This is a genomic window from Solwaraspora sp. WMMD937, from assembly GCF_029581175.1.
Classification (GTDB): Bacteria; Actinomycetota; Actinomycetes; order Mycobacteriales; family Micromonosporaceae; genus Micromonospora_E.
The window spans coordinates 1,209,931-1,267,601 of sequence record NZ_CP120738.1 but is presented as its reverse complement, the minus strand read 5'-3'; the positions used below and the strand labels follow the sequence as shown (position 1 = coordinate 1,267,601).

Annotated in this window: 43 protein-coding genes, 2 tRNA genes and 1 pseudogene (2 of these 46 only partly in view); 25 read left to right on the top strand and 21 right to left on the bottom strand. The window is 69.3% G+C overall.

Translation table 11 applies throughout. From position 1 onward, the window contains the following. From gyrA to O7621_RS05545, 6 genes are all read left to right on the top strand, one after another. Window positions 1-276, top strand: partial view of a DNA gyrase subunit A gene (gene gyrA / locus O7621_RS05570; protein ID WP_282233040.1) — the end only. Its footprint begins 2,253 nt before the window's first position; only the last 276 of its 2,529 coding nucleotides appear in the window; the start codon falls outside the window, past its left edge; the stop codon is at window positions 274-276. Window positions 277-279: 3 nt separating this feature from the next. After that, a complete protein-coding gene (locus tag O7621_RS05565) occupies window positions 280-1,281 on the top strand; it encodes a DUF3566 domain-containing protein (protein ID WP_282233039.1) in 1,002 nt (333 codons plus the stop codon). A 173-nt stretch (window positions 1,282-1,454) separates the two neighbouring features. Beyond that, a tRNA-Ile gene (locus O7621_RS05560) sits at window positions 1,455-1,528 on the top strand. A 34-nt stretch (window positions 1,529-1,562) separates the two neighbouring features. After that, entirely contained in the window at window positions 1,563-1,691 is a 129-nt protein-coding gene (locus O7621_RS05555; protein ID WP_282233038.1) for a DLW-39 family protein, read from the top strand. A gap of 51 nt (window positions 1,692-1,742) precedes the next feature. Then, window positions 1,743-1,815, top strand: a tRNA-Ala gene (locus O7621_RS05550). A 37-nt stretch (window positions 1,816-1,852) separates the two neighbouring features. Next, complete coding sequence (locus O7621_RS05545; protein ID WP_282233037.1) at window positions 1,853-2,503, top strand: hypothetical protein; 651 nt, start codon at window positions 1,853-1,855, stop codon at window positions 2,501-2,503. Here the strand turns inward: O7621_RS05545 and O7621_RS05540 are convergent. From O7621_RS05540 to O7621_RS05520, 5 genes and pseudogenes are all read right to left on the bottom strand, one after another. Next, a pseudogene (locus O7621_RS05540) lies at window positions 2,390-3,418 on the bottom strand (recombinase family protein); the annotation flags it as partial. The gene O7621_RS05545 and the pseudogene O7621_RS05540 sit on opposite strands and share 114 nt — an antisense overlap. Before the next feature lie 729 nt (window positions 3,419-4,147). After that, window positions 4,148-5,023, bottom strand: a complete 876-nt coding sequence (locus O7621_RS05535) for a replication-relaxation family protein (protein ID WP_282233036.1) — start codon at window positions 5,021-5,023, stop codon at window positions 4,148-4,150. Between the two features lie 938 nt (window positions 5,024-5,961). Further along, on the bottom strand, window positions 5,962-6,630 hold the full coding sequence (locus tag O7621_RS05530; RefSeq protein WP_282233035.1) for a restriction endonuclease subunit S: 669 nt from the start codon (window positions 6,628-6,630) through the stop codon (window positions 5,962-5,964). Continuing rightward, a complete protein-coding gene (locus O7621_RS05525) occupies window positions 6,627-8,288 on the bottom strand; it encodes an N-6 DNA methylase (RefSeq protein WP_282233034.1) in 1,662 nt (553 codons plus the stop codon). The genes O7621_RS05530 and O7621_RS05525 overlap by 4 nt, the downstream gene beginning before the upstream one ends. Before the next feature lie 2 nt (window positions 8,289-8,290). Then, complete coding sequence (locus O7621_RS05520; RefSeq protein ID WP_282233033.1) at window positions 8,291-8,491, bottom strand: hypothetical protein; 201 nt, start codon at window positions 8,489-8,491, stop codon at window positions 8,291-8,293. 398 nt (window positions 8,492-8,889) lie between these two features. Between O7621_RS05520 and gltX the strand changes: the two genes are divergently transcribed. Both gltX and argS read left to right on the top strand, forming a co-directional pair. Further along, entirely contained in the window at window positions 8,890-10,293 is a 1,404-nt protein-coding gene (gene gltX, locus O7621_RS05515) for a glutamate--tRNA ligase (protein WP_282233032.1), read from the top strand. A gap of 129 nt (window positions 10,294-10,422) precedes the next feature. Next, window positions 10,423-12,141, top strand: coding sequence for an arginine--tRNA ligase (argS, locus tag O7621_RS05510; RefSeq protein ID WP_282233031.1), 1,719 nt, complete (start codon window positions 10,423-10,425; stop codon window positions 12,139-12,141). A gap of 15 nt (window positions 12,142-12,156) precedes the next feature. Here argS and O7621_RS05505 read toward each other — a convergent pair whose 3' ends face one another. The 7 genes from O7621_RS05505 to O7621_RS05475 are packed head-to-tail and all read right to left on the bottom strand — an operon-like array spanning window position 12,157 to window position 18,692. Next, window positions 12,157-13,509 carry a hypothetical protein gene (locus tag O7621_RS05505; RefSeq protein ID WP_282233030.1) on the bottom strand — a complete coding sequence of 451 codons (1,353 nt, stop codon included), beginning with the start codon at window positions 13,507-13,509 and terminating at the stop codon, window positions 12,157-12,159. Next, window positions 13,506-14,129: an FkbM family methyltransferase gene (locus O7621_RS05500; RefSeq protein ID WP_282233029.1), complete on the bottom strand. Its 624-nt coding sequence runs from the start codon at window positions 14,127-14,129 to the stop codon at window positions 13,506-13,508. The genes O7621_RS05505 and O7621_RS05500 overlap by 4 nt, the downstream gene beginning before the upstream one ends. Window positions 14,130-14,133: 4 nt before the next feature. After that, window positions 14,134-15,117 carry an NAD-dependent epimerase/dehydratase family protein gene (locus tag O7621_RS05495; RefSeq protein ID WP_282233028.1) on the bottom strand — a complete coding sequence of 328 codons (984 nt, stop codon included), beginning with the start codon at window positions 15,115-15,117 and terminating at the stop codon, window positions 14,134-14,136. Then, window positions 15,114-15,872 (bottom strand): phytanoyl-CoA dioxygenase family protein, encoded by a 759-nt coding sequence (locus O7621_RS05490; RefSeq protein WP_282233027.1) that lies wholly within the window; start codon window positions 15,870-15,872, stop codon window positions 15,114-15,116. Before O7621_RS05490 ends, O7621_RS05495 begins: the two co-directional genes overlap by 4 nt. Then, complete coding sequence (locus O7621_RS05485) at window positions 15,872-16,528, bottom strand: class I SAM-dependent methyltransferase (RefSeq protein ID WP_282233026.1); 657 nt, start codon at window positions 16,526-16,528, stop codon at window positions 15,872-15,874. Before O7621_RS05485 ends, O7621_RS05490 begins: the two co-directional genes overlap by 1 nt. Then, a complete protein-coding gene (locus tag O7621_RS05480; protein WP_282233025.1) occupies window positions 16,525-17,775 on the bottom strand; it encodes a methionine adenosyltransferase in 1,251 nt (416 codons plus the stop codon). Before O7621_RS05480 ends, O7621_RS05485 begins: the two co-directional genes overlap by 4 nt. Before the next feature lie 17 nt (window positions 17,776-17,792). After that, window positions 17,793-18,692, bottom strand: coding sequence for a radical SAM protein (locus O7621_RS05475; protein WP_282233024.1), 900 nt, complete (start codon window positions 18,690-18,692; stop codon window positions 17,793-17,795). A 222-nt stretch (window positions 18,693-18,914) separates the two neighbouring features. Between O7621_RS05475 and O7621_RS05470 the strand changes: the two genes are divergently transcribed. The 3 genes from O7621_RS05470 (at window position 18,915) to O7621_RS05460 (ending at window position 23,085) form a co-directional block, all read left to right on the top strand. Then, window positions 18,915-20,339: a hypothetical protein gene (locus tag O7621_RS05470; RefSeq protein ID WP_282233023.1), complete on the top strand. Its 1,425-nt coding sequence runs from the start codon at window positions 18,915-18,917 to the stop codon at window positions 20,337-20,339. 15 nt (window positions 20,340-20,354) lie between these two features. Next, on the top strand, window positions 20,355-21,305 hold the full coding sequence (locus O7621_RS05465; RefSeq protein ID WP_282233022.1) for an FAD-dependent oxidoreductase: 951 nt from the start codon (window positions 20,355-20,357) through the stop codon (window positions 21,303-21,305). A 412-nt stretch (window positions 21,306-21,717) separates the two neighbouring features. Next, window positions 21,718-23,085 carry a hypothetical protein gene (locus O7621_RS05460; RefSeq protein WP_282233021.1) on the top strand — a complete coding sequence of 456 codons (1,368 nt, stop codon included), beginning with the start codon at window positions 21,718-21,720 and terminating at the stop codon, window positions 23,083-23,085. 294 nt (window positions 23,086-23,379) lie between these two features. Here O7621_RS05460 and O7621_RS05455 read toward each other — a convergent pair whose 3' ends face one another. After that, the gene (locus tag O7621_RS05455; RefSeq protein WP_282233020.1) at window positions 23,380-24,078 is read right to left on the bottom strand and encodes a DUF2637 domain-containing protein; all 699 of its coding nucleotides are present in this window, start codon (window positions 24,076-24,078) and stop codon (window positions 23,380-23,382) included. Beyond that, a complete protein-coding gene (locus O7621_RS29155) occupies window positions 24,075-24,467 on the bottom strand; it encodes a hypothetical protein (protein ID WP_348775287.1) in 393 nt (130 codons plus the stop codon). The genes O7621_RS05455 and O7621_RS29155 overlap by 4 nt, the downstream gene beginning before the upstream one ends. A gap of 292 nt (window positions 24,468-24,759) precedes the next feature. On the opposite strand from O7621_RS29155, the gene O7621_RS05445 reads away from it, so the two are divergent. The 7 genes from O7621_RS05445 to murD all read left to right on the top strand — a co-directional run bounded on the left by O7621_RS05445 (window position 24,760) and on the right by murD (window position 32,243). Beyond that, window positions 24,760-25,425 (top strand): response regulator transcription factor, encoded by a 666-nt coding sequence (locus O7621_RS05445; protein WP_282233018.1) that lies wholly within the window; start codon window positions 24,760-24,762, stop codon window positions 25,423-25,425. Further along, window positions 25,422-26,480, top strand: a complete 1,059-nt coding sequence (locus O7621_RS05440) for a HAMP domain-containing sensor histidine kinase (RefSeq protein ID WP_282233017.1) — start codon at window positions 25,422-25,424, stop codon at window positions 26,478-26,480. The genes O7621_RS05445 and O7621_RS05440 overlap by 4 nt, the downstream gene beginning before the upstream one ends. Window positions 26,481-26,776: 296 nt before the next feature. Beyond that, a complete protein-coding gene (locus tag O7621_RS05435) occupies window positions 26,777-27,772 on the top strand; it encodes an acyltransferase (RefSeq protein WP_282233016.1) in 996 nt (331 codons plus the stop codon). Between the two features lie 71 nt (window positions 27,773-27,843). Next, complete coding sequence (locus O7621_RS05430) at window positions 27,844-28,920, top strand: pyridoxal-phosphate dependent enzyme (protein WP_282233015.1); 1,077 nt, start codon at window positions 27,844-27,846, stop codon at window positions 28,918-28,920. Continuing rightward, the gene (locus O7621_RS05425) at window positions 28,917-30,059 is read left to right on the top strand and encodes a D-alanine--D-alanine ligase family protein (protein ID WP_282233014.1); all 1,143 of its coding nucleotides are present in this window, start codon (window positions 28,917-28,919) and stop codon (window positions 30,057-30,059) included. The genes O7621_RS05430 and O7621_RS05425 overlap by 4 nt, the downstream gene beginning before the upstream one ends. After that, on the top strand, window positions 30,056-30,712 hold the full coding sequence (locus O7621_RS05420) for a M15 family metallopeptidase (RefSeq protein ID WP_282233013.1): 657 nt from the start codon (window positions 30,056-30,058) through the stop codon (window positions 30,710-30,712). The genes O7621_RS05425 and O7621_RS05420 overlap by 4 nt, the downstream gene beginning before the upstream one ends. Before the next feature lie 157 nt (window positions 30,713-30,869). Next, a complete protein-coding gene (gene murD, locus O7621_RS05415) occupies window positions 30,870-32,243 on the top strand; it encodes a UDP-N-acetylmuramoyl-L-alanine--D-glutamate ligase (protein WP_282233012.1) in 1,374 nt (457 codons plus the stop codon). Here murD and O7621_RS05410 read toward each other — a convergent pair. Then, complete coding sequence (locus O7621_RS05410; protein WP_282233011.1) at window positions 32,225-33,166, bottom strand: hypothetical protein; 942 nt, start codon at window positions 33,164-33,166, stop codon at window positions 32,225-32,227. The two genes, murD and O7621_RS05410, sit on opposite strands and share 19 nt — an antisense overlap. Continuing rightward, entirely contained in the window at window positions 33,163-34,152 is a 990-nt protein-coding gene (locus tag O7621_RS05405) for a hypothetical protein (protein ID WP_282233010.1), read from the bottom strand. The genes O7621_RS05410 and O7621_RS05405 overlap by 4 nt, the downstream gene beginning before the upstream one ends. Window positions 34,153-34,351: 199 nt before the next feature. On the opposite strand from O7621_RS05405, the gene O7621_RS05400 reads away from it, so the two are divergent. Both O7621_RS05400 and O7621_RS05395 read left to right on the top strand, forming a co-directional pair. Further along, window positions 34,352-35,704, top strand: a complete 1,353-nt coding sequence (locus O7621_RS05400; RefSeq protein ID WP_282233009.1) for a hypothetical protein — start codon at window positions 34,352-34,354, stop codon at window positions 35,702-35,704. Beyond that, window positions 35,701-39,012, top strand: coding sequence for a caspase family protein (locus O7621_RS05395; protein ID WP_282233008.1), 3,312 nt, complete (start codon window positions 35,701-35,703; stop codon window positions 39,010-39,012). The genes O7621_RS05400 and O7621_RS05395 overlap by 4 nt, the downstream gene beginning before the upstream one ends. 7 nt (window positions 39,013-39,019) lie before the next feature. Here the strand turns inward: O7621_RS05395 and O7621_RS05390 are convergent, their stop codons facing one another. The 5 genes from O7621_RS05390 to O7621_RS05370 form a co-directional block, all read right to left on the bottom strand. Then, complete coding sequence (locus O7621_RS05390) at window positions 39,020-41,377, bottom strand: CHAT domain-containing protein (RefSeq protein ID WP_282233007.1); 2,358 nt, start codon at window positions 41,375-41,377, stop codon at window positions 39,020-39,022. Beyond that, window positions 41,370-42,509 (bottom strand): VWA domain-containing protein, encoded by a 1,140-nt coding sequence (locus O7621_RS05385; protein WP_282233006.1) that lies wholly within the window; start codon window positions 42,507-42,509, stop codon window positions 41,370-41,372. The genes O7621_RS05390 and O7621_RS05385 overlap by 8 nt, the downstream gene beginning before the upstream one ends. Further along, on the bottom strand, window positions 42,506-43,372 hold the full coding sequence (locus O7621_RS05380; protein ID WP_282233005.1) for a MoxR family ATPase: 867 nt from the start codon (window positions 43,370-43,372) through the stop codon (window positions 42,506-42,508). Before O7621_RS05380 ends, O7621_RS05385 begins: the two co-directional genes overlap by 4 nt. Before the next feature lie 257 nt (window positions 43,373-43,629). Beyond that, window positions 43,630-44,853 carry a hypothetical protein gene (locus O7621_RS29150; RefSeq protein ID WP_348775286.1) on the bottom strand — a complete coding sequence of 408 codons (1,224 nt, stop codon included), beginning with the start codon at window positions 44,851-44,853 and terminating at the stop codon, window positions 43,630-43,632. A 269-nt stretch (window positions 44,854-45,122) separates the two neighbouring features. Next, window positions 45,123-46,514, bottom strand: coding sequence for an acyl-CoA synthetase (locus O7621_RS05370; RefSeq protein WP_282233004.1), 1,392 nt, complete (start codon window positions 46,512-46,514; stop codon window positions 45,123-45,125). Between the two features lie 169 nt (window positions 46,515-46,683). Here O7621_RS05370 and O7621_RS05365 point away from each other — a divergent pair, with 169 nt between their 5' ends. From O7621_RS05365 to O7621_RS05345, 5 genes are all read left to right on the top strand, one after another. Next, entirely contained in the window at window positions 46,684-47,067 is a 384-nt protein-coding gene (locus O7621_RS05365; RefSeq protein WP_282233003.1) for a VOC family protein, read from the top strand. 380 nt (window positions 47,068-47,447) lie between these two features. Further along, window positions 47,448-48,482: a hypothetical protein gene (locus tag O7621_RS05360; protein WP_348775285.1), complete on the top strand. Its 1,035-nt coding sequence runs from the start codon at window positions 47,448-47,450 to the stop codon at window positions 48,480-48,482. 553 nt (window positions 48,483-49,035) lie between these two features. Next, a complete protein-coding gene (locus O7621_RS05355; protein WP_282233001.1) occupies window positions 49,036-54,348 on the top strand; it encodes a DEAD/DEAH box helicase in 5,313 nt (1,770 codons plus the stop codon). Further along, window positions 54,345-57,239: a helicase-related protein gene (locus O7621_RS05350; protein ID WP_282233000.1), complete on the top strand. Its 2,895-nt coding sequence runs from the start codon at window positions 54,345-54,347 to the stop codon at window positions 57,237-57,239. Before O7621_RS05355 ends, O7621_RS05350 begins: the two co-directional genes overlap by 4 nt. After that, a protein-coding gene (locus tag O7621_RS05345; RefSeq protein ID WP_282232999.1) for a DNA methyltransferase crosses the window boundary here: on the top strand, window positions 57,239-57,671 show its 5' portion. Its footprint extends 3,575 nt past the window's final position; 433 of the gene's 4,008 nt are visible here — the first part of the coding sequence; its start codon is at window positions 57,239-57,241; its stop codon lies off the right edge, out of view. Before O7621_RS05350 ends, O7621_RS05345 begins: the two co-directional genes overlap by 1 nt.

Sequence of the window (57,671 nt, the reverse complement as noted above, 5' to 3'; positions counted from 1 at the left end):
ATCGAGGAGTATCCGGTGCAGGGCCGGGGAGGCAAGGGCGTGCTGACTGCAAAGATCACCGAGCGCCGTGGTGGTCTTGTCGGCGCGGTCGTCATCAGTCCGGACGACGAGCTCTTCGCGATCACCAGCAACGGTGGCGTGATCCGGACTCCGGTGAAGCCTGTACGACGTACCCGGGACCGGAACACAATGGGGGTCAAGCTCATGGACCTCCCAGAAGGCGTGACCATCGTGGCCATTGCTCGCAATGCCGACGAGCCTGACGAACAGGACTAGTTGATGACGGAGACCCAGGCGAAGTCGGGGGGAACAGGATCCTCGGCGGCTCCGGTCGACGAGGAATCCGCCGCCGGAGGCACATCAACGGCCACCGGCCGCGCCGCCGTCGGCCGGGCCAGCGTGCCCGGTGATTCGCCGTCGCCCAAGTTCACCCGGGCGCCAGGGATGCCTCCCCCGCCCGACAGACCCGCCGACGACCCAGCCGGTGGCACCGGCGACTCCGTCGACGGTTCGACCCGCGCCGGCGGCACCGGCGACAGCGCCACTCAGCTCGGCGGCATCTCCGCCTCTTCCGGAAGGTCGGCACCTCCTGTGACGTCGGCACCTCCTGTTTCATCCGCTCCGCCGGCCAGCTCCGGCAGCGGATTCACCGGTGGAGCGCTCGGCGCCACTGCGGCAAGTGGCACCCGACCGGGTGGTGGGCTCGGACCCACCGGGCAGTTCGGCACCATCGGCGGCACGGCCCGGGTGGGAACGGCCACCCCCGGCTCGCGGACTGGGCTGGGTTCGCCGACCGTACGCACGATCGCCGGTGCCGGTGCCGGTGCCGGTGCCGGTGCCGGCGTAGGCGCGGCGCGAGTCGGCCCGGACGGTGCCCGGACCGCGCGACCCGGGGTCAGCTCGGCTGCCTCGCGAGGGCCGCGCCGTGCTCGCCTGAACCTGAAGCGGATCGACCCCTGGTCGGTCATGAAGTTCTCGTTCGCGGTCTCGCTGGTGCTGTTCATCGTTGTGATCGTCGCGACCTCGGTGCTCTACCTGGCGCTCGACGCGATGGGCGTGTTCCAGAGTGTCAACGCCAGCCTCGGTGACCTGATCGGCACCGGAGCCGGGGACGGTCCGAGCCTGCGGATCACCGCCCAGGGCGTGATCGGCACGGCGGCGCTGTTCGGGCTGATCAACGTGGTGCTCTACACCGCGCTGGCGACGCTCGGCGCGTTCATCTACAACGTCTGCGCCGACCTGGTCGGCGGGATCGAACTGACCCTGGCCGAGCGGGACTGACCTGGCTCACGCAGGGAAGTGGAGGACGGCCGGGCGGGTCGATACCCATTGGCCCCGGCCGTCCGCGATCCGGTAGTCTCCCATGGTCCGGCGCTCCGTTCGCCGGATGCCGGTGGCTTTCGCCCCGAGTTGGGGTGTAGGGCACGGGTGCGGTAACCTTGCTCGTCGCGTACGGGGCTATAGCTCAGTCGGTTAGAGCGCAGAGCTGATAACTCTGAGGTCGCTGGTTCGATTCCAGCTAGCCCCACTCCACGACAGTCGAGCGTAAGGGGACACGCCCTATGGTCAAGAAGCTCCTCATCATCGCCGGGGTCATCGGTGTGGCCGCGCTGATCGCCAAGAAGGTCAAGGAGACCAGCGACGAGCGTGCCCTCTGGCACGAGGCGACCACCGCTCCTGACCTTCGCTGATCCGACTCCGGTCCTCCGACCTCGGTCGGCACCGTTGGCGCGGGACCGCTCGGGGCCATAGCTCAACTGGCAGAGCACTGCCTTTGCAAGGCAGGGGTTAGGGGTTCGAGTCCCCTTGGCTCCACCGACCGCACCATTGTGCGAACCGGTGGTTGTTCCTCGTGAGTGCCCTCGCCCGGGTCGGGCGGGGGCATCGTCGTGTCGGTGGGGATCTTGAACACGGGTATGACTCCCTGGTCGGTGAGTTGGACTTCAGCGATGAGGGTCTCGATGGCGGCTTTGCGTTCGGTGTCGCTGCCGCTGGTCATGATCGTGGTGAGGTAGTCGCGGTTCGTGGTGATGGTGCCGGGTGCCGGTGGGGCGGGTTGGGCGGTGAGTTCGGCGAGTTCGGCGTGCCGGGTGTGGAGTTGGGCCAGTCGTTGGCGGAGTTCGCGGATGCGGGGTCCGGCGGTGGCGTCGTCCATGGTGCCGTTCTCGAAGGCGGTGTGATACCTGGAGATGCTGGCTTCGGTGGTGGTGATCTGGTTGGCGAGGGCGGTGAGTTCGGCGCTGCGGTCGTCGGTGGTGGTGTGGCGTTGGGTGTGGGCGCGTTCGATCATGGCGACGAGGACGGGTTCGGCGGTGGTGTAGAAGTCGTAGAGGGCTTGCAGGACGGCGTTGTCGAGGTCGTCGGCGGGGAGCCTCGGCGCGTCGCAGGTGGCGTGTTTGCCGTAGCGGGTGCGGGTGAAGCAGGTGTAGTAGCGGTAGCGGCGGGTGCGTCCGTTGGCGGACGTGCCGATGTAGCGATGTCCGCAGCGGGGGCATGTGAGTAGGCCGGTGAGGTAGTAGTCCGAGTCGGACATGGCTCGCTGGGTTTGGGCGTCGCCGCGGGCTGCGGCGATGTCCTGGGCGCGTTGGAAGGTGTCGCGGTCGATGAGGGGGTCGTGGGCGTCGGGGACGTAGACGTCGCGGTAGGCGATGTCTCCGACGTAGGCGGGGTTGTCCAGGATTCGGTTGATGGTGTGTCCGGACCATTTCTTGCCGGTCCGGTTGGGGACGCCGCGTTCGTTGAGGGTGGTGGCGATGGCGCGGGTGCCGACGCGGTCGCGGGTGTAGAGGCGGAAGATGTCGCGGAGGATGGGTGCCTCGTCGGGGTGTGGGACGAGGCGGTGGTCGGGGTTGACGAGGTAGCCGTAGGGGCGGGTGCCGCCGGCCCATTTTCCTTTGCTGGCTTTCGCTGTCATGCCGCTTTTCACTCGGTCGATGATGATGTTGCGTTCGAATTCGGCGAATACGGCGAGGAGTTGGAGCATCATGCGGCCGAAGGGTCCGCCGGTGTCGATGGGTTCGGTGGCGGAGGAGAAGCGGACGTTTGATGCTTCGAGGATGGTGACGAGGTCGAGGAGGTCGGTGACGCTGCGGCTGAATCGGTCGAGTCGGTAGACGAGTAGGACGTCGTAGAGGCCGGCTTTGGCGGCGTGGAGTGCTTTTTTGAGTCCGGGGCGTTCGGTGGTGGCGCCGGAGGCGTCGTCTTCGTATTCGGCGACGATGGTCCAGCCGGGCTGGGAGGTGACGTATTTTTCGAGGGCTGCGCGTTGGGCGTCGAGGGAGAAGGGTTGGTGTTCGTCGTCTGTGGAGCGGCGGATGTAGATGCTGACGCGGCTTGGTCCGGTAGGCCGCTGGGTTGCGTCGGCGTGGCGGGCGGGCCGGCCGCGTCGTTTGGGTGGGGCGAGGGGTGGGGTTGTCATGCAGTGGTGTCCTTCGAGGTTGCGGGGTGTGCCCGGTGGCGGTCGGGGGTGGCCGCCACCGGTCGGGCTACGGGAAGAGGTGGGGGTGGTCGTCGATGAAGTGGTTGAGTAGGACGGCGAGTGCTTCGGCGGCGTTGTCGAGGTCGGTGGCGGTCATGGGTACGGTGTCGATCCGCGCGACCCGTAGGGGAATGCTGGGTTCCTTTCCGTGTGTGCGGATTGTTTCCGCACCGCCGTTGTTGGCGGCGGTACCGGGATGTGGTTCGTCAGGATAGCTCCGGACGTTGTTTTCGTGGTGGGGCGCGTGGGCCACGGTCCTCCGAAAAGCGTGTGACGCTGCTGGGGTCGGAGTCCTTCGTTCATGCGTTTCCTTCCTACGCGGATTTGTGCGGTCGATCCGGTTGATGCGGTCGATCCGGTTGATGGCGGCTGGCCGGTTTCTGTTTCGCTGGGTCGCGGACGGTACCTCCGCGATCTGTCAACGGGAGGGTTTGGATCTGTCAGCGACTCACGGGCAACTCACGGCGGTATCCTGTGAGCCGCTGACAGATCCTGAAGCTTGCCGTCACCGCGATAGCGGAGGTACGGTCCGCGACTTCCCGCCGTCAAGGGCTGGTGCTCCCGCTGTGGTCGGGGGCTGCGGCTGGGTTGTCGGTGCGTGGCCTGGTCCCGCGTCCGTGCACCGCGTACGGGCGGCGTGACCGGTCGGTGGTTGGCGGCGCGTGCGGTTCAGACAGGCTGTCCCGAGTCGCTGTCGGGTAGTGCGAGGTTGGCCAGGCGCAGCGGCGGCAGAGGGGCTCGGTGTAGCCGCCACACCGGCTCCGCTGGGTTCATGCCGGTGGTTTCGCGGTGCACGGCGGTGGCTACCGGGTAGCGGACCCTGGCGGTGGTGAGTTCCTGATGCAGGTGCCGCTCGCGTAGCGGCGACGGTAGCCAGAACAGCACCGGCCAGAACCGTCCGGTGACGTCGGCGAGGTCGTGGTAGCCGTGGATCTTGTCGACGAGGCGGGACAGGGGCCGTTCGGTGCCGAGGTCGTACTCGAGGAAGAAGGGGATCCGCTGGCCGTCTTCGACCCAGATGCCGTGCCCGTCGGGCCGTGACCTGGGGGTGTAGGCGAAGGCGGAGACGTCGTCGCCGGGTTCGGCGAAGGCGCCGGTCTGCTGGCAACGCGCGGCCGGCCACCACCGCGTCAGTGCGGTGCCGGGGTGGGTGCGGGCGTGTCCGGCGAGGTCGGTGAAGAAGCCGTTCACGCCGAGCAGGTGGGGCAGGTTCGCCCGGCGGGTGAGATGCCAGCGGCGTTTACGGGCGCGGTCCTTGCGGGGCAGTTCCTCGCCGCGTTGCGCGGCGACGACTTCCACGCCGAGTTGGGCCAGGACGTAGTGGTAGGGGTAGGAACCGCCGTCGGGTCTCTGCGGCCGGAACCGGTCCACCACCTCCAACTGCTGGGTGAGGGCGCGGAGGCGTTCCTGGGCGTAGTCGACCGACGGGAACAGGGCGTGGGCGATCTGGAAGGAGGTGAGGACTCCGTGGTCGGCGAGCCAGCCGAGCAGGATGAGGTCACGGGTGGTGAGTTGGGACTGGACCCGCAGCACCGGATCAGCCATCCCTCACCGCCTTTCCCGGGGGGAGAGACCCGTGGAGAGGGTCAGTCGCAGCGTTCGAGTGAGTCTGGACAGCGGCGCTGGCCTGCGGTGTGAGACGACGGTGGGGGTCCGTTGGGGGCCCGGGTGAAGCGGGACGTGAAGCAGGAGACCCGGCGGGACCGGCAACGGGAGGTCAAGCCGGGATCTGTCAGCGTGGGACGTGGAGGATGCGGCAGCCGCCAGCGGCGGCGAGGGTGGATGCGTGGACAGGGTGTACTCCAAGGTGAAAAGGGGGTTCATCTGCGGCATGGACGGGACAGCGTGGTGGGCGTCGTGACGGTGGGCAGGCGTATCCGCGCCGGGTGACGCCCGGCCGGGCGGATCTCGAGACGCGGAGCTCAGGTGCCACTGTGGAGGTGTCAACGAACAAGCCCGCCCCGCACGAGGCAGACCAGGATTCGAGCAGCAAAAGCCGCGGCAACCTGACAGAAAGGTTGCCGTCGATGCGAAGAACAACAGGGATTGGCGGCGGAGCGGGGCACAGCCTGAGCGGTGCCGACAGTCCTCACGGCAGTGTCAGGGCCGCGCGGTGCGCGTCGGCCAGGCTCGCCACGACAGCCGCGAACAGCTTGCTGTGGGCGGGCGGCTAACTCGCCGGCGTGAAGTCCTTCATCAGCGGTCCTCCCATCACTCCGCGCCCCTTGACCCTGGCCCACGCGGGCCACGAACGACGACAGGCGCCACCACACGAGGTGCCGCCCGCGACATGACATGGCCGAAACAACCCGGCCGCGCAGGGAACGCCCATCCAGTACGCCCCGGCAACCCACCCCAGGTCAATCAACTTAAGATAACAATCAGGTAACACGACTTGACTTCAATCCAGACTTGTGCTTCTGAGTCCTGTCGCGTGCGTCTGAGTCCGCCTGCGTCCACACGAGGAGGCGGATGTTTGTGCCTCACTCCCGGAGCTGCCGGGCAATACGATCGACGCTTACCTCTGGTGAAACGGGATCGCCGGCGAGCAACCGCGGCATGAGTAGTTCACGCAACGTCCGCGTGGCCTGGATGACGTCCTCGTGCGCGCGGATCTTCGTGTCAATGGCCTTGGCGACCTCCACCACGCTCCGCTGAACCACTGCAGGCGGCAGCGCGAGTGGCATAGACCGGATCTTGGCGGCGTTGATCGTCGGTAGCACTCCGCGCTGGGTGTGCTCGGCAAGCCACTCCTGCACCGCCGGGTGAGTGAAGTAGCACGCTAGGTAATCGGCAGAAATGTCCTGGGTCGCGCGGATGCGGATGCAGGAGCCGCCGAGCAGCCAGCGCTCCTGTCGCTCGGTGACCACTGCGTGCCGAGTCGTTACGCCGATGCGCACGAGCAGGATGTCGCCCGAGCATAGTTCGTACCGTCGCCGTAGTCGTTCAGCGGTCTCCTCGCCCACGCTCTTGCTCGGGCGGGGGCTGATCCCCTCGGGACCGATGTCGCTGGCCCTCACGACCGGGACACCTTCGATCACGTACGCGGAGGCCTTCAACGTGGTGCCGGACGGGCCCGGCTGCACATCGCAGCACTCTTCAAGGCGCTTAATCTGCCAGTTGTCCGGAACGGAACCAATCAGCGTGTTCACGTCACCAACTTTGCGAGGCATCGGTCGAGGGTCAGGTCGGCGATCCTGGCCGCGTCGTCCAGCCGGGCCAGATCAGCCCTCAGCGCTCGAAGCTGCGGCGGGGTCTGCGGAGCGGGCCCGACTCGCCCGCGCTGATTCAGATAGGTGACGGGCTGCAGATCGTAAACGTGCTCCTGGATCTCCGCCACGGTTGCTGTGGTGGCGGCGAACTCGTCAGTCGAACTTGGGAACGCAACTGTCCCGTTCACCCATCCGTGGAATGCATCGAGGACTAAATGGCAGCCGCGTTCCGTTAACACGCGGTGGGTAGGGCTGATCCGGCGGGCCGCCGCTCGGGCGTCGATGAAGAGGATCTCGCTGCTGGCATTGTTGCTGGGGTGGGCCAAGATCCACACCGTCACCGGGACCGTGGTCTCGCGGAACAGGTGACTGGGCAGCGCGACAATGCAGCGAACGGCTCCGCGCTCGACCATTGCCTTCCTGATTTCCCGCTCTCGTGCGGTGCGTGCAGACGTGGCACTGTAGGGCATGACCACGGCGGCCCGGCCGTCGGGGACAAGCGCCTCGACGGCGGTCTGCAGCCAGGCCCAGGTGACGTTGTGCGCCGACGGCTCGCCGTAGGGCCAAGGCCGCAGCGAGCGCGATGCGGGACGGCTCCAGTTCCTCATTCCAAAGGGCGGGTTGAGCAGCACGACATCGAATAGACCCGGGTCGGCGTCAATCTCCGCAGGGTATGACGGCGGCCCGTCGCCGAGGTCGACCTGCATGCGATGGATTGCGGCGTTCATCATGGCGAGGCTCCAGGTCCTGACAGTCGCAGCACGGCCAGTGAGGGTGACCGGCGAACCGGATCTGGTGACGCGCGACATGTACTTCCCTGCGGCCACCAACAGGTTTCCCGGCCCGCAGCATGGGTCGTGGATGCGGCTACCGGGCGCGGGATCAAGCATTCGTACCATCAGGCCTGCCAGCTCGGTGGGGATCAGGTACTCGTCTGGGCTGCTGTGCCGGTACTTGGCGAATCTGTCGAGCAGGTACTCGAACACCTGAGCGGCGGGTGCCCGGTCTGTGGAAAGTATGCGGACGATCTCGACGAGTTGATGGCGCGCGTAGACGGTGGCTGGAACGTCCCGAACGACTCGTGTGGCAGCCATCATGCGCTCCGGCTGCCGATGCCAAGCCTGCATGACGATCTCATGGATCGTCTCGACGGAAGCCCTCGAGGTCGCCGACCAGCCGACAGGAGAGGTCTCTCGCAGGCACAGCAGGGACAGAACGACAGCCTCAAAGACCGCAGGCACCTCGCTCTTGCGCAGCAGCCGCTCCAGCGGTGCCCACAACCTCTCATCGAGTGGGTCCTCCACCTGCATGCCGGTCGTATCGCTGACAGCGGGCGGGGCCGGGATTCCCACTGCGGAGCGGAACCGATCCCCATAGGTCACTCCCTGGTGTTCGCGCTTCCGTAACGAGGGGCGCGGTATGTGACGGCTATCGAGCCACGCTGCCACCTCCGAAGCCGGATAGCCCTCTCGCGATCCGCGCCGAACAAGCTGAGGGAAGTCCGGGTGCCTGCGCATCCAGTTGCTCACTGCCTGGGCGGCGACGCCCGCCGCGCGAGCCACTTCTCCCCTGTTCATCAGCGGCTCCGGCGTAGACATGGTCACCGCCTTTCTCGGCTGGGGGCCAAGGAACTGCCCCTCGGACGGACCTGCCCCCGCACTGCGCGGATCAGCTGCGTGAGGTGACGGGTTCGCCGCTCGCTCATGATCACCCAGCCGACGAACAGCATCGGTAGCAGGATCGCGCCCAGAATGTACGGATTTGGAAGGTCGCCAATCGCCTGCACCAGCCTCGCCGCCATGCCAACTCCTCTTCGCTGCACTGTTGTCCGCACTCGAAGCCTGAGGCAACGGGCCGACCAACGCGATAGCGTATCGACGATACGCGCTGTTTTGTTTCATCGCCGACTGGAGTTGAGTGACACACGGGCAGCATGCAGTCGGATCGGGATGGACTCCGAGCTGGTCGGCGATCAACCGGATCGCCCCTACCGCACTGGCCGGATCCCGGCGGGCCTCGACCACCAACCGGGTCGCAGGCTCATGCAGCTCATCGGGGTACTTCTTCGGCGCGGGCATCGCTGGTGTTCCTCCCAGGTTTCGATGTCTCCATCAAACCCGGTGCGGGACAACGAGCAGGGGATCGGTGTAGCCGGATATCGGTGAAGGTATGCGGAGGTAGTTCGGTAGCCTGCTATCCGTGACCAGTTCCGATATCCGTGTGCGCTTCGCGCCTTCCCCGACGGGCATGTTCCACGTCGGTAATGCCCGGTCTGTCCTGTTCAACTGGGTGCTGGCCCGACAGTCGGGCGGGACGATGGTGCTGCGGATCGAGGACACGGACGCGGCGCGGAACCGTCCGGAGTGGGTCCAGGGCATCCTGGACGCGATGGAGTGGCTCGGCATCGGTCCGAGTGAGTACGAGGGCCCGCTGTTCCAGTCCGACTATGCCCAGCACCACCGCGAGGCCATCGACCGGCTGCTCGCCGCTGGGCGCGCGTACTACTGCGACTGCGCCCGGGATCAGGTCATCGCCCGGACGGGCAGCGAGCACAAGGGTTACGACGGCTTCTGCGGGGACCGTGGTCTGCCTGCTGGGGAAGGTCGCGCGTTGCGGTTCCGTACGCCGGACGACGGCTCGACCGTGATCGTCGACCTGGTGCGTGGCAAGCCGACCTTCGACAACGCGCTGATCGAGGACTTCGTGATCGCCCGTGGCGACGGGTCGCCGGTGTTCCTGCTGGCGAACGTGGTCGACGACATGATCATGGGCGTCACCCATGTGATCCGGGCTGAGGAGCACCTGCCGAACGCGCCGAAGCAGCAGCTGCTGTGGGAGGCGTTGGGCGCCGAGCCTCCGGTGTGGGTGCACGCGCCGATCCTGGTCAACGAGAAGCGGCAGAAGCTGTCCAAGCGTCGGGACCGGGTGGCCCTGGAGGACTTCCGTGCCGAGGGCTACCTGGCCGAGGCGATGCGTAACTATCTGATGTTGCTCGGCTGGGCACCGTCGGGTGATCGGGAGATCCTGCCGTGGGACGACATCGTGGCGGAGTTCCGGCTGGAGGACGTCAACCCGTCGCCGGCGTTCTTCGACGTGAAGAAGCTCCGCGCCTTCAACGGGGACTACATCCGGGCGCTGTCGGTGGAGGCGTTCATCGAGGCGTGTCAGCCGTGGCTGAGCGGCGACACCGCGCCGTGGCGGCCGGAAGCGTACGACGCCACCGCGTTCGCCGCTGTCGCCGAGTTGGCGCAGACCCGGATCGCGCTGCTGTCGGAGATCGTGCCGATGGTCGATTTCCTGTTCCTCGATGAGCCGGTCGCCGATGAGGCGGCGTGGGCGAAGGCGATGAAGGTCGATGCCCCGGCGCTGCTGGCCGCGGTGGTCGAGGCGTACGGGACGTGCGAGTGGCGGGCCGAGGTGCTCAAGTCGACGCTGGAAATTGTCGGGGCTGAGCGGGGGCTCAAGCTGGGTAAGGCGCAGGCACCGGTCCGGGTCGCGGTAACCGGCCGCACCGTCGGGCTGCCGTTGTTCGAGTCGATCGAGATCCTCGGACGTGAGCGAACCTTGGCTCGCCTGCGAGCCGCACTCGACCGCCTGAGCTGAACCCTTCTTCTGTGACCGGCGGATCGATCCCGCCGGTTCCTTTGGTCGTCGATCGATCCGCTCCCCGAGTCCTTCCCGGATGACCTGTCACCCTGTCGGAGGCGGGTCGGAGCATGATTGGCGTACCTGATGAGTCTTGAGAAACTGCTGGCCGACCGGCTGGCGCAGGCGTTTGCGGCAGTGGCCGGCGGGCCGGTCGATCCGGTCGTGCGGCGGTCGCAACACGCCGACTTCCAATCCGACGCCGCCCTGCCCCTGGCCCGTCGGCTCGGCCGCCCGCCACGGGACATCGCCACCGACGTCGTCGGCAGAGCGGAGCTGGCGGACCTGTGCACGGTCGTCGAGGTCTCCGGACCAGGGTTTATCAACCTGACGGTCGCCGACCCGGCCCTCGGCACACTGCTGTCGACGATGGCCGCCGACACCCGGCTCGGCGTCGCACCCAGCGTCAACCCGCAGACAGTGATCGTCGACTACTCGGCGCCAAACGTGGCCAAGGAGATGCACGTGGGGCATCTGCGGTCGACGGTGATCGGTGACGCCGCCGTACGGCTGCTGGACTGGCTCGGGCACCGGGTGATCAAGGCCAACCACCTGGGCGACTGGGGCACACCGTTCGGGATGCTGATCGAGCATCTGCTCGACCTGGGCGAGTCGGAGGCCGCCCACGAGCTGTCCGTCGGTGACCTGGACTCGTTCTACAAGGCGGCCAGGGTCAAGTTCGACGCCGACGACGCGTTCAAGCAACGGGCCCGGCTGCGGGTGGTCGCTCTGCAGAGCGGTGACGAGCAGACCCTGCGGCTGTGGCGGATGCTCGTGGCCGAGTCGGAGAAGTACTTCCTCACCGTCTACGACCAGCTCGGCGTCCTGCTCACTGACAAGGACTTCTACGGCGAGAGCTACTACAACGACATGCTCGCCCCGGTGACCGACGAACTGGACCGGCTCGGGCTGTTACGCGACAGCGGCGACGCCGCCTGCGTCTTCCCGGACGGCTTCACCGGCCGCGACGGGCAGCCGTTGCCGATCATCGTGCGTAAACGCGACGGCGGATACGGCTACGGCGCCACCGACCTCGCGGCGATCCGCCACCGGACCCGCGACCTCGGCGCGACCCGGCTGCTCTACGTCGTGGGCCTACCGCAACGGCAACACTTCGAGATGGTGTACGCGGTCGCCCGGCAGGCTGGCTGGCTGCACCCGCCGGCCGTGGCGGAACACATCGGCTTCGGCTCGATCCTCGGCTCGGACGGCAAAATGCTGCGCAGCCGCGCCGGTGGCTCAATCAAACTCGTCGGCCTGCTCGACGAGGCGGTGACCCGGGCCGCCGAGCTGGCCCGGCAGAAGAACCCCGACCTGCCCGACGCGGCTATCGCCGAGGTCGCCCGCGCGGTCGGGATCGGTGCCATCAAGTACGCCGACCTGTCCACCGACCGGATCAAGGACTACGTCTTCGACTGGCAACGGATGCTGTCCCTTGACGGCAACACCGCCCCGTACCTGCAGTACGCCCACGCCCGGATCCGGTCCATCTTCCGCCGCGCCGGAATCGAGCAACCCACCGGTACGCCGATCTTGGTCTCGCATCCGGCCGAACACGCCCTCGCCCTCGAACTGGCCAACTTCGGTGCTGTCGTCACCGGCGTCGAACAGACCCTGGAGTTCCACCGGCTCGCCGGCTACCTGCACACCCTCGCCACCACCTTTAGCGGCTTCTACGAACACTGCCCGGTCCTACGCGCCGAAGACGAAGTACGCGACAGCCGGCTCGCCCTGTGCGACCTGACCGCCCGAGTCCTGCGCCAGGGTCTGCACCTACTGGGCATCGCCACCCCGGACCGCATGTAGCAGCGATCGCGTCTCCTACGCCGCCCGGGGGCTCGGGAGGCAGGTGGTCGGCTGCGTGTCGAATGGCGGTGCGAGGTTGCCGAAATTGGTGCCGAGAACCTCGTCGCTGATTCGGAAGACCTCGGGTGCCAGGGGCCCGACCCGGCCACCGCCCGGCAGCCGGGCGGTGGCAAGGGTCGCGGTCAGCAGCCAACCGCGCGGGGACGGGGTGACAACGAGAGCCCCATCGGCTCCGCTCGGATCGGAAACCAGCCGGTCGCCATCCCAGCGGACCGACGCCTCCTGAGTGGCCCTCTCGTCGGCCCTTGTTGCGGCGCCGAAGATCGTGCAGGTGGCGCCGGCGGCGAAGATCTCCGCCACCAACTGTTCGACGACGCTGGTGCCAGGCTCGATCCCGTCCCTCGCGAGGAGGTTGACCGCGTGCAGCAGGACTCGACGTGCGGAGGGCGCCGCTTCCATAGCGGAGGTAAGCCGGGCGTTGAGGTCGGTGGGGAGGAAGCCGCTGGCGGTGAGGATGCCATCGACGGAGAAGCCGCCCCGGTAGCCGAGACGTTCGCGTAGACCGGCCCCGATCCGTTCGGTCTGGGCGACGAGGTCGGCGGTGTCCCCGAGGGTGGGAACGGCACCAGCGCAGAGGAAGGTCCCCTGTCCAGGCCGAGGAAGTGTCACGAGTTCCATGGGCGGGAACGGGATGACCCTGGTGGCGAGGGTCAGCCCGTGCAGGCGGACGGGGACGCCTTCGAGCAGCGGCATCAGCCGGACTCGCCAGGCTCCGGGCTTGGCGGTGGGAATGGTTGCCGGTGGCGGACCATCGCGCCACCACCAGATACCGTCGCCGCCGGCCGACGGGCCGGCGCCGACGGGCTGGCAGGAGCAGACGACTCCGGTGCCTTGGTCGACGATCGCCCCCAGCGTGGCGAGGTCAGCGGTGCCGTCGCTGATGACCGACGGTGCTCGGGGAAAGCCGGCAACATCCCAGAGCGTGTCGACGACGGTCTTGTCTTCGAAGAGCCGCCACGCGGGCTGTCTGACGCCGATCCGTCTACGGACGCCGGCATGCGGCGGATCGAGCGGGTCGGGCAGGACGAGCGTTGCGGCGTTGTCGGGGTCGAAGGCGTCTGCCGGCCCGGCGAGCCAGCCGGAGCCGTCGAGCCCGCCGATGGCGTGGTGCTGCCAGGCGAGGTGGCTGGATGCGCCGGGCAGTGCGTGGCGGCGGGTCTCGGGTGGCGCGTCGTCCAGGGCGAGGGCGAGGCACCGGGCTGGGCCGAGCAGATCCTGCCAGGCTGCCGCGTCGTCGGCGCGTCCGCAGACAACGATGACCTTGCCGTCGGGTAGCAGCTGGTTGATCGGTAGTGCGGGCCTGGTCATCGGCGTCGCCGCCATGGTCGGTCTGTTCGGTGCAGGATCAGGTTCGCTGGTGTCTCGTGGACCAGCTCGTAGGTGTCGGAGCCGAGATGGCGGTGGATGGTGCGGCGGTGCCGGTCGGGGTGGTCGTCGTCGAACTCGACAATGACGATGGATGGCCGGTGACGGGTGTGGTCGAAGGAGTTCCAGACGTCGAGTTCGGTGCCTTCGACGTCGATGCTGAGCAGGTCGATTTGGTCGATGCACCACTGGCCGAGGAGGTCTTCCAGGGTGCGGCACGCGACGAGGATCTCTTGGTAGTCCGTACCGCGCCGCTGCAGACCTGACCAGGATGGTTTGTGGGCGTACATGCCGAATGGCCAGAGGCCGGGGGTGGCGGACACGGCGCACGTGTCCACGGCGCAGCAGCGGCATCGGAGCCGTGGGTGGTTGCGGGGGTCGGCATCCACGCAGAGTCCGCGCCAGCCGCGGTTCTCGAAGTAGAGGCTGTTGCTGCCGCGTACGCCGTCGCCAGCGCCGATGTCGACGAAGACGCCGTGCGTCGGGAGGTGGTAGTGCTCGGCGAGCCAGCGGTCCTCGCCCCATTGGGAGTGGTACGGCGCGGGTTGGGTGTAGGGCAGCATGTCGTCACCCCCGCCACCGCTGGATCAGGTCCCGCTCGCGGGCGTGGTCGAGCCAGCGCTGTGACCAGCCGCGCCGCAGCGCCTGCCAGCCGAGTGCGTCGGTGATGCTGTCGGGAAGGGGCCGGAGGGTGAGGCCGGCGTCGGTGGCGCGGCTGTTGTTGACCGACATGAGCGCCAGTTCAGGGCTGCTGGCGGGTAGCCACAGTGGGATTTCGGTCCATGGTTGTAGGCGGTGGGTGAGGGCGAACTCCTCGCCGACCCGGCAGGGGGTGACGGCGCGGCCGGCGCGGGTCAGGACCGTGTCCACCAGGGTCCGGGCGTCGGTTCGGGCACCAGCGACGTTGACGACGCCGGTGAGTTGCTGGTCGACGGCGTCGCGCAGAAAGCGGGCAACGTCAGTGGCGTCGATGAGTTGGATGACCTGGCGGTCATCCATCGGGACCAAGACGTCGCCGCCGCGCAGGGCGCGTTCCAGCCAGTAGGCGAGGCGGTCGCTGTCGTCGTACCGGCCGATGACCAAGCCGAGGCGGGCGATCAGCAAGGGTCCGTTGATCCGGTCGAGGCGACGCCGGACGTATCGCTCGCAGCGCAGTTTGCGGGTGGCGGATGCGCGTACCGGGTGGGAGGCGTCAGCTGGGATCGTGGCTGCCCGTTCGGTCAAACCGTGTCGGCTGGGTGCTCTGCGATACACCCCGCAGGTGGAGAGCAAGGTGTATTGACCGACGTTGCCGAGTAGGGGCAGCACGGGGCTCAGGTCGTCGACGTCGCGGGCGCTGGTGTCGATGACCGCGTCCCACGGTTCGGCGAGGACGGCGGCGGCTTCGACAGTTGGCGCGCGTCGGTCGGTCAGGACGTGGCGGGCGATGCCGGCGAAGGGTGACGGGGAGCGGCCCCGGTAGAGCACGGTGACGTCGTCTCCGCGTCGGAGGCATTCCTCCACGATGTGCCGGCCGACGAATCGGGTGCCGCCGAGCACGAGGATCTTCATCGCGGCTCCCCGTTGTCCGGGTGGGCGGGGCTGTAGCCGAGCACGAGCAGTCGACGTGGGTGGCCGGAGGTGTTGGGTCCGCTGGCGTGGACCAAGGCGGCATCCCAGATCAACACCGAGCCGGGTTCGGCGACCAGGGTCAGGGCTGCCTCGTCGGGTGCGGCGGTGTCGGGTACGACAGGTCCCTGATTGGCGGTCGGGATCATCGTGGTGGTGTGGCGGTGGCTGCCGGGCCAGACCCGCAGCGCGCCGGCCGTTTCGGTGCAGGGGTCGAGGCAGACGGCGACGGTGAGCACTCGCGGGTAGCCGCGGGTCGCGTAGTAGGCAGCGTCGGTGTGCTTGCGGACCTCTTCACCGAGTACCGGAAGCGTCGCCCATCCGGCGGTGATGTCGACGGTCTGCTTGTACATGAGCTTGTTGTCCATCAGCTTCGGTGGCGCGCCGAGCAGGTCGGCGACGACACCACGCAACGCGAGGCTGTCCGCCATCGCCGTGGCGGCTGGGGACAGGTCGACCACCGGTTTGACCTTGAGGACGTACGGCACGCCGCTGGCGAGACGCCACCAGGTGACGCGTGGGTCGAGTGTCCTGCTGGCGACCATCCGGGCAAGCCGGTCCCGCAGGAGCGTGTCGGCCTCGACGCGAAGCTTCTGGATAGTGGCGGGCGGGACCAGGTCCGGCAGGACGAGGTAACCGTGGGAGGCGAACCGGTCGATCTGCTGTGCGGAGACCGCTGGCGCGATCGGAGAGGCCATCAGGCGCCGCCTTTCGTGGCGATCGGGACGAGGAAGTCGCGGCTGGGTTTGGTCCAGTGCGGTGAGGTCTGCTCTGCCGGCATGGTGTGCGGGTAGGCGGTCCATCTCACGAAGTGCCGGTCGAGGACCGCACGGCGAGCCGGGCCGATCGAGGTGCCGCTGTGGAAGAAGCTGAACCGGCCGCCCGGGCGGAGGCAGCGCATCGCGACGTGGGCGACGAACTCGGCGAAGTCGGAGTCGGCATGTCCGTCCGGCGGCCAGGTGTCGTACATGATGGCGTCGAAGGCGTCGGCTGGCAGTGTCACCAGCTGCCACGGGTCGACGAGCACCCGCACCGGCACGTCGAAGGCGTCGACCACCCGTGTTCGCGCCATCAGCGCGACCTCTGGGTGAGGTTCGATCGCCGTGAACGAACCGACCTCACGTTCCAGAAGCTGGGTGGCGAACACGCCGAGGCCGAGCCCGACCTCCAACACATTAGGGCGGGTGAAACCCTCGGTGAGGCGGGTGACGTGCTCGCGCATCAGGTCTGCCTCGGCGAAGAACATCACGTACTGCGAGCCGATGCGTAGGCCTTCCGCGTCGATCACCGCAGACTGGGCGCGGAGAGCGGCGAGGTGCATCATGTGCGCATCGGACAGTGCCTTCGTGGTCATAGCGGGACTCCGTTGCGGAACCGGGCCAGCGGTTCGGCGGCGAGGAACCGTGAGGCGAAGGTGGCAGCCCCGGCGACGGTGCGCCGCACCGCCTCTTCGATCTCGGCCACGGTCGCGGCGTCGACCTCGCGGTCCACTGAAACCAGGACGTGTGCCGGATCGTCGAGCTGGCCGCCGTTGCGGGCGGCGATGGTGACCTCGGCGTACACGGAGGTTTCGGCCAGCACCCGCTCGGCGGCCTCGGCAGCGAGCGCGGTGTAGATCTTGCCGGCATGGTGAACCGCGTTCTTGCCGGCAGGTGCCTCGCCGCTCGCCGGGCGCAGCGGCTCAATGGCGCCGCTGTACCGGTTGCCTCGCCCGACCGCACCGCAGTCGCCCTTGCCCAGTGAAGTGCCGAACGGCGCCAGGTAGCCGCGGCCCGGCACATCCTTCGTGTTGAGATGCAGCGACAGGCCGGTCACGGTCCGGGACCGGGGATCCTGGTCGAGCAGAGACTTCAACTCGGCGGAGACGGTGCTCTGCGCCTCGGCGAGTGCTGTGCGGTATGTCGTCCAGGAGCCGACCAGTTCGGGATGGAACGGCACAGCGGCCGTGACCTCCAGTGCCGACCCGATCCGGACCACCATGACCTTCACATCGGTACCGGCGCCCGGCACGACCTGCCGGAATCCCTCGCTGGTGAGCCGTCGTTCCAGCCGTATCGCAAGATCGGCGGCGAGTCCGCGTCGGCCGGTGCCGACGCAGACGACGGTGTCGTTGGCGACGGACTCGGTCGCGAGCACGGCGTTGATGTCCAATGCCTCGTCAGGGCGGTAGAACCTCGGGTCGTGGTCGACGGCGGTGCCGCGCGTGTTGTTGATGTGCAGGCGTAGGTGTTCGAGGATGCGGTAGTCGCCGAGTGCGGTCGGGAGGATGTCGAGGACGACTGCCCGAAAGATGTCCTCGACGGGCACCTGCGTGTCACCGACCTGATCGGTGATCTTGCCGAAGAGGTAGCAGTCGGCTGGCTTGAGGATGTCGAAGCCGCCGAAGCGGACGTCGGCTGCGGCACCGACGAGGTTGACCTTGTCGACCCAGTGGTTGGGGATGGCTCCGAACTCGCGCAGGCACCAGGATGAGTAACGCTGAGAAAAGGCGTCGGCGACCAGGTCGGCGAGGCTGTCCGGGTGGCCGACGCCCTTGCGTTCGGCGACGTCGAACGGCTGGTCGTCCGGGTCGACGCAGGCGTGACGAATCGAGATCTGCATGGGAACGCCCTTCGTGGTCAGCGGTCGTCCGAGTCGACGCCCAACTCGGGGCGGACCGGAGGATCGACGAGGTAGGACAGGCACTGCGACAGGACCAGCACCCGCTTGGCGGGGCACGGCTCGTTGACGTCGGCAGGCCGGAAGGTGCCGTCGTAGAGATTCCCGTAGCCGGTAGGCACCGAAGCGCACCGGCGAACGTCACCGGTGACGGTGACCTTGAACGAGGTGACACCGGCGGTGCACGCCTGGCCTCGGAAGGAGAGCATCCCGTCGAGGTAGGGCCGGTTGAAGACGTACTCGCCGGAGTTCGCCAGCACCAACGCCTTCTGCTCGTCGGTGTAGCCCTCCGGGTAGCGGATGCCCTCGTGTACGCCCTTGAATACCTTGGCTCGGATGTGGTCCACGCCCAGCTCACGCAACCGATCCAGGTCGGCGGCGAACCGACCGAGCAGCGGCGGATACAGCACGTACAGGGCGGTCACGTCGAACCCGCCGCGTCGCAGGATCAGGTAGTTGCGGGCGTAGGCGTCGAGTTCCAGCCCGCGCAGTTCGCGTTCGGGCTGGTGGATCGCGGCGACGATCTTCGCCACCCGGCCGGCCGGGACACGGTCGGCGAATTCCGCAATGTCGTCGGAGGCGAGGTTGGTGTTGATGCTGATGAAGTGGTTGTCGGCCAGCCCTCGGCACAGTTCGACGAAGCCGGGGAACATGAACGGCTCGCCGCCGGACATGTGCACCAGGCAGACCTTGCCCAGCTCGTCGAAGCGACGGACCACCAGGTCCGGGGTCGGCTCGTCGAGGTGCTTGCGGTTGAGCACGAACCGGATCTGTGGGTGGCAGTACTCGCAGAAGAAGTTGCAGCGGTTCGTCAGGTGCCAGTCGAACTCCCAGTCCCATGGAGGTTTGGTCTGGGTCATCGCCGAAGTGCGCATCAGGTCCTCCGCTCGCCCGTCGAGGTGTTCACCCGCCGGCGCAGCCCTTCTCGGCGGTACGCCGGCGGGGACGCATCCAGCAGACCGCGAACCGGTACCGCCGAGGCAGGGGATGAACGCGTCAAGAGCGTCAACTTGCATTGGCCACAGCGGACACATGATCTGGCGGCTTCGCGGTACCGTCGGTTGACCCCTGCGGAGGAGCCGATGGGATCGTCACCCGAGCGCACCAACCAAGCCCTCGCCGCGCACATGGCCGAAGCCGGCCTCACCCCGCGCACTCTCGCTCGCGAGATCAACCGGCTGTTCGGACCCGGCACACTCGCCGAAACCGCGCCCTACCACTGGCGCGACGCCGGCGGCATCCCACGCCCGCCACTACCGGCACTGACCGCCTACGTCATCTCCCGCCGCCTCGGCCGCATCGTGACCGCAGGGGACCTTTGGCACGGGCAGCCCGCCGCCACAGATGGCACGCTGGTGATGGCGGCCAGCATCGGCATGAACGGATCGTGGAACCTCGCGAGCACCATGCTGGTCGCAGAGGACTGGCTGTTGGGAGGACTGGTGGACAGGCGAATGTTCCTCGCAGTCTCCGGGGCCGCCCTTGCCCAGGCAGTAAACATCTACCTCGACGTGCACCTCCCGACCGGCGGGGCCACGCTCCCGACCGCGACACCGGACGACCCACTCGTCGAACAGATCGAAGCCAGCGTGCCGCGCCTGCAACTACTCGACGACGAACGCGGCGGCGCGGCCGGCCTCGGCTACGTCGGCGCCCAGGTCCGCGCGGTCCTGCTCGTACTCCGCGACGGTGGCCACACCGACGCCACGAGCCGCCGGCTCCTGGTCGCCCTCGCCGACCTCGCCCAACTCGCCGGCTGGAAGGCGTTCGACGCCGGACAGCAAGGGCTTGCCCAGCGGTACTACTTCACCGGCCTGCGTGCCGCGCACGACGCTGGATACCGATCCATGGAAGCGCACATCCTCGCCGACCTGTCATTCCAGGCCGCCTCACTCGGCGACACCGACGACGGCCTACGCCTCGGCAATGCCGCCCGCCGGATCTCCGACCGGTCCGCCGCGACCGTCCAGGCGTCCGTGCTGTCCCGCCTCGCGTACGCCCACGCCGCCGCCGGACGCGTCGACCAGTGCGAACGCACCTGGGCCGAGTCCCACGACCAGCTCGCGAAACGGCATCCCGACCGCGACCCAGAATGGATGTACTACCTCACCCCGAACCACCTCGACTGCCAGGCCGGCTACGCCATGATCCTCGCCGGACGACAAGTAGTGGCCAGCGGGAGAGGAACCGACGGGCGAGCCCTGCTCCGCAAAGGCGAAACGCTCCTGCGCACCGGCGCCTACGCTCGCCGACCAGACGTCCCCTACCAGCGACGCGCCCTCTACGAAGGAGCCTGGCTCGCCCTCGGCTACACCGCCCACGGCAAGCTCGACGACGCCTGCGCAGTAACCCGGATGGCCCTACCCCGGCTCGAACAGGTCCGCTCACCCCGCAGTACCGCACTGCTCACCACACTCGCGCAGGAACTCCGCCGACGGAAGCGGAACCACAGCGTCGCCGACCTGCTCCCCGACCTTGAGAACGCGCTCGCGCGCCAACCCGCCTGACACTACGGTCAAACGATGGCCCGCACCGATCTCGACGCCCTAGTCATCGGTGCCGGTGTATCCGGCCTAACCACCGCCATCTGCCTCGCCGAAGCCGGACTACGGGTCAAGATCTGGGCAGCCGAGCCACCCGAGCAAACCACTTCGTACGCCGCCGGCGCAATGTGGGGCCCCTACCTCGTCGAACCCGTCGACCGGGTCCGCGTCTGGAGCGCCCAGACACTGGAGACACTGCGACAACTCGCCACAGACCCGATGACCGGGGTACGGCTTGTCTCCGGCATCGAGGCGTCCCGCAAGCCCGTCGAACCGCCGGAGTGGGGCAACCAGCTCGACGGGTTCCGGATGTGCAAGCCGAGCGAGCTACCGGACGGATTCGCCACCGGATGGCGATACACCGCGCCGCTGGTCGACATGCCGGTCTACCTTGGCTACCTGCTACAGCGGCTGGAGGCAGCGGGTGGGGAGATCGCCCTCCGCCGGATCGGCTCCTTCGACGAGCCCGTTCAGGTCGCTCCGCTGATCGTCAATTGCACCGGGATGGGCGCCCGTGACCTCGTGCCCGACCCAGAACTCGCTTCGATCCGAGGCCAACTCGTCGTCGTCGAGAATCCCGGCATCACCGAGTTTTTCTCTGAAGACACCGCGCTCTCACCGGATCTGCTGCACTTCTACCCGCAGGGCGAGACCCTGGTCCTCGGCGGCACCGCTCAACCTGGCGACTGGAGCCGAGAACCAGATCCGGACATCGCCGCCGCGATCATCGCCCGCTGCGCCGATGTCGAACCGCGCCTCCGCAACGCCCAGGTCATCGAGCACCGGGTCGGCCTACGCCCCACCCGGGCCTACGTCCGCGTCGAAGAGCAGCAGCTCAACGGGAGTCGGGTGATCCACAACTACGGCCACGGCGGAGCCGGCTTCACCCTTTCCTGGGGCTGTGCCTTCGAGATCGCACGTCAAATCTGATTGGTCTGATACGGGCTTGCTTCTGGGAGCCCACCCGTTGGCAACGGTCTCCGTCTGGCGGATGACCAGGTCGACGGCGGCATACCCGTGGCCCGGCGGGTAGCCGGAGCGGGCCGGCAATCGGCGGCTGATGTGGATGTGGATGTGGTAAGCAGCCTGGCGCGTACCCGAACTACGACGAGGGACGTCGAAACCCCGCGCACCGTCGGGAGATCGATACCCAGGTCGCCTAAGCCGTGAACGCCGTCGCCGTCCGGCCGGCGTGCAGCGGAACCAGTACGTGTGACTTGACTCGACCAGGATCGAAAATCCTGCTTTGTCTGCTTTACGTGTTCATTCATAGATGATGCTGCGCATCTTGTCACGTGTACGCTGTAGTTATCTACAGCACATCCGCTTGGAGGACTGAGCTATGGCGCTGTCGTACAAGTACATGGCGGTGGGGAACGGGTTGCGAACGGATCACCCGATTCCGGATCTGCCGTTCGTTGACGACTCCCACCTGCCGCTGGACGACCCGGACGCGATCGAAGCGATCGGCCGCAAGCCCGGCGTCAACGGAACCTGGGGCCGTACAGATCCATGCAAGGACGGCGGCTGGGTCGCCTTCACAACCGACGTCCTGCGACCGGATCTGGGCTGGGTGGTGCGCTGGCACCCCGAGCACGGCCGGTCGGTGGTGCTCTATCGCGACGAGGACGTGGTGAGCGCGTACATGTCCTACGAGGACGAGGCGCTGCTGTTCCGCGCCGGCGGCTACTGGTGGGACGGCACAACGTGGTACCGGCCGTCGCAGGTGTTCGACCGAGCTCGGGAGATCTACGTCAACCGGCCAGTCCCGGCCGCGTTGACGATCAGTGCCGCTGACCTGCCACAGGGCGACCCCGGGAAGGGCGCAGCGTGGGCGATCACTGATCTCGACCCCGACACGATGACGCCCGTCGCCTCGCGCCGCTGGCGTGACGACCTTGCGCTATGGGCGCTGCGGCACGGGTCAGGGCGGCACTTGGCAGGCTGCGTCGTTCACCTCACCGCTCCGGAACTCGCGGCGGACCAGCTCCTCGGCGTGGCCGAGCTCGCCGAGATCGCCGGGATCGGCGCCAGCACTCTGCGCGCTTACCAGACCCGAGGCGAGAGCGACGTGCCGCTGGCGCAGGCCACCGTCGGTGGGCGCAGCATGTGGTCCCGACCGGTCGCCGAGGACTGGGCCGAAACCCGCCGCCGCTCCCGCGACGGCGTCGCCCGCACCATGGCCGACCACGATCATGAGAACTTGTCGGTCGGTGTGGCCCGGCTGTGGGACTACTTCACCAACGCCTTTGCCATCGACCTGTGGGACCGAGACAGAAACCGCAAGAGGTTCGCGCTGCGCTGGCGTACCAAGGCTGCGGTGCGCGACGTCGCTCACGACGTCGCCTGGACTGCTGCCGCCAGCCTCGACCGGATCGTCCCCCTCGGCGATCTCGGAGCGACGATCCGCGCCGCCGTGTTGTTCGAGCTCGCCGAATGGCAGCGCACGGTGCTAAACGAGAAGGTGAGTTATCCGATCAATCATGCGATTGCTCGGATGCTCGACTGGTTGATCCAGCACGAGCCTGAGCAGGCCCGGGCCGTCGTCGCGGAGATCGTTGGCGAGGCCGAGCGTGGCCTGGGTATCCCGCCCGAGATTACCGGCTCCTCCCTGCGCCAGGCTCTCGCGCTGGACGGAAAACTGTCTGGCGAGAACGCCTACGCCGAGTTCCTGAACCTCGTCCTACCGCCGGACAGCCGACCGGTGTAGACAGAACGAACGGTTCACTGCCGGCGATCACCCGCCGTGCGGTAGTCCTCGGCAGCGCCGCAGCTGCTGTCACCGAACTGACGCCGTCGGCGCCGGCGAGCGCGCGAAGCGGCGCGCTCGCCGAGGCAGGCCTGGCCCGACTGCGCAAGGCAGCGCAACGTGAGACCGGACCCGTGGTTGACGCCCTGGACCTCCTCGTCCTCACCTGAGCAGCAACAAAATCTCGAGAAGATCACAGATAGTCGTGGCATCTACGCACGGGATGCCCTCGGCGAGTATCCGAACGTCCACGCTTCACCCTTCTCGTGTTCGCGATGCCAGCAGTCGGCGGACATGCCGTTCCGACACACCGGCGTCCCTCGCGATGTCCGCCAGACTGGCGTCCGGACGCTCCGTTCGTAGCCGGACCACCCTTTCGGTCGTTCGTTCGACATCCTCGCGCCTCCGTGACCGTGGCGGCCTGCGGAGCCGGACCTGCCTGTCCTCATTGCGGATCTGATCCGGATCGGGACGCAACCCCGAACCGCGGGCCACCAGCCTCACTTCAGGAATGTCCCGTGAATCGGTCGAACCGAGATTGTCCCCAGGCTCCTCCTCGGCCTCCACCCTTCGCAGTGACGCGTGAACGACCGGCCGGGCGCGGGAGAGCATCTCCACCACAAGCAGCAGCGCCACCGCCGGCCACGCCGCGACGATCCGGGCACCCAGGGTCGGTTGTGCGGCGGCGATGTTCGCCGCAACGCTGGCGGCCACACCGGCCACGAACGCGATTCGGACCGACCAACGGACAGGCCTGCCGGCTCGCCTATCGTCGACCATCACGGTGGAGGCCACAATGAGCATGCCGTCAACGGAGATCGGCAATACGTAGGCAACCTCGGGACGCTCGCCGAATTTCAAGGCCACCGCGACCATATGGCTCCACGACGACCAGGCGGCGATCCCGGCCACGGCCACCGTGCTCACGTCGCGGGCGATCCGGGTCGGCGTCACCGGACCACCCCCGGACCGAGCCGATGTTCGATGGCCCGGACCTCAACAGGGTCCACTGCCGAACGTCCACCGATGTCCAGCCGCGTCTGGACATCGGCCCACCGCCGCCACCGGCGGACCACCTCGTCGACCTCCAAGCCAGTCGCCTCGGCGATGTCCACCGGGTCCGCCCCGGCCCGCAGAGCGGCGTGGATCATCAAAGGCTGCCAACTCGTCCACCGGGACACCACCGCTGCGGACAACGCCAGCTCCGCAAGGACGTCATCGCGACCAGATCCCGGCGTCCAGGCGACAGCATGGCCATGAAGATTGAGAAGGAGCTCGAACGGGTTGATCTCTTGGGCGTCAACGAACCGCACCGGCAGTTCGGCCCGGCGAGCCGGAGTCATCGGGCACCGCCCGACGTCCGTGAGCTGGGTAAAGTCAGCGGCAGCGGGTCACCGGCGATGGTCGTCGGTTGGTTCGCATGGTGGTGCCTCCGGCCCACTCACGTGATCCGATCTCGCCTTCGCGGCCTCCGCAGATGTCACGACCGGGAGGCACGCCCTACCGGCACGTTGTCGCACCGGATCGCATACGGACAGCAGAGGCACCACCCGCTGATCGATACGGCGGCGCTTACAGAACTCTTAACCACCGCCTGGAAGGCTGAGCCCGACAGCAACGATCGGGAGTGGCGACATGCGGGTACTGGTGGCGGACGACGAGCGCCTGCTGGCGGACACCGTCGCTGAAGGGCTGCGGCGCCTTTCGATAGCGGTGGACGTCTGCTACGACGGCGACGGCGCGCTGGACCGGGTCGGCGTGAACCGTTACGACGTCGCCGTACTGGACCGGGACATGCCCGGACATAGTGGCGACGAGGTGTGCCGCAGCATCGCGGCGTCCGGTGCGGGCACCAGGGTGCTGCTGCTCACTGCCGCTGCCGGCATCCGGGACCGGGTGGAGGGCCTCGGGTTGGGTGCTGACGACTACCTCACCAAACCATTCGCCTTCGCCGAGCTGGTCGCCCGGGTGCAGGCGCTGGGTCGGCGCTCCGCTCCGGCCGTTCCGCCGGTGCTCGAGGCACACGGTCTGGTGCTGGATGTGGCTCGACACACGGTCGAGCGGGACGGCCGGCCGGTCAGCCTCAGCCCGAAGGAATTCGCTGTGCTGCATGTGCTGATGCGAGCCGAGGGCCGGGTGGTCAACGCAGAGGAGCTGCTGGAGCAGGCTTGGGACGAATTCGCCGACCCGTTCACCAACGCCGTCCGGGTCACCGTGATGACGCTGCGCCGCAAGCTCGGTGATCCTCAGATCATTCACACCGTGCCCCGCGCCGGATACCACATTGGCGGGGCCAAGTGAGCCCGCGATGGCGCATCGTGGTGGTCGGCGTACTCGCCCTGCTGGCCGGGTACGCGTTGCCCGCTATGTCGGTACTGCTCTTCAGCGAGCTGCGGTCGGGTGCCGGCGGGCTCTGCCGGACGGGTCTGCCCGGGGTGGGACTGGTGTGCCAGCCAGCACGGGAACTCGTCTTCCTGGCCGTCCCGCTGACCGGGCTGGGGATTCTCCTGCTCTGGGTCGGCGGGATCTGGGGCGCTGCTCGATGGTGCTTGCGTCCGGTGCGTGACCTTGCCGGACCGATTGCGCAGGTAGGGCCGCAGAACCTCGGTCACCGGCTGCGGCCGCGAGGCAGTGACGAGCTGGCCCGCTTGGCTCAGGCTATCGACGAGATGATGGAGCGTATCGCCGCTGGCTACGAGGGGCAGAGGCGGTTCGCGGCGAACGCGTCCCACGAACTGCGTACGCCGCTGGCTGTGCAGCGGACGCTGATTGAAGTCGGAATGGCCCGGTCGCTGACCGAGGAGCAATTGGAGCTACTCACCAGGCAACTGTTGCAAACTAACGAACGTAACGAGCGGCTGATCGAGGGGTTGCTCGCGCTCAGTGAAAGCGAGCAGGGACTGCGTTCGCGTACGCCGCAACAACTGGACGAGATCGTCGCCGGGGTACTTGCCTCGTACCAGGACCGGATCACCGAGGCTGGGGTGACGGTACAGCTTCACCTGGAGCCGCGGACGGTGCTGGGTGAGCAGGCGTTGCTGGAACGCCTCGTCACGAATCTCGTGGAAAACGCGATCAAGTACAACCGACCGGGTGGCAGTCTCACCGTGACCGTCGGCCGCAGCCCGGCGCTGACAGTGGTCAACACAGGTCAGCTGGTGCCGGCCGAGGCCGTGGCCGGGCTCTTCGAACCGTTCCGCCGACTGGCCAGGGACCGGACCAACCACAGCAGCGGAGCCGGCCTCGGGCTGGCCATCGCCCGCTCGATCACTCAGGTCCACGATGGTCTGATCGCTGCTCGCCCGGGTGAGGACGGCGGACTACGGGTGGAGGTCGAACTGCCGACCGCGCCCTGACCCGGCTGATCTGCCGGCACAGAAACACCATCCCCTGCTTGTGACCGGGGCCGCGTACGGCGGCGTCCCGACCTTCGGCGTGCCTGTCAAACCGGACCAGCATGCCCAGACGGACAGGAGTGATCATGACGACCCGGGTACCCGTCGCGACGCAAAGATCTGCCAGCCGGGCCGCAAGTGGCGCGAGCCAGCCCGGTCTCAGCCCGGCTGGTCCCGGCCCGGCTAGTCCCAGGCTGGCCTGGGTAGATGTCGCCAAAGGCGGCTGCATCCTGCTGGTCCTGCTCTGGCACGTGATTATGAAGGACTACCTTCAGACCGACTGGCGGCTCGACGTACCGGTGCTCGGTGTCTGGGGAACGTTTGGTGAGCTGCTCATACCGATGCGGATGCCGCTGTTCTTCACCATCTCGGGGATGCTCGCAGCGACGGCGGTGCAGCGCCCTTGGCGGACAGTCGCTCGGCCGCGTGCTATCCGCTTCCTCTACCTGTACGGGGTCTGGCTGACCATCCACACGCTTCTACTCGCTCTGACCCCGAACTTCACCACCGATCGAGCGAGTGACTTCGGGGATCTGCTGGCGCAGCTGACGGTCACTCCGTCCAACCTCTGGTACCTGCACGCGTTGGCGCTGTACTTCGTACTGGCGAAGACACTGCGGCGGGTTCACCCCGCGGTCCTGCTGGTCGCCGCGGGCTCGTTGAGCGCCATCGCCGCAGCGGGCCTGATCGACACCCCTGGGAACCGGGGTGGTCTCTACCAGAATCTGGTGTTTTTTCTGGCCGGTCTGCATCTGCATCGCTACGTCCGACGGTGGGCCGACGCGATCACCGCCCGACGGTTGCTGCTGACGGCGGGGGTGTACGCCGCGGTACTGGCTGCCGTGGCGGTGACCGGTGCCGCTGAGCTGTTCGGTGTGGCGCTGCTGGTGTCCGGCTGCGCGGTGCTGTTCGGGATCGCCGTAGCCGTCCGGCTCGCCCGTTGGCCTGCGGTCGGCGAGCCGCTGGCCGTCGTCGGCCGTCAGACGTTGCCGATCTACGTGATTCACATGCCGGTGCTGGCGCTGCTGCATCGACTAGTCGCCGAGCCGATTGCCAACTTGGACGGCCCGAGCCGTCTCGCGCTCGCCTTCGGCTACCCGTTTTCGTTCACCGTCGCAGTGCTCGTGATCAGCCTCGGCCTGCACAGGTTGCTGTTGATGGTGCGAGCGACCTGGCTGTTCGACCTACCGGGGCGACTCCGTCGGCTGCCTGGCGCGGCCAGACACCGCTCGGCACCGACAACGACCGACTGACGTCGCCCGACGTCAGCCGACCCGGCCGTCCGGGTCGACGCTATTCAGTTGATTTGCCTGGAGGAGACGACATGTCCCTTTCCGAACCGCCCGAAGCTGTAGCGGCGCGGGTCGATGTGCTGGCGGCAGCCCGATGGCTCGCCGGTCGGGTGCTTCGCACTCCGGTGCTGCGGGCACCGGCCATCGATCGACTGGCCGGTGCCCGGGTGCTGCTCAAGGCCGAGAACCTGCAGGCCGGTGGCTCATACAAGATGCGTGGCGGGCTGCTGGCGGCAGGTCGGTTGGCGGCGGCGGGGCACCGCGGCGTCGTCGCCCAGAGCACCGGTAATCACGCGGTGGCGACTGCGCTGGCGGCTCAGCGGTTCGGGCTGGCCGCCACGGTAGTGCTACCGGTCGACGCGACGCTGACGAAAGTGGCCCGGGCGCGCGCGGCGGGTGCCGCGGTGTTGCTGGCCGGCACGACGGTCGAGGAGCGACTGGCCGTTGCGCGGCAGGTCAGTGACGAGACCGGCCACCCCATCGTCGATGCGTACGACCACCCGGACGTCGTCGCCGGGCAGGGCACCGCCAGCCTCGAACTGATTGAGGAGGCTGAGCGGGCCGGTACTCCGCTGGACACACTCGTGCTGCCGGTCGGCGGGGGCGGCGGCGTGGCCGGTGCCTGCCTGGCTGCGGCCGGTCGGCCGATCAAGGTGTACGGCGTGGAGCCGTGTGGTGCCGACTCGCTTGCCCGCAGCCTGGCTGCCGGTCACCCCGTCGCGGTAGAACCAGCGCCGACGATCGCCGACGGCCTGCGCCCGTCCTGCGTGGGTGAGCTGCCCTTCGCGATCCTGCGCACCCGTCTGAGCGGGGCGGCGCAGGTGGACGACGACGAGATCGCAGCGGCGTTCCGGCTGCTCCTGCTGGAACTGAAGGTCCTGGTCGAACCATCCGGGGCGGCCGGTCTGGCCGGTGTGTTGCGGCTCGCTACCGAAGGAACGTCGCGCTCGCTGGCGTCCGAGGGGGCACCTGAACCGTCCACTGAGCATGCAGATGACGGTCGGCGACGCACGGTCGGCGTGGTGCTGACCGGCGGAAACGTGACCGCGGAGCTGGTTGCCGAGTTGACGGCAGCCGCCCGACCCGAGCAAAGGATGGCAATGGTATGAGTACCCCTGTTCGTATCGGGGTCCTGTTCGGTGGCCCGTCGGCCGAGCATGATGTCTCGTGCGCCTCGGCACTGGGTGTGGTCCGAGCTCTGGTCGACGGCGGATACCACGCCGTCGCTATCGGGATCACCCGCAATCGTGGTCTGCGCCTCGTCCCGGAAGCGGTGTTGTCCCAACTGGTCGGCGGCACGACCGCCGGGCGGGCCATCGATGACCGGCTGACAGTGACCGGTCCGGCCGTGGAACTGCGGCCCGGGGTCCGCCCACACACGGCGGTGGTGACCGCGCTGGAGGCACCCAGCCGGTCCTCCGTCGAACTGGATGTGATCTTCCCGGTCCTACATGGCCCGTTCGGGGAGGACGGGGTGGTGCAAGGGCTGCTCGAATCCGTCGGTGTGCCGTACGTCGGGTGCGGCATCCTCGCCTCCGCGGTCGCGATGGACAAGGTGGCGATGAAGCGAGCCTTGCGGGCCGAAGGGTTGCCCGTCACCCCATATGTCTCGTTCGACGCCGCTGCCTACCGGGCCATGAAGGACGCGGAGAAGCTGGTGCTTGGGCTGCGTCGGCCGCTCTTCGTGAAGCCGGCCCGGATGGGTTCCTCGATCGGCATCTCGCGGGTGTCCGACGGTGATGACCTCACGACGGCAATTGACGAGGCGCTGCGCCACGACTCGCTGGTCGTGGTGGAACAGGGCGTGTCTGGCCGGGAGCTGGAGTGCGGGGTGCTCGGTGGTAGCTGCCCGGAGTCGTCGACGGTCGGCGAGGTCCGGGTGACCGGTGGCTGGTTCGACTACCGGCAGAAGTACCTCGGCGACACCGATCCCATGATCGTTCCGGCTCCGTTGCCTCCGAAGGTGATCGAGCGTGTCCGGGACCTGTCGGTGCGGGCGTTCGCCGCGATCGGTGGCTGGGGTCTGGCCCGGGTCGACTTCCTGTACGACGAGGCAGCCGACGAGCTGTACGTCAATGAGCTGAACACGATGCCGGGTTTCACCGCGCATTCGATGTTTCCGAAGGTGTGGGCGGCGGCCGGGGTCGGCTACGGGGAGATCCTGGACCGGCTGGTCGCCCTGGCCTTTGCCCGGCACGCGGACGGGCCGCAGCACGTGGGCCGACTTGACGCAGGAGGCGGACGGTGATTCTCCTGTCTGATGCGCGCGTCGCGGCGGTGCCCGGTGCCGACGATGGCGAGCCGCTGGTCGACCTGCGCGAGTTGCCCGAGTTGCGGTTGGACGGGCGGGCGGCCGAACCGACCGGCGGGTACGCCCGGTTACGCGAGTCGGTGGTGGAGCGGTTACTGATGGCGCAGCGGACCCTGCCGGACGGTCTGCGCCTACTGATCGTCGAGGGGTACCGGCCCTACCAGGCACAGCTGGAGATCTTCACCAGCTACCGGGAGGACCTGCGGCGGCATCATCCGGACTGGCCGCCGGAGCGCCTCCACCGGGAGACCACGAAATTCGTGTCGCCGGTGGAAGTGGCTCCGCACCTGACGGGTGGGGCGGTGGACCTTACGCTGTGCACCACAGCCGGCGTCGAGCTGGACATGGGCACCGCGGTGGACGCTACCCCGCAGGCCAGCGATGACGCCTGCTTCACGGCCGCGCCGTCGATCGGTGCTACCGCTCGGCGGCATCGGCAGATCATGGCGACTGCGCTGCACGGGGCCGGCCTGGTCAACTATCCCACCGAATGGTGGCATTGGTCGTACGGCGACCGTTACTGGGCGTTGCTGACGGCTGCGCCGCAGACTCGTTACGGTCCGGTCCGGTTGCCGACGGAACCTGAGTAGTAGTAGTAGCAGGCTGACCCGCGCGCGGTACCTGCTCCGCGAGGGACGTCACGGCGCTATGTTATTCACTGCCGAGGCGTCCCGACTGTGGTCGTCTGGCGTCTCGGTACTGTGACAGCCCTGGTCACCGGTTTCTGGCGGCATCCGAGGAGCGCCCGTGCATCTGGAGGACTTGACAGGTCGGCATGTCGCCGTCTGGGGTACTGGCCGGGAGGCGATCGCCGCCGCCGAGGCCATCGCCCCGTACGGTCCCGCACGGATGATCGCGGTACAGGACCGGACGACCTTCCTCGCCACCGGTTGGGACGGCCGGCTCGCCGAGATCGCGCCGCTGTACGAGGGCGAGGCGGCCCACGACCAGCTCCGCTCGATCGACGTGATCGTCCGGTCGCCGATCATCGGCCAGACGCATCCCTGGATCGTGGAGCACCGAGCGCGGGGCGGTGTGGTGACCGGCGGTACCGCTCTGTGGATGGCCGACCACGCCACGCGTACTGTCGGGGTCACCGGTAGCAAGGGCAAGAGCACGACGACGACGCTGATCCACCAGATGTTGGCGGCGGTCGGTCGGCAGGCCACCCTCGGCGGCAACATCGGAGTGGCGGCGCTCGCCCTGCCCGAGTCGGAGCGGTACGTGCTGGAACTGAGCGTCTACCAGTGTGCCGACCTCGAGGACTCGCCCCGGGTGGTCGCGTTGACTTCGCTGTTCCAGGAGCATCTCGACTGGTCGGGCAGCGAGAGTGGCTACTACCGCGACAAGCTCAACGTGGCGATGCACGGCGCCGAGGTGGTCGTCTACAACGGCCAGGACGAGCGGCTGGCCGCCGAGCTGCACCAGCTGGGTGCCGGTCTCGAGCTGCCGCTGGTCGCTGGGAACCGGCCGGACTCGTTCCATGTGGCCGAGCATCCCGACGGCCGGCGCTGGATTTTCCTGGCCGGCGAGCCGCTGTTCCCACGCGACCTGTTCGCGCCGGTCGGGCGGCACAACGAGGGCAACCTCTGCGTGGCGCTGGCCGCGGTGCAGGGGGAAGGCGTCGACTGCCTGACCCACCGCGACGACCTGGCCCGCGCCGTCGGGGAGTACGCGCCACTGACGTACCGGATGACCGAACTGCCCGACCCGTCCGGGCTCACTTTTGTGGACGACTCACTGTCGACCATTCCGCAGTCGGCGATGTACGCGATCGAGGCATACGCGGACCGCCCGCTGACCGTGATCGTCGGCGGAAGTCTGGACCGGGCGGTGGACTACACCCCGCTGCGGGACTACCTGGAGCAGCGCAAGATCACGGCGACGTTGATCGGCCTGCCGGACAACGGTGACGTGATCCTCGACCTGCTGCGCGACCTGCCGGGCATCACTACATTGTCCACCGGCGATCTGGTGCACGCCGTGCGGTTGAGCCGCGAGGTCACCCCGGCGGGCGGCGTGGTGCTGCTGTCCCCCGCAGCACCCAGCTACGGACGGTACGACAACTGGGAACACAAGTCGCGGGTGTTCCGCGAGGCGATTCAGTTCACGGCGGCGTAGAGCAGTTGCATGGAGCGGATCGCCGAGCGGACCTCCTGCAGCACCTCGAACGTGTCGGCGGGCTGCACCCACCGGCTGGTCGCGGTCGCGAACCCGATCGTCTCGATCGTGGCGCCGTAGCCGAGGCCGAGCACCCGCACCGCGTCACAGTGCTGGAAAGGCACGAACATGTCGGTCGTGACCAGCAGCAGCCGGGCGTCGCGGGCGGCTCCGGGCAGGAACTCGGCCCACCCGACGAACGTGTCGGCCGTGTTGGCGCGCATCCCCGGCCGGGTCGACGGCGCGGCGAGTACCGACACCGGAGGCCGAACGTCGACGTGCTCCCGTACCCACCAGCCGTCGCCGTCCCGGCAACTGGTTGGTTCACCGAGACCGAACTCGCGGCGTAGCGATTCCGCCACCGCGTCGCCTTCGGTGGGACACGGCCGCAGCCCCAACTCGCGGGTTGTCTCGGCCTGACCCACGAGCGGCCGGGTGCTGCCCAGCCCGGCCACGGCCGACACTCCGATCCCATCCCGCAGGACCGTCGTAGCGGCCAGGTGGGCCCGGGCCAGCATGGTACGGACTCCGCCGCCGAGGACGAGGACGTGGTCGTACCGGCGCTCCGCCGGCGTCGCGCAGTCGGCCAGGCCGAGTGCGGCGGTGGTCCGCCTGATCAGCGCGTCGAGTTCCGGCTCGAATTCCTCGCCGACCGCCTGGTGCCGTTCCTTCCCTTTGCGGTAGTCCCATCGGCTGGAGAAACGCGCGGCGTCGGCGAGCCGGTCGCCGAGCGGGGCGGCAGCCGGCAGCCGGAACCCGAACGCGGCCAGCAGGGCGGTCATCGCGGCCGAGCCCAGCCACCCGGCGATTCCCTCGGCCACACTGGCCCGGTCGCCGCCCGACCGGCACGACGGCAGCGGCGCGCGGGCGAAGTCGCTGGTCATCGTACGGCTGCGGGCGCGGAGGCAGCCTGGTACAGCCGCATCATGGACAGCAGCCCGGAGCGGATCTCCTGCAGGTAGCGGTCCGGGCTGGTGGCGCCGGGCGCGAGCGGCACGCTCACCGCGCCAGGGTCGAAGCCGATGGTGTCGATTCCGCAGCCGTACCGCAGCGCCAGCATGCGCAGGGCGTCGGCGTGTTGAAACGGCACGTAGATCGGGGAGGTGACCACCAGGATCCGGTCGGTGGCGCGTAGGTCGACCCGCTGGGCCCAGAACTCGTAGGTGTCCGGGGTGTTGGCCCGGCGGGTGGCCGGTTCACTGGACGGTGCGGCGAGCACCCGGACCGCCGTACCGGCCGGTGACCGGTAGGTGCGCACCGACCAGGAGCTGTGGTCGACCGGGCCGTCCGACGACTCGCGCCGCCCGGGTCCGTCGAGGCGGAACGCGGCCCGCACCCCGGCGTCCATCGCGTCCACCTCGTACCCGCTGTCCGCGAGTTCGGGCAGTTCCCGTTCCGCCGTGGTCAGCGGCCGGAAACTACCCAGCGCGGCCAGTTCGGCAACGGCGACCGCACCCTGATCGATCAGCCGTGCGGCGTACTCGGTGCGCTGCAGGCAGGCCCGGCCCAGGCCGCCGAGGACGAGCAGATGGTCGTACTCCCGGTGGGTCGGCATCCGCGGCTCGACCAGTTGGAGAGCGGTTGCCGCGTCGGTCACCAACTGCGCGGTCGCCCGATCGAAGTGGGGGGGTCTGACCTGGTCGCGTTCCACCCCGGCGGCCTTCTTCCGAAAATCCCAGTGCTCACCGGAGAAGCCGTTCAACCAGGTCAGCAGCGGGCCGACGGCGGTGGCCGGCAGGGTGCCGCCGAACCTGTCGACGAGTGCCCGTACCGGCTCAGCGGACACCCAGGTCTCGATCTCGGCGGCGACCGTATCCGGCTGGAAGTTCGGCTCGCAGGCGGGAAGTGGGACGGGTGCGAAGCCGGACATGAATCCTCCACGCGGCATCGGGCGAGGCGCTCGGTCGCCACCGATGATAGGTGTCCCAGGGCGGTGCCCGGCCGTTGCCGAATCGCCGCGTTCGGAAAGTGGACGCCGTGGACGTCGACCGGCGGCCGAGCCGGTTCGGCCGCTCGCCGGTCCGTCAGTAGACGTTGAACATAGACGTCACCTGGGAGGTCGGCGGTCCATGACCGAGATCGATGTTCTCCGAGAACTCTGCTCAGGCGTCCGTCGGAAGAGGATCCCCGTCGACGAGGCGTTGGTCGCCCGGATCGAGCATGACGTGGCGGCGTACCGCGACCGCCTGCGCGTCGCGCCCACCCAGTCGCCGCCGGCGGAGCTGAGGACCGCTCTGCGGCTGACCGGCTGGTTGATCTACGAGACGTCGCTGATGCTGCTGTGGAACGTTCCAGCCGAGATCGATGGGCTGTCGGAGCAGGCACGGCGGGCGGCTGAGGCTGACGCGATGCTGATCATGCGGCTCGCTACCGCCGCCAGATCGCTGCCGTGGCCGGAGTTCGCGCCCCGTGCCCTGGGCGCCATCCGCGCCCTGGCGCTGGTCAGGTCGAAGTGGAACGACTATGACGGCGCATGGCTGCTGCACGAGGAAGTACGGACCAAGCATCGGTCGTACCGGGACAGCCTCGGCGCCGACCCGGCGGATGCGCGCCTGGTCCTCGACCTCGACGAAGTCCTGCTGCAACTGGCTCTTGCCGAGACCGGCACCGCCTGCCGCACCGCTGAACAGACAATCGGCCGTTGGCTCGAGAACTGGGGCGGCGCGGACGTGGCGACCGAGCGGCGGGAGGCCGACCGCTGGGTGCCCCGGATGTTCCGGCAGCTCTCCGACGGTGCCGAGGTCGGGAGGCGGGCGTTGGACATCGCCGACCGGATCTACCAGGAGTACGGCTTCGTGGAGACGATCACTGAGGACCGGCTCATTCTGCGTACCGGGTTCCGCAACCCGGCGATCATGACGTGCCGGGCGTTGCTGCTGATGTACTCGCTCTGTCCGGCGATGCAGCGTCTCGGCATGCGTCCGCGCGGCTACGACACCTGGCCGGACCTCATGTCCTCGCTACGCCAGCGGTTCCACGAGACACTGGCGTACCTGGTCCGCCCGGCCAGTCAGGCCGACGGCACCCTCGCCCCGCTGCTCGACGACCACGCCCGCACGATCGTGCAGTTCTGCCTGCACTTGGCGCTGTTGACCGCTTCGGAGACGCTCGACGAGCCGCTGGTCGTGGATGACACGCTGACGCTGCACCGGCTCGACGACGACGCCGCCCGGGCCATGTCGCGCTGGCTGGCGGAACCGGCCGGCGGCGACGGCAGGGTACGCGGCGACGCGAGCGTCGTCGGCTCCGCGTCGATGCCCCATTTTGTCCGCTCGGTCGAGGCGTGCCGGGACGACGCCGGCGCAACCGCCAACTATCAACAGTGGCGGCGGGAATGGACCGTGCTCGACCGGTACGGCCCGGACCGCTGGACCAGCGTCGAGGCGCTGCTGGACCGGGATCCGGACGGCGGGATCTGGTGAACCGGCTTGCCCTGCTGATCGGCTCCGACCATGGCGGCCTGCGTGGTGTGCGGCACGATCTCGCGGCGATGACGCAGGCTCTGCGGGCACGCGGGTTCGACGTACGTGAGTGCCCACCGGCAGCGGCGACGCGGGCCGGGATCATCGCCGCGTACGAAGGGATCATCGCCGACGCCGGGCCGGGCGACGCGGTCGTCGTCTACTACTCCGGCCACGGCGGCTCGACCGCGCCACCACGAACCGAGCCACCAAAGACCGAGCCATCACGAACCGGACCTTCCCGAACCGGGCCGTCGTTGCCGGCCGATCTGCAGTACATCGTGCCGACCGACTACGACCAGTCGACCGCCGACGACTTCCGGGGCGTGACCGCCGCAGAGCTGTCCGTCCTGCAGTCCCGGCTGGTCGCGGTGACCCGCAACGTCACGGTGATCCTCGACTGCTGCCACTCCGGGCTGATGTCCCGCGACGTGAACCTGCGGCTGCGGGCGCTGCGCGGACCGGCACCGTACGCCTGGGTCCGCGCCCACCTCGACCGGATCCAGCTGCGTACCGACCTGCTGCCCGTCGAGAGCAACCCGCACGCGGTCCGCATCGTGGCCTGCGCACCCGGTCAGCGCGCGTTCGAGCGTCCGGGCGACGACGGGCGCTGGCGTGGCGTCCTCACCACGCAGCTGTGCCGGGCCCTCGTCGAGGCCGGCGACGCACCGGTGACCTGGTCCGGGCTGCTCGACCAGATCCGCTACCGAGTGACCGGGCTGATGTTCGAGCAGCGTCCCGAGGCGGAGGGACCGGCCGACCGGTTGCTGTTCAGCACCGAGCGCGCGGACCTGCTGAACTCCCTGCCGGTGACGCCGCTGGACGTGCCCGGCCGGGTCCGGCTGGACGCCGCCGCCCTGCTGCGGGTTCAGCACGGCGACGAGTTCCTGATCATGCCGCCAGGTCGGGCGGCCGACGACCGGGCGCACCGGGTCGGCGATCTGACGATCGACCACGTGGCGCAGACGTCGGTCGCGGGCACGGTGAGCTTCGCCGCCGACTGGTCGGCGGTGCCGGCGGGGGCGCGGGCGGTACGCACCAGGGTGACCGCGCCGCAGATCACGATCCGGGTGCCGACCGGCGACCCGCGCGGCGAGCAGGTGCTGGCGGTGCTGGAGTCGACGGTGCTGGCCCGCCCGGCCCGGCGCGGCGTCGAGTGGACGGCCGAGATCCGGTTCGACGACTCCGGCTCGGTGGTGCTCCGCGACCGGATCGGGCCGCTGCATCCGCCGTACCCGGATGACGCCGGGGGGTACGCCGACCTCGCCCGTGCGGTGCTGGTCCACGCCCAGGCGACCCAGCTGCGGCGACTGATCGGTGACCCGTCCTACCCGCTGGGCACCGAGGTCACGGTGGACTGGGGCCTGGTGGTGGACGGTGCCGAGCACCCGCCGCCGCCCGCCGGTCGGCCGCTGACCCCGGCCAGCCGGATCTACGTGACCGTCCACAACCGGGGTGACCTGCCGGTGTACGTGTCGATGCTGGACATCGGGCTGTCCGGACGGGTCTCGCTGCTGATGCGGGGCACCCCGAGTGGCCGTCTGCTACCGCCACACAGCGTCTACACGTACGGCCGTGACGACGTTCGGCGGGAGCTGACCGGGGTGGGACTTGCCTGGCCGGCCGGGCTCGACCCGGCACATGCCCGGACCGACACGATCCTGGTGGTGATCAGCTCCGCGCCGCAGAGCCTCGCCGCGCTGGAGCAGCCCGAGATCGTCCAGACCCGGGCGCCCGACCGCGGTCACCCCGGACCCGTCAGCGGTTCCCGGCTGCGGGACCTGATCGACCAGATAGCCACCGGCGGCTCCCGCGAGATCGATCCGAATTGGCCGGACGGGGTGCGGTACGAGATCCACGGCATCGACTTCGAGATGACACCGGACTGTGGAGGAGCGCCCACGATGATGACCCCGCAGGAGCTGCGCGACCTGTGCACCGCGCTGCGAGCCAGGAAGCGCCGCACCGACAGCGAGCTGGTCGACCGGATCGAGGCGGACGTCCAGGCGTACCGCGACATCCTGGCCGCCCGGGCGACCCAGCTGCCGCCCGCCGAGCTGGCCGAGCGGCTCCCACTGATGGGCTGGCTGATCTACGAGACGAGTTGGGACTGCGTCCAGCGGATCCGGGCGTCGTTCGACAGCGACGTCACCGCGCCGGATGTCCGACAACGCAGCGAGGCGGAGTTCGCCCTGGTCCGACGGATCACGGACGGTGCCCGTGGACTCCCGTGGCCGGAGTTCGCCCCACGGGCTCTCGGCGCGCTGCGCGCCCTCGCCCTGGCCGAGTCCAAGCGGGACACGGAGCGCGGCTACGACGTGGCCTGGACGCTGCACGCCGAGGCACAGGAGAAATACGCGGAGTTCCGCGGAAGTCTCGGCACCGGCGAGGACACCCGACCGTTACGGCTCCAGCTGGACGAGGTGTTCCTCCAGCTGGCGCTCGCCGAGACCGGCACGGCCTGCCGCACCGCCGAGCGGGTGATCGCCCGTTGGTCGGATCCGTCCGACGAGCCGGCGGCCTCGGGCCGGTCACCCGCCGAGGAGCGGCGGTGGATCCAGCGAATGTTCCGCGAGCTGACCGACGGCGTCGCCGTCGGGGAGCGGGCGATCGACACGGCCTACCAGATCGAAGCCGAGTTCGGGTTCGCCGACCAGGTCGACGAGCACCGGCTCACCCGGCAGACCGCGTTGCAGAATCCGGGGATCATGACGGCCCGGGCGGCGTCGCTGCTGCTGGCGATCCGGCCGGCGATGCAGCGCTGCGGCCGTAGCCAGCCACCAGACTTCGACTCCTGGGAGCTGTGGGAGAAGGACCTGCTGAACCGTTTCACCCGGGCGTACGCGGCCATCGAGAAGGACGTGCCAGGCGAATCGAAGATGGACGAAGGCTTCCAGCGGCAGCTGGTGCACGTCCGACTCAACCTGGCGCTGCTCAAACCCGGGTTCGACCTTCCGTCACGGCGGACCGACGGCCCGGCCTGTCTCGCACTCAACCCGCTCGACGACGCAGCCGTGGAGGCCATGTCCGGCTGGCTCGGCGGCCCGAGCGGGTCCGGTCGCGAACGGGCGCTCGGCGCGGCGACCATGCCGATGTTCATCTGGTCGTTGATCCGGTGTCGGGGACTGGGGCCGGCCGACCAGGGCTATCAGACCTGGCGGATCCGGTGGTTCTCGCTGGATCAGCACGCCAAGGAGCCGGGTCGCCTCGACCGGGTGCGTTGGGCGCTGGAGCAGGCCAGACGGCTGGCGGACGACGAGGACAGCTGAGAAACGTTCATCGCACGTACGCGCTGAGCAGCGCCCAGCCGGACTCCGGGGTGCCCGCCCGGACCTCGGCCAGTTGGGCGTCGCGCAGCGCGACGTCGATGGAGACCGGTTCGGGGGACCGGGCGGCGCGCACCATCGCGGCGGCGATCCGGCCGGTGCCGGCGTCGTCGACGCTGTCGATCCCGGCCACCACGCACCGGGCACCCCCGGTCAGCAGCGCCATCACCAGGCTCAGCGGCTCGGCGCGTTGCTCGTTGCGGACCAGTCCGACGTGGCACGACGCCATCAGGACCGACTCCGGCCAGCGCAGCCCCAGTGCCCGGGCCGCCGACAGCCGCTCGCCGGGCAGGGCCAGATACTGGCCGAAGCCCTGGCCGCCGCCGTGCGCGGCGATGTGCAGGAACTGCCAGCGGCCGCGCTGTCGCAACGCGTCCGCGAACCGGCCGCCGTACGGGGTCGGGACACCATCGTCCAGGTCACAGCTGCTGAGCGCGACGCCGACGGTGTCCCGGGGCAGACCCCACGCCGCCCGCTCCTGTGCGATGTCGAGATCGGAGAGGCGATCTCCGCCGATCTCCACCGGCTCGTCCGAGCCGACCAGGCGGACCAGAGCGGCGCCGGAGACCGGCGGCGGAAGCTCACCGGACAGGCAGGTGAGCACCGGGCTCTGCGAAATGACGGCGCGTTCGACCAGCCGGGTGCCGGGGCCGGTCCACAGTGCGGCCCACGGGACGAGGCTCAGCCACGAGTGCGCCGAGATCAGCAGCTGAGCGGGCGCCTCGACGGTGCAGCCGGGCAGGATCTCCTCGGTCAACCGTGGCGGCAGGACCTTGTCGGCCAGTGCCCACAAGTCGAGCAGCCCGTCGTCGCGCAGACCCGCCACCGGCGGGTCGACGACGTCCCGGCCGCCGGTCAGCTGGCCGACCCGGGCGTGCTCGAACAGGACCCGGAAATCGTCGCCCGGATCGAACCGGTCGAAAGTCATCCGGCCACCCGGCTCGATGAGCGTGCGGAAGAACGCCGGGACCGCCAGATTGTCGGTCAGCTCGACATAGTCGAGGGCGTGCCGCGGCCCGATCTCGCGGACGACTTCGTCCAGGTCGGTGGGCGGCGGGAACACGGTGTCGGCGAGCATCGGCGAGACGGCGTCCTCAAGGTCCCTTCGCAGTCCGTCCAGCTGCGTCTGGCGGCTGGCGACCGTGCTGGTCATGACACCGGGGACGGGGTTCTCGACATCGAGGATCTGGGTCAACAAGTTGTTGATCAGCGGGTTGTCGTCGAAGGTCAGCCCGTCGCGGACCCGCGCGGCGAAACCCGTCGACTTCGCGGACAGCGCCGCCCGGAGCCCGAGCCCGGCGGCCCGTGCGTTCTCCATCCGGTGGGCCAGCAGGCAGACATCGGCGTAGACCCGCTGGAACGCCTCGGCCAGTGGGGCCGGGGAGCGGGCGATGACCCGCCAGCGCGCCCGGACCCGCTCGGCCGCGGCCAGCGCACACAACGCCAGGTCCACCGCTCGGTCGGGGTCACCACCGGTGTGGACGAGATGCTCGGCGGCGGCGAGTAGCAGCGACAGTTCGCGTACGCCCTGGTGGTCCACCCCGTCGTGGTCGCTGACGTCGGCGGTGTCACGGCCGGTGTCGACCAGCTCGATGGCGGCGGTGAAGCACTCACCGGCCCGGTCGCTTTCGGGATCGGCGTGCCAGGAGACCAACGCCTCGATGAACTCGAACCGGTGGTGGGTCGAGAACGCATTGGCCCGGTCACCTGCCCAGTACGGGCGCAGCTCCCTCAGCTGGCGTAGGAACGGCCGGAGATCGCCCTGCTCGATATGGGTCGCGCCAAGTTCGAACTGGTAGTGCGCGATGTGTGGCTCGGCGCCGGTGCCGTACAGGTCCTGTGGTGACCGGCGGGCCAGGTCGCGGGCGGCCTGGAGGTGGCCGCCCAGTCGCAGGTCGCGGGCGGCGTGGTAGCGGTTGAACGCGCCCAGGGTCAGGTCCCGGTCGAGCGGGCGCAGACCGGGTCGGGTCTGGTTCTCCTTGAGCAGGCGCAGCGACCGGGCGTGCATGCCGACCGCGCTGTACGGGCTGTTCAGCGCGGTGCCGGCCAGCGCGCAGTACCGGACGAGAACTGCGGCATGATCCCAGGCCTGTGCCCGCTCCGCCCAGCCGGCGTCCCCGGTCGCCAGCTTGATGTGCCTGCTCAGCGCGAGGTCGAACAGGGTGCTGCCGTCGACCCCGGTCAGCGCCTCCGGCTCGCGCATCCGGACGATTCCCACGGCAGTGTCGGCGGCGGCGGCGAGGGTCAGCAGGTCGTCACGTCGCATGATTCGCCGCACCGCGACGTCGTGTCCTTCGAGGTCACGCATTGGTGACGACCTTTGCCAGGTTCCGCAGCGCCAGGTAGTCGTGGCAGCCCACCACACGGGTGGCCGACTGCTGCGCCTGGGCGATGAGGCGGTCCTTCGAACGCTCGCCGTCGGTGTGGCAGTCGGGACTGGCCCAGATCAGCACCTTGGCCAGAGCCGCGAGCCGCTGGACCTGCCGGATCAGCGGTGCCATCTCGGCGTGTTCGAGCCCGTCCGAGCCGAAGACCACGATCGCCGAGCGGACGACGTCGGTGCCACCCCAGCGTCGCAGGAAACCGTTCAGCGCGTCGCCGAGCGTCGTGCCGCCGGACCAGCCGGTCTGCACCCGTCCGGCGGCGGGCAACGCGTCCCGGGGGCGGAGCCCGCGCATCGACCGGGTCAGGCGGGTGTGGTCGGTGCCGACAGCGAAGATCTCGGTGGTACGCGGACTCGCGGCCAGCGCGGCTGCCGCGAACCGCAGCAGCATGTCACTGTACGGGCTCATCGACGCGCTGACGTCGACGAGCAGGAGCAGCCGGCGGGTGCGTACCGCCGGGCGGCGGTGGCGCAGCCGTACCAGTTCGCCGCCGGTGCGCAGCATGAGCCGCATCGTCCGGGCCGGATCGGTCGGGCCGGTCCGGGCCGAGCGGCGGTGCATCGTGCGCCGGGTCGGCATCGGCCGCAGCAGGTCGACCCAGGTCGCAACCTCCCGCAGCTCATCCTCGGTCAAGTCGTCGAAGTCACGGCTGGCCAGCCGACTGGCGTTGCCGGCCCCGCCGCCAGCAGCCCGCGGCGACGGTACGTCGGCCCGCTGCGGTGCCGGTACGTCGGCCCGCTGCGGCGACGGTGCGTCGGCGCCCGGCCGGCCGTCGGTGCGGTGGGACTGGGCTGGGACCAGCGCCGATCCGGTGCGGCCGAAGTCGTCCGGCGGGGTGCCGAACCAATCGCGGTACACCATGTCGAAGACGGGTACGTCGGACCGGTCGCGGCACAGAGCCACCCGCAGCGGCCAGTAGGGTTGCGCGTCGGCGGCGATCCCCCAGTGCCCCAGCGCCTCGGCGGCGGCGACGACCCGGTCGACGCTGACGGTCAACCCGGCGGTTCGCAGCGCTTCGGCGAACCGGACCAGGAGGGCCAGCGGGTCGCCCGTCATCGGTCGTGCCGTCGACGTGCCAGCACCCGACGTACCTGCGCTTCGTCGTCGTGGTGCTTGACCAGGGTGCAGATCGCCGCGTCCGCTGCCGGGTCGTCCGGCGTGGCGGCGCCGAGCCGGTGTACTGCCCGCGCGTAGTCGATCGTCTCGGCCAGGCTGGGCTGCTTGGCCAGGTCCAGCCGACGGAGCTGGGCCATGATCTCGGTGATGGCGATGGCCAGGTCCGGCGCGAGTCCTGCGACGTGCCGGTGGAGGATACGAGCCTCCAGCTCGGGACCGGGATGGTCGATCCAGTGGTAGAAGCAGCGCCGTTTGATGGCGTCGTGCGGCTCCCGGGTGCGGTTGGAGGTGAGGACCACGAACGGCGCGACCTCCGCGCGGACCGTCCCCAGCTCCGGGATGGTGACCTCGTACTTGTCCAGCACCTGGAGCAGCAGGGCCTCGAAGTCCTCCTCGGCCCGGTCGACCTCGTCGATGAGCAGCACCGCCGGTCCGTTCCGCAACGCCCGCAGGATCGGTCGCGCGACCAGGTACTTCTCGTCCCACAGCTCGGGCAGCCGGTCGGTGTGGTCACCGGTCCCGGCCGCGCGCAGCGCCAGCATCTGGGCCGCGAAGTTCCAGTCGTAGAGGACCTGGCTCGCGTCCAGACCCGGATAACACTGAACTCGTTCGATCGGTCTATCGAGGACGGTAGCCATCGCCTCGGCGAACGCGGTCTTCCCGACCCCCGGCGCGCCTTCCAGCAGCAGCGGCCGATTCCCGTGAAGGGCGAGGAAGGCGGCGGCCGCCAATCCGGTGCCGGCCAGGTAACCGGCGCGTTGGTCCAACTGCGCGACGAGATGCGTAGCGTCTCCGAACCTCATGCGGCCCCCATCTAAACGCAGCCGAGTTCTGTCGATGTCCAACACTGACGGACGGGGCCGGCGTCGGTGCCGCCTGCGGCAGCCGGTTCACGAACGGGTCAGCCGACGACGACCGGGTTGATCGACGACTACCAGTTGGCGGTCCAGCTCAGCGCCTGAGCCGTGCGGCCCAACGACGATCTTGGGGCGGGACAACTGTGCCCACCGCGCTCGACCGCGCGGTGGGCACAGTTGTGCGGTGTGGGAGTTGTTGTCCGTCAGCGCTCGCGGTTCGGGTAGCGGCGACGTTGGGTCAGGTGGACGAGAATCACTCCGCCGACGATCAGCACCAGGCCGACGACCAGGAAGTTCATCGTGTTGGCACCGGTCAGTGCCAGCGGACTGGCTGAGTCGTCAGCGTCCGCTTCGTTTGCGAGGTTGTCCACGGCTGGTGCATTGATTCCACCGGCGGCGGCAGTCGGGCTCGGGTCCGCGCTTGGCTGTGCGGTCGGCTCTGGGGTCGGGTCGGCTTCCTTCTGCTCTTCGGCAGCGGTCTCGGTCGGCTCCGGCGTGGGCTCGGCGTCCTGCGTCGGCGGTGCCGGATCGTCGGTGATCTCCGCCTCGGGGCTGGCCGGCGCTGGTGTCTCCTCGGCGGGCGGCTCGTCGGCGGGCGGTTCGTTGGCGGGTGGTTCCTCGGCGGGCGGTTCGTCGGCGGGCGGTTCGTTGGCGGGCGGTTCGTCGGCGGGCGGTTCGTCGGCCGGTGGTTCCTCAGCGGGCGGTTCCTCCGCTCCGCCGGCTCGGACCTCGATACGGACGGCGTCGATTGCCGGGGTCTGGTTGGCCCGCTGCATCATCGGGATCCGGTGCGATCCGTCACCGGCCCACGATGCGCACTGGGCGATTCCCTCCTGAGGCAGCCCGGGCACCTGGATGGTGACCACATCCGGCTCGGCACCGCCGCCACCGTCCTCGGTCGCGACGAAGAAGGCCGGCACCGGCTCCGGGTCGAGTGCCTCGGTGGTGCTGGTCAGCATTCGGCAGGCGGTGTGGAAGTGGCCGCGGGTCAGCCCGTCACCGGTCAGCAGCGCGGACTCCACGTAGTACCCGCCCTGAGCCGCCGGCAGGAAGCGGTCCCGGACCAGGTTGCGGGTGCTGACCCGTAGTTGGAACGGTTCGCCGACGCCGACCGATTCCGGCGACTCGGTGATCAGCAGCGTCGGGTTCTGCTCCGCCGCACCGACCTCGCCGAACGCCGTCGAGACGCAGCGGCTGCCCACCTGGAAACCGTCGTGCGGGTCCAACGAACTGTCGTCACATCCGGTACCGAGCACATCGAGTCCGTTGACCTGCTCGCTGGCCTTGCGATCCGTTCCAGCACTGGAGATCTGGCTGACAGCGATCAGGACCCCGAAGGCGGACAGGGTCGCGACCGCGATGACGGCGCGGCGCGCCCGTCCGCCCTTCGCGGGTCTGGCGGCGCGTCTGTGAGCCGGTTGTCCCATGTGCACACCTTCCGAATGCTCACCGTGCTGTGATGTCTGTATTAGGCTCGGGCACGACGGTGCCGGCGGGGGTTTGCCGGGAGCGGACGACTGGTCGTCCCGGGCCATACGCACACGTTAGGGAGCGGTTCAATCAAGAATCAACTTCAGCGCCAGAAATGATGATTTCTTGAGCCGCAAGTAAAGAAAACTTATGGCAACGACCTTGAACGCTCGACATCAGCCGTTCGGCTGATGTCGATGTGGTGACTGTCGGTAGTGGCCGGATGTCACCGGCGTTCGTCGTGCAGCAGCTTCTTCTGCACCTTACCCATCGCGTTGCGTGGCAGGTCGTCCACGATGCGCACCTCGCGTGGTCGCTTGTGGGTGGAGAGTTCGGTGGCCACGAAGTCGATCAGCGACTGCGGGGACACGCCCTCGGCCACCACGTACGCGACGACCCGTTGCCCGAGGTCGGCGTCGGGTGCGCCGATGACCGCCGCCTCGCGTACCGCCGGATGGGTCAGCAGCACGTTCTCCACCTCGCCGGCACCGATCCGGTAACCACCGCTCTTGATCAGGTCGGTCGAGGCACGGCCGACGATTCGGTGCCAGCCGGCCCGGTCGATTGCCGCGACGTCGCCGGTGCGGAACCAGCCGTCCGGGGTGAAGTCGCCGCGCCCGGCGGCGCCGAGGTAACCGTCGAACACCATCGGGCCGCGAACCTGCAGTTCGCCGATGGTCTCGCCGTCCGCCGGCAACCGCTCGCCGTCCTCACTGGCCAGCCGGGTGTGTACGCCGGCGAGCGGCGTACCGACCCAGCCGGGTCGCCGCTCGCCGTCGGCGCGGCTGCTGACCGTGATCAAGGTTTCGGTCATTCCGTACCGTTCGACCGGTGCCTGCCCGGTGAGCTCGGCCAGGGTGTGAAAGACCGGGGCGGGCAGGGCCGCCGAACCGGAGACGAGGAGCCGGGCGGCGCGCAACGCCCGGGCGGAGGGCCGGTCGGCGCAGATCCGGGACCAGATCGTCGGTACGCCGAAGTACAGCGTGCCACCGGCGGCGGCGTACGCCCCAGGGGTGGGCCGGCCGGTGTGCACCAGCCGGCAGCCGACGCGTAGTGCGCCGATGACGCCGAGCACCAGACCGTGTACGTGAAACAGCGGCAGGCCGTGGACCAGGGTGTCGTCCGGCGTCCACGCCCAGGCCTCGGCGAGGGCGTCGAGGTCGGCGGCGATGTTGGCGCTGGTCACCGGTACACCCTTCGGTGCGCCGGTGGTGCCGCTGGTGTAGAGGATCAGCGCGGGGGCGTCGGACCCGACGGTCCGGCGCTGGCCGGGCCCGCCCTGGTCGGAGCCGTCCTGGTCGGAGCCGATCCCGACCGGCCTCGTCGGGTTGGGGCCAAGCAGCAGTTGAGCGCCGGAGTCGCGCAGGATGTGACCGCGTTCGACCGGGCCGGCGTCCGGCGGTACGGGGACCAGCGTGGTGCCGGCCAGCAGGCAACCGGTGAGCGCGACGACCGTGTCGAGGCTGGCGGTGGCGTCGACCGCGACGGTGTCGGCGCCGGCGATCTGCCTGGCGACGGCGGTCGCGGCTTCGAGCAGGTCGTCGCCGGACATCGACTGGTCGCCGACGGTGACCGCCGCCGGCCGGCCGGTCAGTCGCGTGGGGTTCAGCAACGCCATCTTCCCGACTCTCCTCCTGCCGGTGAGCGGACCGGCTCCGGACCATTGTCGGCTCTGTGGTTGCCCGGCGCTGAACCACGGTGGCCCGGAGTCTGCCGACGCTGGATCGAGCTGGCCGGCCCCCTCCTCCGCCCCGGCGGGCAAGCCAAACAAGCGGTTGACCAAAAGGATGACTACGCTCGACGTACCGGGCGAGATCATCTTTTTTCAGATCGGTCCGGGCCTGATGCTCGGCCTGTTCGACGCGGACGCCTTCGGCCGGGACATCGACCCGGCTGCGGCGGTTCAGACCCGGCCGGGCGGCTTCACGCTGGCGCACAACGTGCCGACGCCGGACGACGTCGACCGGGTGCTGACCGAGGCACAGACGGCCGGCGGGACGATCCTCAAGCCGGGCCAGCCGGCTGACTTCGGCGGCTACCACGGGCACTTCGCCGACCCGAACGGCACGGTCTGGGAGGTCGCCTGTAACCCGGGCTGGCGGGTCGAGCCGGATGGCACCGTCGTGCTCGGCCCGGTCACCCCGGACAGCCCGGTCAACCAGATCAGCTAGCCAGGCCGACCAGGCCGACCGGGTCGGCCTGGTTCGCTCGTTCCCTCCGTTGTCGACGGGCTCTCTTCTGACTGCTACCGGTCAGCTCTGAAACACGCCGTCTGATTCCTGCCACAAATGTTCGTCGCTAGGTCCGGAAAATCACATGGCTTGTATTTCGGATGTATTTCGCGATGCTATGAGATAAATGAGACGTGAAATCTCTGCTTCTCTGTGGTGCTCCCTGCTCACATGACGTCGAAGCGTTTGGTGAAGTTGGATCCAATGATTCTGGTCCACATCTACCCAGCTCAAGCGGCGGGTTTTGGGAGTGTCCGTGATCAGTCATTCCACTTCCATTGTGATCAATGAAAATCTGCCAATACGCTGCTAGCGCCCAGATGGGTACCAAGACAAGGGAGGGTCTCTTGAAATCCACACTGCGCTGGTCGGCGATGGCCGGCCTGGCACTCGCGCTGGTCGTCACCGGCGCGCCGGCCGCCCAGGCGGAGTCGTCGCCGTTCAAGTCGGACGGCAACACGAGCGCCATCGCCCGCACTCTCGACGGCCGGGCGATCACCAACGCCAAGATCGCGAAGGAGGTCACCGACTTCTGGACCGAGGAGCGGATGGCATCGGCGGTCGACCTGACCTTCGCGAGGTCGGCGAAGGGTGCCGAATCGACGATCGCCGACGCCAAGCCCAACGGGCCGGCGGGTGCGGTGGCGCCGGTCGCGCCGAGCCTCGGCAACCGCGGTGACGTCGGACTGATGCTCAACGAGTCGCAGGCCGTCGGCAAGGTCTACTTCACCACCCCCACCGGGGGTACCGCCTCCTGCTCGGCCAGCACCGTCGCCAGCGGCAAGCGTCGGCTGGTCATGACCGCCGGGCACTGCGTCCACCAGGGCCCTGGCGGACAGTGGTACAGCAACTGGCAGTTCGTCCCGCGGTACCGCAACGGCTCGCGCCCGTTCGGCACGTTCGTGGCGTCCAGCCTCAACACCCGTACCGCCTGGATCAACAGCGGCAGCTACGCCGAGGACATGGGCATCGCCATCATGAACAACGGCGGCATCTACGGTGCCAAGGTCGTCGACACGGTCGGTGGCCACGGGCTGCGCTGGAACTACAGCTACAGCGTCTATGTCACCGCTCTCGGTTACCCGTCCAACCTGGGTGGCGGCGAGAGTCAGTACTACTGCCAGGGAACCACGTGGAACCCCGGCGGCCAGCAGATCCGGATGTACTGCAACATGACCTACGGTTCCAGCGGCGGACCTTGGCTGCAGGAATACAACGACTCGACCGGCTACGGGTACATCAACAGCGTGGTAAGCCACGGTGACAACCCGGGCAACGGTCAGTTCGACGGCCCGTACTTCGACAACGACATCAAGAGCCTGTACGACTTCGCCGAAGGTATCTCTCCGGCCTGATCCGTCCGTTCACCTGATACGTACCGTTCAGAGGTAGCCTCGGCCGATATGGCCGGGGCTACCCCCCGCTGTGGACGCCTCGTCGAGGTGAGGCTGAGATACCTCACGTGTCGGTTTCAGGGTGCGTACGCCTCACCTCGGTGACACTTGGGCCGCCGTTGGGTCGCTGTGTGAGGCTGAATGCGACCGATGATCGCTCCCGTTCGCCGCTGCTGAGGTCTTCATGCGACGTCGAAACAGCGAGTATCGTCCCACGTCGCGGTGGAGGGCTCGCCGAGGTGCGTCACGGGCGGTCGGCAGACTGGCCGGCCTTTCGGGCTGGGGAGGCGTCGTATCCGGCGGCTCGGCAGTGGTGGCGATCATCCTGATCGCCCTTGGCGGGCACCGTTCTGCCCGTAAGTAAGCAACCCGGTGAACTGGAGTGGATCAACCGGGTGGCGTGGTCGACTCGGATGATCGGGTCGGGAATGCACCAGATGACGGGACTTACCGTGCGTACCCGGCCAGTGATTGAATCGACGGACTGTCAGTGGTGCCGGGCCGGGGAGCAGTGGTGGACGTCTTCGATGTACGCGACAAGCTCATCGAGGACTACAAGGAGTTCACGTCCAGCTTCGTCGACCCCCGCGACCCGAAGATCGCCGAACACATCGCGGAGTTGACCGCCCAGGGCTACCAGTGGCCGGCACCGTTCCTGTCGCTCAACCCCAACTTCGCCTCCGGCGGCAGGGTCGACGAGCTGGTCCAGCAGGGCCTGCTGCACCCCGACAACGAGCGGATCTTCCGGATCAAGCGCCAGCCGGACGACCCGGGGGCGCGGCCGCTGCGGCTGCACCAGCACCAGCGGGAAGCGATCGAGATCGCCCGGGACCGGCACAGCTACGTGCTGACTACCGGCACCGGTTCCGGCAAGAGCCTGTCGTACATCGTGCCGATCGTCGACCGGGTGCTGCGGGCCAAGGCCGACGGCACCTACCGGCCCGGGGTGAAGGCGATCATCGTCTATCCGATGAACGCGCTGGCCAACAGCCAGCTCAACGAGCTGACGAAGTTTCTCAGCTGGGGCCCGCCGGGCGGGACCCCGCCGGTGCGGTTCGCCCGCTACACCGGGCAGGAGAACACCGATGAGCGGCGGCGGATCCTCGCTGACCCGCCGGACATCCTGCTCACCAACTACGTGATGTTGGAGCTGGTGCTGACCCGGCACGCCGAACGCGGCCCGTTGACCCGGGCCGCCCGTGGCCTGTGGTTCCTGGTCCTCGACGAGCTGCACACCTATCGCGGCCGGCAGGGTGCCGACGTGGCGTTCCTGGTCCGCCGGGCCCGGGACGCCTTCGCCGCGCCGCAGGTGCAGTGCGTCGGCACCTCGGCGACGATGGCCTCCGACACCACCGGCGCAGACCAGCGGATCAAGGTGGCCGAGGTGGCGAGCCGGCTGTTCGGCACCACCGTCGAACCCGGCCACGTGATCGTCGAGACGCTGGAGCGGGCCACCAGCGCACCGGCCACCAGCGCACCGGCCACCAGCGCACCGGTCGGCGGCGCTCCGGCCACCGGAGCGCCGGCAGGCACCGGCGCGGACCCCGCCGGTCTGCGTGACCGGGTCCTGCGGTGGGCCGCCGTCGAGCCGCCACAGCCGGACGTCGACGGATTACGTACCGATCCGTTGGCGGCGTGGGTCGAGGGCGCGTTCGGGGTGGAGCCCGACCCGGTCACCGGCCGGCCGGTGCGGCTGCGCCGGCCCCGGACGGTCCCGCAGGCCGCGGACCTGCTCGCCGAGCTGACCGGGGTGCCGGGCCGGGAGTGCGCCACCGCGATCGAGGCGGTGCTGGCCGCCGGTGCGGGGCTCGACGACCCGGGGACCGGGCGGCCGTTCTTCGCGTTCCGGCTGCACCAGTTTCTGTCCAAGGGCGACAACGTCTACACCACGATCGAGCCGCCGTCGGTGCGGCATGTGACCAGCCGCTACCAGGCGCTCTCCCCGACCAGCACGGTCGACCAGTCGAAGGCGCTGGTGCCGTTGGCCTTCTGCCGCGAATGCGGCCAGGACTATCTGATCGTCCGGCGCGCCGACCACGGCTTCGAGGCGGGCAGCGAGGTGGAGTCGGCCACCGGTGACGCCGGCTACCTCTACATCAGCGACGACCAGCCGTGGCCGGCGGATCTCGACACCGTGCTCAGCGACGCCCGGCTGCCGTACTCGTGGACGCTGCTGGCCGACGACGGCCGCACCATCGTGGCCCCGACGAAGGAACGCCACCTGCCGGAGCTGGTGCATCTCGACCCGATGGGCACCGAGCAGGCACCGGGGCAGGGGGTGCCGGCGGCCTGGATCTCGTCGCCGTTCCGGTTCTGCCTGCGCTGCCAGGTGTCCTACGAACGGCAGCGGGGCAAGGACTTCGCCCAGCTGGCGAAGCTGTCCGTGGAGGGCCGCAGCTCGGCGTTGTCGGTGGTCGGGGCGAGCGTGGTACGCGCGTTGCGGGCCGCCCCGCAGCTGCCGGCGGAGGCCCGCAAGCTGCTCGCCTTCGTCGACAACCGGCAGGACGCCTCGCTGCAGGCCGGGCACTTCAACGATTTCGTCCAGGTGGTGCAGCTGCGCGGCGCGCTGTACCGGGCGGTGGCGGCGGCCCCGGACGGGTTGACCCACGAGCGGGTGGCGCAGCAGGTCACCGAGGCGTTGCGGCTGGAGTTGGGGCAGTTTGCCCGGACCCCGGAGGTGCGGTACGGCAAGGACGAGATCTGGCGGGCGCTGCGCGAGGTGGTGAACTACCGGCTCTACCTCGATCTGGAACGCGGCTGGCGGGTCACCATGCCGAACCTGGAGCAGACCGGCCTGCTGCGGATCGGCTACCGCTACCTCGACGAGGTAGCCGTCGACGAGGAGATCTGGTCGCGCAGCCACCATCTGCTGCGCGACGACAAACCGGAACGCCGCCATGACGTGGCCTCGACGCTGCTGGACGAGCTGCGCCGCAACCTGGCGATCGACGTACGGTGCCTGACCCAGGACGGTTTCGACGAGATCGACCGGCTGTCCCGCCAGCAGCTGGCCGAGCCGTGGAAGCTGGGTGAACGGGAGCGGGCGGTCGTCGCCGGGGTCGCCTACCCGAAGCCGAGCGGCAAGGGCGAGCGGCGCAAACTGCTGCACTTGTCCGGCCGGGGCGCGTTCGGCAAGTACCTGATCCGCCAGTACGGCAAGGACGGCTGCACAGTCGCCGACGCGCAGGACATGATCCGCGACCTGCTGGCGGTGCTGGCCGAGGCGACCCTGGTCATCGAGGTGCCACCGGAGGGCGACGACCTGGTCAGCGGCTACCGGCTGAAGTCGGACGCGCTGATCTGGCAGGCCGGGGACGGCACGGTGGGCGCGGAGGACCGGGTCCGCAAGGTGCTCTCCGGTGAGGCCGGTGCCCGGGTCAACACCTTTTTCCGGGACCTGTACCGGGACACCTCGCATCTGCTGGCCGGGCTGCAGGCGAAGGAACACACCGCCCAGGTGGAGGCGGCGGACCGGCAGAAGCGGGAGAAGCAGTTCCAGGAAGCGGCGCTGCCGCTGCTGTTCTGCTCGCCGACGATGGAGCTGGGCGTCGACATCAAGGACCTCAACGCGGTGGCGATGCGCAACGTGCCGCCGACGCCGGCCAACTACGCCCAGCGGGCCGGGCGGGCCGGCCGGTCCGGGCAGCCGGCGCTGGTGGTCACCTACTGCTCGACGGGCAACGCACACGACCAGTTCTATTTCCGACGCCCGCAGCTGATGGTCGGCGGTGCGGTGCAGGCGCCCCGGCTCGATCTGGCCAACGAGGATCTGGTGCGGTCGCACGTGCAGGCGATCTGGCTGGCCGAGACCGGGGCCGAGCTGCCCAGTTCGCTGGTGCGGCTGTTGGAGACCGGCGGGGAGGCGCCGTCGCTGCGGATTTCGCCGGAGTTCGTCCGCAAGCTGCGCGACGACGACGCCCGTAAGCGGGCGCTGGCCCGTGCGGAAGCCGTCCTGGCCGGCGACGTCGACGGGGCGTCCGGCGGGACCCCAGGCGGGGCGCTTGCCGGGGCTCCCTGGTGGCGGGACCGCTGGGTCGCCGACACGGTGGAGCAGGCGTACGACGAGTTCGACGCGGCGTTGGGCCGCTGGCGGCAGCTCTACCAGGCGGCGCTGCGTGAGTACGAGGTGCAGAACCGCCGGGCGGTGGACACAAACGTGACCGGCAAGGCCCGGGACGAGGCGAGCCGGCGGGCCAACGACGCCCGGGTGCAGCTGAACCTGCTGGCCAACGAGGACTCCGACGAACCGCAGACCGACTTCTACACGTTCCGCTACCTGGCGTCGGAGGGTTTCCTGCCCGGCTACTCGTTCCCCCGGCTGCCGCTGGCCGCGTACGTGCCGGGCCTGGCCGGCGGACGCAAGGGCGACTACATCCACCGGCCCCGGTTCATCGGGATCAGCGAGTTCGGCCCCGGTGCGTTGATCTACCACGAGGGTGCCCGCTACCTGGTGCGCGGCGTGCAGCTGCATCAGGTGGCGTCGAACGCCGACGGGGTGTTGACCTCGTCGGCGCGGCGGTGCGCCGAGTGCGGGCATCTGCACGACGACGAGGTTGGCTGGGACGTGTGTGTGAACTGCGGGCAGGGGCTGGGGGCGACGGACACCAATCTGCTGCGCCTGTACACGGTCCGCACGCAGCGGCGGGAGCGGATCTCGTCGGACGAGGAGGAGCGGCGTCGGTCGCTGTTCGAGATCGAGACGTCGTACCGCTTCCATGATCATGGTCGGCGGCCGGGCCGGTTGACGGCGGCGGTGACCACCGCCGACGGCAGCCCGCTGGCCGAGCTGGTCTACGGCGACGCGGCGACGGTGCGGCGGGCCAATCTGGGGTTGCGTCGCCGCAAGGAGGCCAGCGTCCGGGGCTTCTTCCTGGATCCGGCGACCGGTGACTGGCTGTCCGAGCGTAAGGCGACGGAGAAGAACCGGGCCGACGACGAGGAGCTGACCTCGGACGAGGCGGCGATCACGGCGATCGACAAGGTGGCCGCGCCGGAGCGGGTGATCCCGTACGTGCAGGACCGGCGCAACATCCTGGTGCTGCGGCTGGCCGAGCGGGTGCCCGACGACATGGCGGTGACCCTGCTGTACGCGGTGGAACGCGGCATCGAGGCGCATTTCCAGCTGGAGGATTCGGAGCTGACCGGTGAGCTGCTGCCGGATCCGGATGACCGTGGCCGGATGCTGTTCATCGAGAGCGCCGAGGGCGGGGCGGGGGTGCTGCGTCGGCTGGTCGAGGAGCCGCACGCGGTCGCCCGGGTGGCGGCGAAGGCGTTGGAGATCGCGCACTTCGACCCGACCGGGGTCGATGTGGACCAGCCGGATGCCGGTGCCGACCACTGTGTCCAGGGCTGCTACGACTGTCTGTTGTCGTACTCGAATCAGGGGTTTCACCGGCGGATCAACCGGCACCTGGTGGCGCAGTTGTTGGTGTCGTTCGCGGCGGCGACGGCCGAGCGGCTGGCGGCCGGCCAGCCGCCGGGCGGCGACTGCCCACCAGTGGGCAGCGACGGGGCGGCTGGTGCCGGTAGCGTCGACGGGCCGGTCGCCGAGTTCGTGGCCTGGCTGGCGCGCGAGTCGTACCGGGGGCCGGATCCGGTGGCGGATCCGGTGGCGGGGGCCCGGCCGGATCTGACCTACCGGCAGCAGCGGGCGGTGGTCTTCGTCGATGAGCCGGGCGTGCAGCCGGGTGCCGGGCGGGACGTGGACGCCGAAGAAAGTGTGATCGACGCCGGCTGGACCCCGATCCGGGTGACCGCCGGTGACTGGCAGAGCGTGGTGGGTCGGTATCCCGGCGTGTTCGGGCGGCGGCAGGGAGGCAGTGCGTGACGGTGGCGGCGCAGCGGTTCGAGCCGGGGACGTTGGTCACGGCGCGGGGCCGGGAGTGGGTGGTGCTGCCCGAGTCGGAGCCGGAGGTGCTGGTGCTGCGTCCGCTCGGCGGGGCGGACGACGAACGCGCGGCGGTACTGCCGGATGTCGAGGAGGTCCGGTCGGCGACGTTCGCGTACCCGGATCCGACCGATGCCGGCAACGCCAGCCGGGCCGGCCTGCTGCGGACGGCGCTGCGGATCGGGTTCCGCTCCTCCGGCGGGCCGTTCCGGTCGTTGGGCGCGGTGGCGGTGGAGCCCCGGCCGTACCAGCTGGTGCCGCTGCTGATGGCGTTGCGTCAGGACCCGGTGCGGATGCTGATCGCCGATGACGTCGGTATCGGCAAGACCGTCGAAAGTGGGTTGATCGCGGCCGAGCTGCTGGCCCAGGGCGACGCGGACGGGTTGGCGGTGCTGTGCAGCCCGGCGTTGGCCGAGCAGTGGCAGCGGGAGTTGGCGGCCAAGTTCGGCATCGCCGCCGAGCTGGTGCTGCCGGGCACCGTACGCCGGTTGCAGGCGTCGCTGGTCGGCTCGACCGATTCGGTGTTCGACCGCTACCGGCACGTGGTGGTCTCCACTGATTTCATCAAGCGGCCGGAGCTGCGCGAGCAGTTCGTCCGCGGCTGCCCCAACCTGGTCATCGTCGACGAGGCGCACGGCTGCGTGCCGGACGACGACCGCCGGGCCGGCAAGTCCCGGATGTTGCGCTACGAGTTGGTACGCCGGTTGGCCGCCGACCCGGCCCGGCAGTTGATCCTGGTGACGGCGACGCCGCACAGCGGCAAGGACACCGGGTTCCGCAACCTGCTGGGGCTGCTGGATCCGGAGCTGGCCACAGTAGACCTTAACCAGGTTGCGGGTCGGGAACGGCTGGCCCGGCATTTCGTGCAGCGCCGCCGCGCCGACATCCGGGGCTTCCTGGAGGACACCCCGTTCCCGGAGGACCGGCACACCACCGAGCGCGCCTACCGGCTGTCCGGCGAGTACCGCGACCTGTTCGACGACGTGGTGGCGTACGCCCGGCAGGTGGTGCGGGATCCGCTCGGCGGGCAGGTGCGCCAGCGGGTGCGGTACTGGTCGGCGTTGGCGTTGCTGCGGGCGTTGGCGTCGTCGCCGGCCGCGGCGGCGGCGACGCTGCGGACCCGGGCGGCGAACGCCGACGCCGACAGCGCCGAGGACGCGGACACTCTGGGCAGGGCGGCGGTGCTGGATCTGCCCGACGACGAGACCCAGGAGTCGGCCGACGCGACCCCGGGCGCGGACCCAGGAGCGGACGGTGGCGGCGGCAGTGCCGAGCAGCGCCGGCTGCGCGAGTTCGCCCGGCGCGCCGAGGCGCTGGCCGGGGCCGGCGACGCCAAACTGACCTTGCTGGTCAAGGAGGTCAAGACGCTGCTCGGCGACGGGTTCAACCCGGTGGTGTTCTGTCGCTACATCGACACCGCTGAGTACGTCGCGCAGCGGCTGGAGGCGGCGTTGGGCCGCAACTTCGCGGTCGGCTGCGTCACCGGGGCGTTGCCGCCGGAGGAGCGGGCGGCCCGGATCGCCGAGTTGACCGCCGACACCAGCCGTCGCCCGGTGCTGGTCGCCACCGACTGCCTGTCCGAGGGGGTCAACCTGCAGGAACGGTTCCAGGCGGTGGTGCACTACGACCTGGCCTGGAACCCGACCCGGCACGAGCAGCGGGAGGGCCGGGTCGACCGGTTCGGCCAGGTCGCCCCGACGGTACGCGCGGTGATGATCTACGGCGCGGACAACCGGATCGACGAGATCGTGCTGAAGGTGCTGCTGCGCAAGCACAACCGGATCCGCGAGACGTTGGGCATCTCGGTGCCGGTGCCGGACGCCAGCGACGACGTCCTGCAGACGATCGCCCACGAGCTGCTGGTGGCGCCGGAGCAGCCGGAGCAGTTGACCATCGACGCGCTGGCCGCCGGCCCGCGTGAGGAGCTGCACCGGCAGTGGGACTCGGCGGCCGAGCGGGAGAAGGAGTCGCGCACCAAGTACGCCCAGCGGGCGATCAAACCGGCCGAGGTGGCCGACGAGTTGGCCGAGATCCGGGCCAGTCTGGGCACTCCGGCCGAGGTGGCCGAGTTCGCGGCGACCGCGCTGGCCGCGTTCGGTGCCGACGTGGTCGAGCGGCCGTACGGGTTCGACGCCGACCTGGCCGGGCTGCCCGGCCAGGTCACCGACGCCTTCCCACCCCGGCCGACGAAGGCGGGGCAGGGCAAGGCCGGGGTGTTGCAGCTGCGCCGTGAGCTGCCGACGCCGCCGGGCGCGGCACATCTGGACCGGACCGACCCGTACGTGTCGGCGCTGGCCCGGCAGGTGTTGGAGTCGGCGCTGAATCCGTCGCTGCCGGCGGACAAGCTGTCGGCGGAGAAGCGGCCGGCGCGGCGGGCCGGGGTGATGCGTACCGCCGCCGTGTCGAAACGCACGACGCTGCTGCTGGTGCGGTTCCGGCTGCATCTGACGTTGCCGGCCGGCGCGGCGGCGGGCGGTGAGCCGCGCCCGATGGTCGCCGAGGAGGCGCGGGTGCTGGCGTTCCGGGGTGCCCCGCAGGCGGCCGAGTGGCTGACCGAGGAGGAGACGGCGGCGCTGCTGTCGGCGACGCCGACCGGCAACGTGCTGCCGGACACGGCGGCACCGCTGCTGGCCCGGGTCGTCGGCCAGCTCGACGCGGTCACCGACCATCTGTCGGCGACCGCCGACGAGCTCGCCGACCGGTTGCGGGCCGCGCATCTGCGGGTCCGGGAGGCGGTCGGGCAGCGGGTCCGCCGACAGGTCACGGTGACCGCGCAGAAACCGGCCGACGTGCTCGGCGTCTACCTCTACCTTCCCGAAGGGCAGCAGTGATGAGCGGCGCGGTGGTCTATCCGGCGGTACGGGTCGACGGCGGCCTGCTGCCCGGCGGTCTGCTGCAGCGCATCGGCCACGGCGACCGGGAGCTGCCGGGGATGGACCCGGCCGCGTACGGCCTGCAGTCGGGTGAGTCGGTGCGCCGCTACGCCAACCGGTCGTTCGCCTATCTGCAGGAGGTGTGGCGGGACTTCAGCCGGCAGCGGGAGCGGGCCGGCGACGGGGCACCGGCCCGGCTGACCCGGGAACGCTGGCTGCTGGTGCTGCTGCGGGAGCTGGGTTTCGACCCGTTGACGCCGGTGACCGGTGGGATCGCCGTCGACGAGTTGACGTTCCCGGTGTCGCACCGGTGGGACGCCGTACCGGTGCATCTGCTCGGCTGGGGGGTAGACCTGGACCGGCGGACGGCGCGGGTGCGCGGCGCGGCCG

What these genes read in the sequence shown, in the direction of transcription:
- O7621_RS05565 (WP_282233039.1), top strand. Translation starts at nt 280, where the DNA reads ATGACGGAGACCCAGGCGAAGTCGGGGGGAACAGGATCCTCGGCGGCT.
- O7621_RS05555 (WP_282233038.1), top strand. Translation starts at nt 1,563, where the DNA reads ATGGTCAAGAAGCTCCTCATCATCGCCGGGGTCATCGGTGTGGCCGCG.
- O7621_RS05535 (WP_282233036.1), bottom strand. Translation starts at nt 5,023, where the DNA reads ATGGCTGATCCGGTGCTGCGGGTCCAGTCCCAACTCACCACCCGTGAC.
- O7621_RS05525 (WP_282233034.1), bottom strand. Translation starts at nt 8,288, where the DNA reads ATGTCTACGCCGGAGCCGCTGATGAACAGGGGAGAAGTGGCTCGCGCG.
- O7621_RS05520 (WP_282233033.1), bottom strand. Translation starts at nt 8,491, where the DNA reads ATGGCGGCGAGGCTGGTGCAGGCGATTGGCGACCTTCCAAATCCGTAC.
- argS (WP_282233031.1), top strand. Translation starts at nt 10,423, where the DNA reads ATGAGTCTTGAGAAACTGCTGGCCGACCGGCTGGCGCAGGCGTTTGCG.
- O7621_RS05505 (WP_282233030.1), bottom strand. Translation starts at nt 13,509, where the DNA reads ATGACCAGGCCCGCACTACCGATCAACCAGCTGCTACCCGACGGCAAG.
- O7621_RS05500 (WP_282233029.1), bottom strand. Translation starts at nt 14,129, where the DNA reads ATGCTGCCCTACACCCAACCCGCGCCGTACCACTCCCAATGGGGCGAG.
- O7621_RS05495 (WP_282233028.1), bottom strand. Translation starts at nt 15,117, where the DNA reads ATGAAGATCCTCGTGCTCGGCGGCACCCGATTCGTCGGCCGGCACATC.
- O7621_RS05490 (WP_282233027.1), bottom strand. Translation starts at nt 15,872, where the DNA reads ATGGCCTCTCCGATCGCGCCAGCGGTCTCCGCACAGCAGATCGACCGG.
- O7621_RS05485 (WP_282233026.1), bottom strand. Translation starts at nt 16,528, where the DNA reads ATGACCACGAAGGCACTGTCCGATGCGCACATGATGCACCTCGCCGCT.
- O7621_RS05480 (WP_282233025.1), bottom strand. Translation starts at nt 17,775, where the DNA reads ATGCAGATCTCGATTCGTCACGCCTGCGTCGACCCGGACGACCAGCCG.
- O7621_RS05475 (WP_282233024.1), bottom strand. Translation starts at nt 18,692, where the DNA reads ATGACCCAGACCAAACCTCCATGGGACTGGGAGTTCGACTGGCACCTG.
- O7621_RS05470 (WP_282233023.1), top strand. Translation starts at nt 18,915, where the DNA reads ATGGGATCGTCACCCGAGCGCACCAACCAAGCCCTCGCCGCGCACATG.
- O7621_RS05465 (WP_282233022.1), top strand. Translation starts at nt 20,355, where the DNA reads ATGGCCCGCACCGATCTCGACGCCCTAGTCATCGGTGCCGGTGTATCC.
- O7621_RS05460 (WP_282233021.1), top strand. Translation starts at nt 21,718, where the DNA reads ATGGCGCTGTCGTACAAGTACATGGCGGTGGGGAACGGGTTGCGAACG.
- O7621_RS29155 (WP_348775287.1), bottom strand. Translation starts at nt 24,467, where the DNA reads ATGACTCCGGCTCGCCGGGCCGAACTGCCGGTGCGGTTCGTTGACGCC.
- O7621_RS05445 (WP_282233018.1), top strand. Translation starts at nt 24,760, where the DNA reads ATGCGGGTACTGGTGGCGGACGACGAGCGCCTGCTGGCGGACACCGTC.
- O7621_RS05435 (WP_282233016.1), top strand. Translation starts at nt 26,777, where the DNA reads ATGAAGGACTACCTTCAGACCGACTGGCGGCTCGACGTACCGGTGCTC.
- O7621_RS05430 (WP_282233015.1), top strand. Translation starts at nt 27,844, where the DNA reads ATGTCCCTTTCCGAACCGCCCGAAGCTGTAGCGGCGCGGGTCGATGTG.
- O7621_RS05425 (WP_282233014.1), top strand. Translation starts at nt 28,917, where the DNA reads ATGAGTACCCCTGTTCGTATCGGGGTCCTGTTCGGTGGCCCGTCGGCC.
- O7621_RS05410 (WP_282233011.1), bottom strand. Translation starts at nt 33,166, where the DNA reads ATGACCAGCGACTTCGCCCGCGCGCCGCTGCCGTCGTGCCGGTCGGGC.
- O7621_RS05405 (WP_282233010.1), bottom strand. Translation starts at nt 34,152, where the DNA reads ATGTCCGGCTTCGCACCCGTCCCACTTCCCGCCTGCGAGCCGAACTTC.
- O7621_RS05400 (WP_282233009.1), top strand. Translation starts at nt 34,352, where the DNA reads ATGACCGAGATCGATGTTCTCCGAGAACTCTGCTCAGGCGTCCGTCGG.
- O7621_RS05390 (WP_282233007.1), bottom strand. Translation starts at nt 41,377, where the DNA reads ATGCGTGACCTCGAAGGACACGACGTCGCGGTGCGGCGAATCATGCGA.
- O7621_RS05385 (WP_282233006.1), bottom strand. Translation starts at nt 42,509, where the DNA reads ATGACGGGCGACCCGCTGGCCCTCCTGGTCCGGTTCGCCGAAGCGCTG.
- O7621_RS05380 (WP_282233005.1), bottom strand. Translation starts at nt 43,372, where the DNA reads ATGAGGTTCGGAGACGCTACGCATCTCGTCGCGCAGTTGGACCAACGC.
- O7621_RS29150 (WP_348775286.1), bottom strand. Translation starts at nt 44,853, where the DNA reads ATGGGACAACCGGCTCACAGACGCGCCGCCAGACCCGCGAAGGGCGGA.
- O7621_RS05370 (WP_282233004.1), bottom strand. Translation starts at nt 46,514, where the DNA reads ATGGCGTTGCTGAACCCCACGCGACTGACCGGCCGGCCGGCGGCGGTC.
- O7621_RS05365 (WP_282233003.1), top strand. Translation starts at nt 46,684, where the DNA reads ATGACTACGCTCGACGTACCGGGCGAGATCATCTTTTTTCAGATCGGT.
- O7621_RS05360 (WP_348775285.1), top strand. Translation starts at nt 47,448, where the DNA reads ATGGGTACCAAGACAAGGGAGGGTCTCTTGAAATCCACACTGCGCTGG.